The sequence below is a fragment of the Streptomyces sp. KMM 9044 genome (genome assembly GCF_024701375.2).
In the GTDB taxonomy this organism is placed as follows: Bacteria; Actinomycetota; Actinomycetes; order Streptomycetales; family Streptomycetaceae; genus Streptomyces.
Window position 1 is genome coordinate 3,563,064 of the sequence record NZ_CP113910.1, and the last position, 54,888, is coordinate 3,617,951.

Here is a 54,888-nt window from a genome sequence, read left to right on the forward strand (position 1 = left end):
ACCCGGGCTGCAGGATCGCCACGCACGTCGTCTCCGTGACGTCCGGGGCGTAGGAGTGCATCAGGGCCTCGTGGATCGTCGGGTCGAAGGGCTCGCCCTCCTTGCCGAACGTCTGCAGGCCCAGCTTCGCCACGGTCGCCTCCAGCGACTCGGCGACGGACTTGAACCCGCCGACCAGCTCGCCGTGCTCCCGCGCGCGGCCGATGTCGTCGAGCACAGGCAGGAGGCCGGTCATGAGGTTCACCGAGGCGAGCTCCTTGACCGCGATCCGGTCGCGCTCGACCCGGCGACGGTAGTTCTGGTACTCGGCCTGAAGCCGCTGGAGGTCGGCGGTGCGCTCACCGAGCGCCGAACGCACCTGGTCCAGCTGGGCCACCAGACCCGCATCGGGACCCGAGTCCCCGGCCGGGGCCGCCGCCTCCTCCTCGGAGGGGCCGGCGGCCTTCGGCTCGGCGTCATCGGCCGGAACGCCTGAGGGGACGTCGGGCTGCTGCGACTGTTCGTCGAAGCCCGGGGTCTCCTCGGTCACGCCGCACCGTCCTTACGTTCGTCGTCCACGATCTCCGCGTCGACCACGTCGTCGTCCGCCTTGGCGCCGCCGGCGCCCGCGTCGGCTCCGGCAGCACCGCCCGCGGCCTGGGAGGCCTGCGCGTCGGCGTACATCGCCTGGCCCAGCTTCTGGGAGACGGCCGCGACCTTCTCCGTGGCGGTGCGGATCTCGGCGGTGTCCTCGCCCTTGAGTTTCTCCTTCAGCTCGGCGACGGCCGACTCGACCTCGGTCTTGATCTCGCCGGGGACCTTGTCCTCGTTGTCCGCGAGGAACTTCTCGGTCTGGTAGACGAGCTGCTCGCCCTGGTTACGGGACTCGGCGGCCTCACGGCGCTGGTGATCCTCCTCCGCGTACCGCTCGGCCTCCTCACGCATGCGGTCGACCTCGTCCTTCGGGAGCGAGGAGCCGCCGGTGACGGTCATCTTCTGCTCCTTTCCGGTGCCGAGGTCCTTCGCCGTGACGTGCATGATGCCGTTGGCGTCGATGTCGAAGGAGACCTCGATCTGCGGGACGCCGCGCGGCGCCGGCGGCAGACCGGTCAGCTCGAACATTCCGAGCTTCTTGTTGTACGCCGCGATCTCGCGCTCGCCCTGGTAGACCTGGATCTGCACCGACGGCTGGTTGTCCTCGGCCGTGGTGAAGATCTCGGAGCGCTTCGTCGGGATCGTGGTGTTGCGCTCGATCAGCTTGGTCATGATGCCGCCCTTGGTCTCGATACCGAGGGACAGCGGGGTGACGTCGAGCAGCAGGACGTCCTTGACCTCGCCCTTGAGGACACCGGCCTGGAGCGAGGCGCCGATGGCGACGACCTCGTCCGGGTTCACACCCTTGTTGGCCTCCTTGCCACCGGTCAGCTCCTTGACGAGCTGGGCGACGGCGGGCATGCGGGTGGAGCCACCGACGAGAACGACGTGGTCGATCTCGGACAGCGCGATACCGGCGTCCTTGACCACGTTGTGGAACGGCGTCTTGCAGCGCTCGAGCAGGTCCGCGGTCAGCTGCTGGAACTGGGCGCGGGTCAGCTTCTCGTCGAGGTGCAGGGGGCCCTCGGCGGAGGCGGTGATGTAGGGCAGGTTGATCGTGGTCTCGGTGGACGAGGACAGCTCGATCTTGGCCTTCTCGGCGGCCTCACGGAGGCGCTGGAGCGCCATCTTGTCCTTGCCCAGGTCCACGCCGTGCCCGGACTGGAACTGCTTGACCAGGTAGTCGACGACGCGCTGGTCCCAGTCGTCACCACCGAGGTTGTTGTCACCGTTGGTGGCCTTCACCTCGACGACGCCGTCGCCGATCTCGAGCAGCGAGACGTCGAACGTACCGCCACCGAGGTCGAAGACCAGGATGACCTGCTCGTCCTTGTCGAGGCCGTACGCCAGGGCGGCGGCCGTCGGCTCGTTGACGATGCGCAGCACGTTCAGGCCGGCGATCTCGCCGGCTTCCTTGGTCGCCTGGCGCTCCGCGTCGTTGAAGTACGCCGGGACGGTGATGACCGCGTCGGTCACCTTCTCACCCAGGTACGCCTCGGCGTCCCGCTTCAGCTTCTGGAGCACGAAGGCGCTCATCTGCTGCGGGTTGAAGTCCTTGCCGTCCAGGTTGATCTTCCAGTCGGTGCCCATGTGGCGCTTGACCGACCGGATGGTCCTGTCGACGTTGGTCACGGCCTGACGCTTGGCCACCTCACCGACCAGCACCTCGCCGTTCTTCGCGAAGGCGACGACGGAAGGCGTGGTCCTGGCGCCCTCGGCGTTGGTGATGACGGTGGGCTCACCGCCTTCCAGAACGCTGACGACGGAGTTAGTCGTGCCCAGGTCGATGCCGACCGCACGTGCCATTTCGATTCCTCCAACTGACTTGAGTGGAACAGGCTCAAGCATGCCTGACGTCCGGCGCGGGGTCAACAGAGGTGAGCCGGTAGGACTCAACTCTTATCCGTTCCTTACGCGCAACCAGACGCTGACCCGCAATTTCACACAGTTCCACGGGCGGGCAAGACGGGCGGACGAGAGAAGCCGCCCCTCGGGGACGACGACGCCGACGACGACACCGGGAGCGCGGACGGCACCGCGCGAAGGCGCCGCGCGAAGAAACCCGCGGACCGCCGCCGCGGCCCCTCACGGACCGCAACGGCACGCGGACGCAAGCGCGCCATGGATATAACTTAGTGGCGTATGCCCCGCTTCGAAGGTCGTCACGCGACCGCGTCCGGGACGTCTGCCAAGGCAAACCTCAGCGACCCAGATCACCCCGTACCCGGCTACAGTGCAGCCGGGGTTGGGGGTAGTCTCAAACGGACTGCATAAGTTACCGCTTAGTAATGTCGGGAATCCCGTGGCAGGAGCTCCCGACGCAACCCTCGCAGGCTCGAGGAGCCCCCCATGCAACTCGCCGCGATCATCGTGTCGCTGGTCCTGACCGTGGTCGGCGTTGCCCTGCTCGCACGCGCGATCGGCCAGTTCGTCCGGTACTTCAAGCTGGGCCAGCCGGTCCCGGCCGGCACCCGGACCGACAATCCCCACCAGCGCAGTGTGACCCTGGTGAAGGAGTTCCTCGGCCACACGCGCATGAACCGGTGGGGCATCGTCGGCATCGCCCACTGGTTCGTGGCCGTCGGCTTCCTGACGCTGCCGCCCACCCTCGCCCAGGCCTTCGGCCAGCTCTTCCGGGCCGACTGGGTACTGCCGGTCATCGGCGGCTTCCTGCCGTTCGAGATGTACATCGAGTTCATCGGTGTGATGACCGTGCTCGGCATCGCCGTGCTCATCGTCATCCGGCTGCTGAGCCTGCCGTCACGCCCGGACCGCAAGTCGCGCTTCACCGGCTCCAAGTCGGGTCAGGCGTACTTCGTCGAGTACGTCATCCTCACCATCGGCCTCGCCATCTACGTGCTGCGCGGCCTGGAGGGCGCGCTGCACCACGTGGACGGGTACCAGGCGGCGTACTTCGCCTCGTACCCGTTGGTGCTCGCCTTCGACGGCCTGTCCGTCGAGACGCTGCAGAACCTGGTGTACCTGGTCGCCATGGTCAAGATCGGGACGTCGTTCGTGTGGATGATCGTGGTGTCGCTGAACATCGACATGGGTGTGGCGTGGCATCGGTTCCTGGCGTTTCCGAACATCTGGTTCAAGCGTGAGGCGGATGGTGGGACGGCGCTGGGTGGTCTGTTGCCGATGACGTCGGGTGGCAGGCCGATCGACTTCACCGATCCCGGTGACGACGATGTGTTCGGTGTCTCGCAGGTCGAGCAGTTCTCGTGGAAGGGTCTGCTGGACTTCTCCACCTGTACCGAGTGCGGGCGCTGCCAGTCGCAGTGTCCCGCCTGGAACACCGGTAAGCCGCTCTCTCCGAAGCTGCTGATCATGTCGCTGCGTGATCATGCGCATGCCAAGGCTCCCTATCTGCTGGCCGGCGGTGGCAGGAGCGTGGAGGGTGAGGAGAGGGCGTCCGTGGAGGCGTTTGAGGACGTGCCGGCCGCGGCGCTGGCGGAGGCCGGGCGCCCGCTGGTCGGTGCCCTCGAGGAGAACGGTGTCATCGACCCGGACGTGCTGTGGTCCTGCACCACCTGCGGGGCCTGTGTCGAGCAGTGCCCGGTGGACATCGAGCATGTCGACCACATCGTCGACATGCGCCGCTACCAGGTGATGATCGAGTCGGCGTTCCCGTCCGAGGCGGGCACGATGCTCAAGAACCTGGAGAGGAAGGGCAACCCCTGGGGCCTGGCCGGGAAGCAGCGCCTGGAGTGGACCAAGGAGGTCGACTTCGAGGTCCCGGTCGTCGGCAGGGACGTCGAGGACCTGTCGGAGGTCGAGTACCTGTACTGGGTGGGCTGCGCCGGTGCCCTGGAGGACCGGGCCAAGAGGACCACCAAGGCCTTCGCCGAGCTGCTGCACATCGCGGGCGTCAGGTTCGCGATCATGGGCGGTGACGAGAAGTGCACCGGCGACTCGGCGCGCCGTCTGGGCAACGAGCCCCTGTTCCAGGAGCTCGGCACGGAGAACGTCATGTCGCTGAACGCGGCCTTCGGTGAGGAGACGGACGACGAGGGCGGGGTCACCGGCGGGGCGGGGAAGCCCAGGTCGGCCAAGAAGATCGTCGCCACCTGCCCGCACTGCCTCAACACCCTCGGCAACGAGTACCCCCAGCTCGGCGGCGACTACGAGGTCATCCACCACACCCAGCTGCTCCAGCGTCTGATCGACGAGGGCAGGCTGATCCCGGTGACCCCGGTCGAGGGCCTCGTCACCTACCACGACCCGTGCTATCTGGGCCGGCACAACAAGATCTACACGCCTCCGCGCGAGATCATCGCCGGTGTTCCGGGCCTGCGCAACGAGGAGATGCACCGTCACAAGGAACGCGGCTTCTGCTGCGGCGCGGGCGGCGCCCGGATGTGGATGGAGGAACGGATCGGCAAGCGCATCAACGACGAACGCGTCGACGAGGCCCTCGCCCTGAACCCCGACATCGTCTCCACCGCCTGCCCGTTCTGCCTGGTCATGCTCACCGACTCGGTCAACGGCAAGAAGAACGACGGCAAGGCCGGGGAATCCGTCCAGGTCGTCGACGTCGCCCAGCTCCTGCTGCAGTCCGTCAAGACGCCGCTGGACCCGGCGGGCGAGACGGAGAGCGAGAACGCCCCGGAGTCCGAGCCGGTGAAGTAACCGGCCCCAGGCCGCCCTCCTTCGCTCCTTCAGCGCCCCGTCCCGGCTCCGGCCGGTGGCGGGGCGCTGTCGTCGTCCCGGGGCGTCCGTCCCGGGGCGTCCGTCCCGGGACGATCGCATGGTGCGGGACCGCGACCTCACGCCCGTCGGCACCTGCCTGCGTCCGTCGCGCACCCCTCGCCCATTTTTGCCATGTCCACGTGCAACCCTCCCCGCCCCTCACCGGTCCCCTTGACGGTGATCATCGGGTGATCACCCAGCGACCGCCCGATGCACACGTGTCCCATCCAGGACGAGCGCGGGTGGATCACTGCATCGGCGCGGGACACCGCAGCCGGCGGCCGTCCCGCACAGGGACAGGAGAGCCATGCGCAAGAAGCTCAGCATCACCCTGGCGCCCGCCACCGCGGCCGCGCTCACCGGCGGCCTGCTCATCGCCACGGCCGGGCCCGCGGCCTCCGCCACGGGCCTCGACAGCGACTTCGACGGTGACGGCTACCGGGACGTCGCCGTCACCGCCCCCTCGCCTCCGTCAACGGCACGTCCGAGGCCGGCGTCGTCACCGTCCTGTGCGGCTCCCCGGGCGGCGCGGGCGCCAAGAGGATCCAGACCCTCAGCCAGAACAGCGCCGGCGTCCCGGGCTCCGCCGAGACGGGCGACCGGTTCGGCTCCCACACCGCACCCGGCGACTACAACGGCGACGGCTACGCCGGCCTGGCCGTGGGCGCGCCAGGCGCCACGGTCGGCGGCCGGTCGAAGGCGGGCGCGGTCTCCGTCGTGTACGGCGGCTCCAGTGGGCCGAAGACCTCGACGCGCACCCTGGTCACCCAGAACACCGCCGGCGTCTCCGGCACCGCCGAGGCAGGCGACGCCTTCGGCGCAGCCCCGGCCTCCGCCGACCTGAACACCGACGGCTCCGCCGACCTCCTGATCGGCGCGCCCGGCGAGGACACCAACGGCGACTCGGGCAACAGCACGTCCGTCGTCGTCTGGGGCTCGAAGTCCGGCCTGTCCGGGGCACGGACCCTCTTCAACTTCTCCGGCAGGAACTCCGACCGTTACGGCCAGGCCCTGTCCACGGGCGACTTCGACGACGACGGCGACCTCGACGTCGTGGTCGGCTCCACCGGCCCGGTCGTCCTGTCCGTCGTGGACGGGCCGCTCACCAGGACCGGCGCGCACAACGGCGGTTCCGGCTCGCAGTACGACTGGTGGTCCTCCTCACCCGGCATCACCCACCTCACCTCCGCGGACGCCCCCGGCGACGGCCGTGGCCCGATGGTCCTGCACGGCCGCGCCGCGCACACCGGCGACACGGCCACCTCCCTGGCCTACCTGCGGATCGGCAACTCCACGGACTGGCTCCGGCGCATGCCGACCGGGTGCGTCTCCGCCGCCGGCCACCTCGACCGCGACGGCCACCCGGACTTCGCCGTCGGCAACGGCCGGGCGACCTCCGCCGATCCCGAGGGCGTGAAGGGTATTCGGGCGCTCCGTACGCCTGCGCGACCTGAACGCCGACGGCCGCGCCGGCCTCGGGGTGGGCGCGCAGTGGCGCGGCATCCTGCTGCACGGCACGAGCAGCACCCCGGCGTCGCAGGGCGCCGTCACGCTGCCGGAGTTCAGTGGCGGCTTCCTCGACTGACGCCGGCTCCGGCTCCGCGTCCTCGACCGACGGCCGGTCCGTCCTGCGTAGGACCGAACCCCTACGCAGGACGGAGAGCGAAGCTGACTCCCCCTTAGGGGATGTCACAGCTCGGCAGCAAAGCCGGGCCCGAAACCCCCGGCCCGGCACGCGGCTCGCCGGGACCAGGTACGTTCGACAACGTGGCTGGATTCAGGATCGGACGCGGCCGGGACAACAACGGCGCTCCTCACACGCGACCGCAGCACCCCCCGTACGGACAGCAGACGCCGGGGCCGTCGTACGGCTCCCCGCAGGCGCCTCAGCCGTACCCGCCCCAGCAGCCGCCCTACGGCAGAGGCGGCAACGGAGGCGGCGGCAACGGAGGCGGCTGGCCGCAGGTGAACCGCGGTCCGGGCGGGCCGGGCGGCGGCTACGGCGGCCCGCCCGGCCCCGGGCGCGGCGGCGGACACGGCGAGCCCGAATACTTCGGCGACGGCGGTGCGTACCCTCCCGGCTCCCACGCCCCGCACGACCCGTACGCGGCCGACAACCCGGGCCATACCCAGGCCTTCCAGGTCAACGACGACCCCTACCACGGCGACGCGGCCCCCCTGCCGGGCCCGGTGGGGCCCCGGCTGCCCTGGAAGGCCCTGCTCAAGGGCATCGTCACCGCCCCCGACCGGACCTTCCTGCAGATGCGCGACTACACGGTGTGGGGCCCCGCCCTCGTCGTGACCTTCCTCTACGGCCTGCTCGCGGTCTTCGGCTTCGACGGCGACCGCGAGGAGGCGATCAACGCCATACCCATCGTCCTGATGACAGCCGTGGCGATGGTGATCAGCTTCCTCATCCTGGGCGTGGTCACCCACTCCCTGGCCCGCCAGCTCGGCGGCAACGGGAACTGGCAGCCCACGGTCGGCCTGTCCATGCTGATCGCGTCCCTCACGGACGCCCCGCGCCTGATCCTGGCGATGTTCGCGAGCGGCGACGCCACCTTCGTCCAGATCGTCGGCTGGGCCACCTGGGTCGCGGGCGGCGCGCTCCTCACCCTGATGGTCAGCCGCTCCCACGACCTTTCCTGGCCGAAGGCCCTGGGCGCCTCGGCGATCCAGCTCCTGGCCCTGCTGTCACTGATCAAGCTGGGCACGCTGTAGCAGCGCGCAACAATCGAGGAAGGGGGCTCCCGGCCGGGAGCCCCCTTCCTGCTTCCTGCTTCCCGCTACTGGCCGACGACTGCTACCTCCTGGCCTACCGCCTGCTTCCTCCACACGTCGAGAACCTGCCCGGCCCGCTTGACGACGGGCGGCTGCACTGACCACGGAAAGTCGATCCACCCGTCGGTCCGCTTCCAGACGTACTCGCACTTCACCAGCGACTGCGTCCTCTCGTACACGACGGCGCTGCGCACCTCGGCGACGGTGTCGAGGCAGAAGTCGCGGACGAGCTTGAGCGTCCTGCCGGTGTCGGCGACGTCGTCGGCGATCAGGACCTTCTTGTCGGTGAAGTCGACGACGTCGGGCACGGGCGCCAGCATGACCGGCATCTCCAGCGTCGTCCCCACACCGGTGTAGAACTTCCGTTCTGAACCCGTCTGAACCAGCACCGACGGTCCGGGCCCCGCTGCACCACGCAACGGGGCCCGCCCTCGTCGCACGTGATCAGCGAGCGCACGCCCGCGAACGACCAACCCGACGTACACCGGACACAACCACGACCGCACCCAGACGATCCAGATGGGGACGAGAGGGCGCCAGGAGGTCAGCACCAGCTCAGCACAAGGACCATGATCAGCGGTAATCAACAGTGACAAACGACAAGATCAAAACAGCCTCGCAGGTCGCTTCATCTGCACATTTGCCGAGACCAGGGCAAATGCGCTAGGCGACGAGCCCGAAGTACTCGACGCTCACGAGACGGAGGTTCTTGCAGTCGAGGGCGTAGGCGAGCCCGCCTGCGACGAAGACACCGCCACGGACGATGCTCAGCACGATGTCGGGCCGATACCCGTCGTCGGCGACGGCCTGCGCGAGCTCACGCACGGCGACGCCGAACTGCTCGTACGTGAGGCTCTCCCGCACTCCGCTCACACCTGGGTCCGGTGGAAGTTGAGGAAGGACCGCGAGGCGGTGGGCCCGCGCTGCCCCTGATACCGGGATCCGTACCGCTCACTGCCGTACGGGAACTCGGCGGGCGAGCTGAGCCGGAACAGACACAACTGGCCGATCTTCATACCGGGCCAGAGCTTGATGGGAAGCGTGGCGAGGTTCGACAGCTCGAGGGTCACGTGCCCGGAGAAGCCGGGGTCGATGAACCCGGCGGTCGAGTGCGTGACGAGCCCGAGCCGCCCCAGCGAACTCTTCCCTTCGAGCCGCGACGCGAGATCGTCGGGGAGTGAGATGACCTCGTTCGTGCTGGCCAGCACGAACTCACCGGGGTGCAGGATGAACGGCTCGTCCCCCTCCGGCTCGACGAGCCGGGTCAGATCGGCCTGCTCGATGGAGGGGTCGATGTGCGGGTACCGGTGGTTCTCGAACACCCGGAAGAAGCGGTCGAGGCGCACGTCGACGCTGGACGGCTGCACCATGGATTCGTCGTAGGGATCGATCCGTACCCGCCCGGCGTCGATCTCGGCCCGGATGTCCTTGTCTGAGAGAAGCACTCCCCGAGGATACGCAAGACGCGCAGGCCGGCCACCATCCCGCCGCCCCACGCGCCCACGTCCAAGGTGTGCTGCCCCGGCCCGCCGGCCGGTCTCACGGCCGGCGGGCCGGACACGGCCCTGCCGCTCTACCGCTTCTCGTAGACCACCGGTACGACGCTGCGAAGCCGCGCACAGCGCGGACACCGCAGCAACCGACCGGGGCCGAGTCGCTCGGCCTGCTGCATCGGGAACGATGCGGCGGCGAATACGTGCCCATCGGCACAGCGGACGACGGTGCGCTGCATCAAGTCCAAGAGTCCCTTCCCCAAATACCGCGTATGGCTTCCTGCCCTGACGACAAAAGCCACGTTACGGGATTAAAGAGACGACCCTGCAGGCGGCACCCCACACCCGCCCACCCTCACTCAGGGCCCCCACCGTACGCCCCAACTTCAGCCCCCCGCACCCGCTTCCACCCCTGAAGCGCCATCAGGCCCCCGGGTACGGGAAACACCGGGGACCTGGCATGGGGTACAGTGGGCGGGCATCCGGACACCGGTCGAGGCAGGCGTTCTGGATCACAAGCGGGTGTAGTTTAATGGTAGAACATCAGCTTCCCAAGCTGAGAGCGCGAGTTCGATTCTCGTCACCCGCTCCATGTGAAACCCCCAGGCCAGTGACCCGGGGGTTCTTTGTTGTCCAGACCGGCGAACCGGTCGCGCACCATAGCCGCACCATTAGCTTTCCGGTGGCTCCTCCTCGTGGTGCGCATGGTCGTCGGTGTGGTGCTTCGCACGTTCGGCGCGTACGAGGTCGTCCAGCCCGGCGGCGACCTCCCGCTGCCGCTCCTCGTCGGAGTGCTGATAGATCAGCGCCGCCTTCTCGGAGGACTGACCGGCGCGCACCATCGTGTCCCGGAGGGTGGCGCCCGAACGGGTCGACAGGGTGTGCCCGGTGTGGCGGAGGTCGTAGAAACGGAAGCCGTCCGGGAGACCGGCGACCTCACGGGCCCGCCGCCACTTCCGCCCGAAGGTCGTACGCCGGAAGGCCGCGCCCTTCTCCCCCACGAAGACCAGCCCGTCAGGGCCCTTCTCGGCGAACCAGTCGAGGTGCCGCCTCACCTCCTTCCAGAGGAAGACCGGGAGGACCACCACGCGAGCGCCCGCCCCGGACTTGGTCGGTCCGGGGGCCCGCTTGCCGTTGGTCCGCTCCGGCTCGGCGACCCGCACGCGGATCACGAGGTTGTCGACGTCGACGTCCCGACGGCGGAGGCCGGCCAGCTCCTCCGGCCGCATCGGACCGTAGGCGCCGAGGTAGACCATGAGCCGCCAGCGGATACCGATCGCGTCGGCGAGCGCGTCGACCTGGGCGACGGTGGCGATGCGCCGTTCCGCCGCCGACTCCTTGCCCGCCCCCTTGATCCGGCACGGGTTGCGCGTGATCAGGCCGTCGTCGACGGCCGTTTCAAGGATGCCCTTGAGGAGGCGGTACGCCTTGGCGACGGTGGTCTTGGCCTTGGTGGCGCGGAGCCGTTCGGCGCGCCACTCACGTACGCGCGGAGCCGTGATCTCGTCCAGGTCGAGCCCGCCGAATGCCGGGAGGATGTACAGGCGCAGCAGGTGCCGGTACAGGTCCTCGGTACGGACGGCCAACTCCCGCTCCTCGACCCACTTCTCGGCGTAGACGCGGAAGTTGACGGCCCCGGCATCAGGGGCGCGCCAGTCCCCGCGGCTGAGGTCCGCCTCGACCTGGGACAGCCAGATCTCGGCGTCCTTCTTGGTCGTGAAGGTCTCGTCCGCACGGACGCGCTCACCGTCGGGCCCGAGGTACGAAGCCGTCCACCGGCCGGACCGGTACTGCCGCACCGCACCGAAGCGCCGGCGCCTGCCCTTCTTGTTGGCCATCAGGCAGCCCTCCGCAGTCCGGCGCGGCGGAGCCTCGCCGGTTCCACGGTGTGGGCGGCGAGGTAGTCGCGAACGGCGCTCTCGGGAATGCGGACGTGACGGCCGACCTTCACGTACCGGATGCGCCGCTCCTCGATGAGCCGCCGCGCGAAGCGGACGCCCGTGCCGAGGCGTTCGGCGACCTGCTCCACAGTGAGGAGTCGTTCCATGGTCACCGCTCCCCCTCGGCCCCGGCTTGGTCGCGTAGTGCTTCGCGGGCGGTCTCGCGGTTGAGCCGGATGTCCCGGGCGATGGTGGCGGCGAGGGCGGATTCACCGGGGGTGTGGCCGTGGCCGGCGTACTGCCAGTCCGCCAGGACGAGGACGGTCTCCGGCTCGCGGTCGTCCAGGCCGAGGGCCCCGGCGTCCTGTGCGGCGCGGTAGTCGGCGCGTGCCTGGCGGAGGGCGCCGAGGGTGGTGGAGTAGTGACGGGACTTCGAGGAGAAGTGACCGCGGAAGCCGAGCATGTGCGCCCAGGCCCAGAGGCGCCGGTCCGGGTACAGGCCGTCCAGGTCACGGCACGCGGTGATCAGTCGGCGGGTGTGGTCCGGGACCCGGTGACGGTCGAGTTCGGAGAGCTCCCCGATACGGCGGTCAAGGGTGCCGGTGTTCTCCGCGGCTTTGGTGGAGTACTTGGCGACGTACGAGGCGACGGCCTGTTCGGTGATGTCGGAGCCGTCCCCGAACGCCTTCACCGGCCGGACGTCGAGCTGTGTGCCCCAACGGAATGACCGGGCCGGCTGGTCCCCGGCGGTTGGGACCGAGACCGACGTGTAGGAGTGCGCCGCAGCCGCACGGATCGCGTCGGCGAGGACACCGACCGTGGCCCACGCGGGCGGCGGTGTTCCAGGTCCCTCCGGCCCGTCCAGCCGGATCACCGCATGGAAGTGCAGGGCACCCCGCTTCTGGAACTCGGCGACCTTGCCGTACGAGAGGCGGACGTGATCGGCGAGTTCCCGGCGGGTAAGACCACCGCGGGCGGCGAGTTCGCGGCGGAGTCGGGTGGTGAAGCGCTGCCAGAGCTGCCCGGCGTGGTTGTTGAAGAGGACCGCGCCCGCGTAGTCGTACGTCGCTGGGTCGAGGGCGGTGCCCAGTTCCGGCGCGTCGGGAGCGTGGCGGATGCCGCAGCGACAGACGCCGTGATCGGGCCGGTTGTGGACCGGGCCGAACGAGGGCGCGGTGAGGGTGGCGAAGACGCGTGGGTGATCGCGGACGGTGGCGGGGATGTCGCGGCGGTCGTCACCGGCGAGGCCGACGCGGATGAGGTGGTAGGTGTCGCCCGCGTAGGTCCAGGCGCAGGCCGGGCAACGGGAGGCGCGGCGATTGCCGCAGGCGAGACGGAGACGCCCGCCGGGTTCATCAGCGGTGGTGTAGTAGTGCAGGGTCTCGCCGGTGGTCTTGTCCTTGTGGAGGGTCCAGCCGGTGAGGTGGATGGGGTCGGAGCAGCCGCCGGTACGGCGGATCTGGTCTTCCCATCGGGTGTAGTCGTCGGCCGAGGCCACCCGCAGCAAATCGCCGAGGACTACCGGGTCGAGCAGAGGCTCAGGCGCGAGTGAGGCGCGATGCGCCATGCTGGGTGCTTCCTTCCGGTTGAGAGATCGGACAGGGACGGCTCCCGGGCGGCGGATGCTTGGCGGTATCGAGGCCGCCCGGGGGCCGGTCAGCGACGCTTGGCGTCGGCGTGGACGAGCGAGCGGATCACCAGGGCGCAGACGGCGACCGAGGCACCCGTGATGGCGACCGCGAGGAGCATGGAGACCAGGACGACGCCGACGACCAGGACGACGGCCGTGCCGCCGCCGACGAGGGCGAGGGCGGTGCCGGAGGTGAGCTGCACCGTGGGCCGGGACGGAACCGGGGCCGGGGCGACGGGGGCCGGCGGGGACGGGGTTCCCGGGATGATCGTGGTCGGCTCGACGACGTCAGGCGGGATGACCCGGCTGGTGGGCTGGGGCATGGTCGGGAGCTTGGGCCGGAACATGAGCGGATCTCCTTACTTGACGGCGGTGCCGATGACCGGGGCAAGCACGCTGTCGGCGAGGAGGAAGCCGCCGAGGAGGAGCACGGCGATCAGCCACCAGGGCGGGCGGACGAGTTTGACGCCGAGCCAGCCGACGACGATCAGGGCGAGCCAGAGTGGGACGTCCATGACGGTGGCCTCCTAGCGGACGCGGCAGCGGTGGGTACGGGCGGCGAGCTGGGCAGCAGACTGGGTGGAGTAGTCGGCGGACCAGCCGCAGTTGTCGTTGCCGCACACGGCGGCGTGCTTGGTGGTGCCGTTGCGGTCGCGGTGGGTGCCGATCTGCACGGGGCCGATCCGCATCACGGAGTGGAAGAAGTCGCGGGCGGGCATGTCAGTCGGTCTCCGTTCGGGTCAGGGTCGGGTCGGGGAAGGAGGCGCGGATACCAACGGCGGTGGCCGGGTCGGCGGTGCGGTGGGCGGCTTCCTCGTCGAGCAGGTGGGCGAGGTAGGGCTGCTTGGCGGCGACCATTTCGCGGGCGGCGTCGAGGTGGTCAGCGGCGGTCAGGTCCGCCGGGTCATGGGTCATCAGCTGTCCTCTCTTCCTGGTCAGGTGAGCTGGGCGGTGATGGCGTCGGCCATGTGCGGCGGGACGCCGAGGCGTGCACGCAGGGTGTCGGCGTCGATGGGTGCGCCGGTCCGTTCTTCGTGGGCGGCGGCGACCTTGCGTGCGTGGTAGACCAGCGCGGCCGGGACGGCAACGGCCGGCGGCGGAGCGGAGTGCACGGCCGGGAGGGTCGGGGCAGCGTCGGCGGAGTCGACCGGGGCCGGTTCCGGCTCAGCGGCGGGGGCCGGTTCGGGCTCCACCTCGACTACAGGATCCGGGGCCGGCGAAACCGGGGTGTGCCCCGCGGATGAGTGGGCGAGGAGAGTGCCGCCCATGAAGGCCAGCGCGGGCCAAGCGGCGACGAGGATGCGCAGCCAGGCCGGGACGTCGTCCAGGTCGAGGAGTCCGGCGGTGGCGACGTTGGCCCCGAGCGAGGCGACCAGCGCGATCAGAAACCAGCACCAGGCCAGCCGGGACGGCCCGTCTGTACGCAGCCGACGCCAGGCGGCGACGAGGAGCAGGTCCACGGAGACCGGATAGGCCCAGGCCTTCCAGCCGTCCTGTCCAGCGGCGGCGGCGAGGTCGTGCAGGTGGGCGAAGGACAGTGCCCCGGCGATGACGGCCTGAACAAGCACGGCGTCCACGCGGAGGGCGGGACGGGTCATGACGGCTCCTCCTGTAATCGGGCATGGCGGGGGTAGGGACCCGGCCGCGAAGGGCGGTCGCGCCGACCGTGGGGTGTGGGAGTCAGGCTGTGGCGGGTGCTGTCTTGGACAGCGGCTTCCGGGCCGAGGGCAACGGGGCGACCGAGGGCCGGAACGCGGCCAGGGCAGGAAGATCCGGGGTGCGGTCGGCGTACCTGTTGCAGGTGTTCACGGCGTGCCGTAGCGAGATGTGCGGGGCGCGGATGCGGTGCCAGCCTCCGGTGGAGTCCCCGGCGACGGCGAGCCCGCGCGTCTCGGCGGGAATCTGGATCGCGGCGAGGACGGCATCCGGGGCGATGTCGCCGAAGGCCATGTTCGCCGAGGTTTCGTCGTTGACCCGGTGGGCGGTGCGGCCGGTGAGCTGGGCGCGGAGCATGGTGATGCCCTTGCCGAGTTCGGAGCCGAAGCGCTGCCCGCAGATCTCCAGGTAGATGCCGGCCGCGCGGCCGAGCTGGGCGAGGCGGACCAGGGCGGTGATGATCCGGTCCCGCCGCTTCTCCTCTTCCTTGCTCGCGTACAGGGCGAGTTCGGCGACCTCGTCGACCAGGACCACGACCGGCACCGGCCGCAGGTCTTCGGGCAGGTCCCAGATGTCGGCGGCGATCTCCGCATCCGGCACGGCGACGCTGACACGCTGCTCGGCCCGGATGAGCTGATATACCTCCTCCATGTGGGACACCAGCGCTTCCAGGAGCTTCAGCGCGGTGTCGGGGTTGTCGGCGAGCGCGGAGAACCGGCGCGCCAGCGGGAACAGTTCGACTCCCCGCTTGCAGTCGATGCCGACCAGGGCGACGTGCTGTGAGGCCAGTCCGGCGACGAGGTTGCGCTGATAGACAGACTTGCCGGACTCCGTCGCGCCGAGCGTCAGACCGTGCGGCACGGCACGGTAGTCGCGGTAATGGACCGAACCGTCCTCCCGCAGCGCAACCGGCACCCGCATCGGGCGAGCGTCGGTCTTGGCGGGCATCTGCACCCGCTTGAGCACGTCGTAGCCGGTCATCCGGATCTCGACCACTCCCGAGCGCAGCTCACGGGAGGTCACGCCGTACATTCCGAAGGAGTGGCGCAGCCGGTCCGAGGCGGCGGCGACGTCGAACGCATCCTGTCCGGGCCGGAGTTTGAGCCACAGGACCAGTCCGGTACAGGTGGGACGCAGCCGCAGGATGCGCGGTGCGCGGGACTCCGGAGCCGGGCGGTTGGTCATCCGGGCCAGTGTCAGACGCAAGCGCGAGGGCGGGACCGTCAGGCCGCAGGCGTCCATGACCGAGCCGTACCGGACCAGGACCCGAAGAACCGCGAGGGTGACCCCGAAGGACAGCCAGTACCAGGCGGGGCGTCGCCACCGCAGGAGACCCGCAGCGGCGACGACCAGCAGTAAGACCGTGGGCCACGTCATGGCTCAGGCCGCCTTCGAGGCCGAGTCGACGTCGACCAGCGAGGTGACGGCGACCGCGCGGAAGGCGATCCCGTGCCGCTTCTGGCCGTTGAACTCGTTCTCCCACGGCCGGGCGACCAGGTCGGTGAGCGCGACCGGGGTGCCCATGGTCAGCTCACCGGAGAAACCGGTCTCCGGGACGGTGATGGACAGGATCTCCACCTCGTCGTTGGCCGCGAACATCACGTCGACCGTCATCAGCTTGACGCCGGTCTCCATGTCAGTGGCGATCTCACCGGTACGGCGGTCACGGACCTTGGGCTGCGGGGCCTTGGCGACCATTACGGTGGCACCGGCCGTCTCCACGGGAATCTGACGCACAGCAGATCACTCCTCTATAGATGCTGAACTCCTCCACTCATGTACATGAGTGATGGGAAGAAGAGTGCCCGACTCCTGTACATGAGTCAACCCGTCGCGGCTACGAAGTCACGACGGGTTGCGAGGAGTTGAGGGCGCGTCAGTCGGCCGCGGGGATCCGGTACTCGAAAACGAACTGGTCAGCGGCCATCAACGTGTCACAGACCTCCACCACGAGCCCCGCAGTCGTACGAGCCTCACGGACCAGGTGAACCACCGGCGCACCAGGACTGAGCGCCAGCTCGGACGCCTCCACCTTCGAGGCCGACCGAGCTTGCAGCGTCTCGACGAATTCGGCGAACTCATGGCCGTGGTCTTCAAGTCGGGCGTAGATGCCACCGCCGCCGGGGTTCTCGGCGAACAGTTCCGGGATCTCCTTGACGACGTCCCACGGGAGGTACGAGGAAGCGGTCTCGACCGGGGTGCCGTTGCGGAAGTAGAGACGCCGGCGCGCGAGCACCTGAGCACCGGCGGGAACGCCGAACCGCCGGGCAACGTCTTCGGGAGCCTCCATGGGCCCGATGTAGAGAACGCTCACCTTGGCGGTGGCACCGGACTGCGCCGACTCGGCGAGGTACGCAGCCTTGCCACCCTGCCGAAGCGACCGCCGGAAGCGATCCGAGGAGCGGTGCCGCACCGGGGGCCGGTCCTTCACGATGGAGCCCTTGCCGTGCCGAGTCTCGACAAGCCCGCTCGCCCGCACCTCGACCATGGCCTTGCGGATCGTGCCGCCCGAGACGCCGTAGCGCTCCACCAACTCTGACTCACTCGGCACCATGTCACCGGGCTTGAGCACACCGGCCCGGATCTGCCGCACGATCTCATCGGCGATCTGCACATACCGAGGCCCCGACCTGCCCCCCTCTACCGCAGTTCCCATAGCCGCTCCCCGCCTCCTATGCTCCTGTACATGAGTCAATCACAGGAAGCAACACCCTCCCCCCTGCACTCCGTGTCCGTGGCCGGAGTCGTGGTGCGCGAGGACGGGCGTCTCCTGGCGATCCGCCGAGCCGACAACGGCACCTGGGAGCTCCCCGGCGGAGTACTCGAACTCAATGAGACCCCCGAGGCCGGCGTAGCCCGCGAAGTCCTGGAGGAGACCGGCATCCACATTGAGGTGGACGAACTCACCGGCGTCTACAAGAACACGGCCCGGGGCATCGTCGCCCTGGTCTTCCGCTGCAAGCCCTCCGGCGGCACGGAGCGCACCTCTGACGAGTCGACAGCCGTCTCCTGGCTCACCCCCGACGAGGTCAGCGAGCGCATGGCCGAGGTCTACGCGATCAGACTCTTGGATGCCTTGGACGACAACGGCCCCCACGTACGAAGCCACGACGGCAAGCAGCTCATCCCAGCGGGATAAGACTTTCCCTACTTCATCAAGCCCGCGCACGGCGCGGGCGCGCGCCGCCTCTGCGGCGCGGCCCGCCTCCTGTCTGCGCCCCGGCTGGCCACGCCCGGCGGCGCGCTCGGCGGCTGCGGGCATGAAGAGGGGAGACACCCTCTCTGGCTGGGGCGGCCGGCTCCACGGCTTTACGCAGCCACTCTGGGGCGAGCCTCTAAGATCTTGGCCCCAACGTCGTGCTTTAACGGGCAGGTCCACAGACTGCCCGACGCGCCGGAAGCTTACGGGGCCAAGATCACTCGCCCCAAAGCAGCTCCAGCCCAAAGCCGCTCCACCGACCTGCGATTGACCCCAAAAGCTGCGCCAGAGACCCCGATGATGTACTTAGAGAGCAAGATCACAGCAGCGATCTCGACACCTCATCACGAATAGGGGTTATGCGAAATATGCCCAAATCGAGACAAAGAGGAAAAATCTTCCCGATCGTAGAGATTTACGGACATCCCCACGATTCGAACACCCCTCAGGCCCAGAAAGCTCGTGAAGACTCACTCTGCCCTTTCGCCGGCGGCCCTTGCGAGAAAAAGCAGCAGTATGACATGGGTTACTGCTCTGTTACCTACCAGGCAAATTGGGACGATCGGCAACATCCTTATGCCGTATGTGATCACAGGCTAGATGGCATGCCTACAGAGTGAGTCTTTGTCAGTAATGGATCATGGCGTTGTGTGATCGTTCAGTTCAGATGGTGCGGTCGTACTCGAGTTGGAGCAGGACGAGGGCTGCTGCGGCGATCTTCGTGATGCGGCTGGGGTCGAGGCTGACCCTGCGCAGGGCCTTGAAGGTGGTCTTGAGCAGGGAGTTGGCGCGCTCGCAGACACCATGGATGCCGCGGATGACCTTGTTGTAGGTCTGCTGGGCCTCGGTCAGCTCGCCTCCGGCGGGCTTCTTGTACGGGTGGCGGAAGCCGTCGCCGGCGTTCTCGTAGCCGAGGTCGACCAGGGTCGGCATGTCCAGTTCGGCGGCGATGCGGTTGAGGGCGTCGACCAGCCCGTGGTGGCGGGCGCAGGTGGTGTCGTGCTCTCGGCCGGGGCGGACCGGTGAGACCCAGATCGGCCAGCCGTCCGGGGTGGCGATGACCTGCACGTTCCCTCCATGGTGCCGGTGTTTTCCGGACCACCAGAGGTCTGCGCCGTTGGGGCCGGGGGCGGCGACGCGGTCGGTACGGATGACGGTCCCGTCGAGGTTCAGATGTGTCAGCCCGGCCGCTTTCGCACGCTCCAGCGCGGTCGCGAGGTCCGGTGCCCCGGCCGCCAGAACGGTCAGCCCCTCGTGGAGGTAGCGGTAGGCGGTGGAGGTCGACACGCCGTTGTCGCAGGCAAGTTGGGAAAGGCGGGTGCCGTCGATGAACCAGCGCAGAACGAGCACCGCCTGGCGGAAGCAGCCCAGCGCACGCCTGCCCCTGCGGGTTCCGGACACGATGCGGTGATCGCGCAGCAGCCGGGCCAGGTGCTCGGCGGTGGACCGCTTCACATCGAGCACGGCGGTGTATGTGACACTGATCGACACGTGAGGCCCCTCGGTCAGAACAATCCGTCGCAAGATCGTTCCTACCAGGGGCCTTGCTCCTGCCCGGACTTGGGGACCGCACGGGCCGCAGCGTCAGCTTCGCGATCACAGCGAGCGACGGATGCTTACTGGGAAAGACTCAGTGGGCAGTGCGAGATTACTTCGGTGATCAGCCGGCTCGCCTAGTCGCGGAAGTTACAGTGAGCCCTTCCCAGTAATGGATCATGACGTTGCGTGATCGTTCAGATGGTGCGGTCGTATTCGAGTTGGAGCAGGACGAGGGCTGCTGCGGCGATCTTCGTGATACGGCTGGGGTCGAGGCTGACCCTGCGCAGGGCCTTGAAGGTCGTCTTGAGCAGGGAGTTGGCGCGCTCGCAGACGCCGTGGATGCCGCGGATGACCTTGTTGTACGTCTGTTGCTCCTCGGTCAGCTCGCCTCCGGCGGGCTTCTTGAAGGGATGGCGGAAGCCGTCGCCGGCGTTCTCGTAGCCGAGGTCGACCAGGGTCGGCATGTCCAGTTCGGCCGCGATGCGGTTGAGTGCCTCGACCAGCCCGTGGTGGCGGGCGCAGGTGGTGTCGTGTTCCCGGCCCGGCCGTACGGGCGAGACCCAGATCGGCCAGCCGTCCGGGGTGGCGATGACCTGCACGTTCCCGCCATGGTGCTTGTGTTTTCCGGACCACCAGAGGTCTGCGCCGTTGGGGCCCGGGGCGGCGACGCGGTCCGTGCGGATGACCGTACCGTCGAGGTTCAGATGCGTCAGCCCGGCTGCCTTCGCACGCTCCAGCGCGGTGGACAGGTCCGGTGCGCCGGCGGCCAGGACGGCCAGTCCTTCGTGGAGGTAGCGGTAGGAGGTGGAGACCGACACGCCGTTGTCGCGGGCGAGTTGGGCCAGTCGGGTGCCGTCGAGGAACCAACGCAGCACGAGCACGGCCTGCTTGAAGCAGCCCAGCGCGCGTCGCCCCTTGCGGGTCCTGGCCACGATTCGGTGGTCGCGCAGGAGACCGGCCAGGTGCTCGGCGGTGGACCGCCTCACATCGAGCACGGCGGTGTATGTGACACTGGTCGGCACGTGAGGCCCCTCGGTCGGATCTTTCTGTCGCAAGATGTTCCTACCAGGGGCCTTACGCCTGCCCGGACTTGGGGGATACCGCGGACCGCGCGACGCGCCTCCCGCTCACGGACGGTGGCCGACGGTTACTGGGAACAGCTCAGTGACACAAAAACCACGACTCAATCTTGATTACGTAGCATATACACACAATGTCAACCGTCGCGGCGAAATCAAAGCAATCGCTATCGAGACTCAGTCGATCGATCTACGCGGTGGGAGCGTGCGCCCTGCTTGGGATGCTTGGGAATCTGGTGAGCCGGAAAAGTGGCGAGAGTACTATACCAGAGAGGCAAAGAAGAATAACAGGCCTGACACGGTCAGCTATGGGGTGAATACTGGCAATGTCTACAAGAGGCTAGGTACCCAAGTTGCCGAAAAGGGGGTTTACCTGGAACAGATCTCCGTTCCCCTATACGTAGTGATGCAGCAAAAGATCCTACAGCAACTTAGATCGCGCATCGACTTTGCATCCCTGAGTAATTCAGACCCATGGGACATCACTTTCATGGGGTTCGACTATGACGGAACCCAATTGGAAGACGGTCGACTTGCAATGCCACACGTGGAAACCGTCCGGACAAGTGTCGAAAACTACACGCGAGCAATGTTCTCGAATGGGAAGTTGAGCATCACGCGCGCAGACTTTGAGGTTAAAGTGAAACGTAAGGCTGCCGCACAGTTGCGGCAGCGCACCGCCGAGCATCGCCTGTTCTAGAAGAGAGCGTCGCGCCGCTCAAACACTTCACCTGTTTCTTCCTGCTCTTCCTCATGAGCTGAAACTTTTCCTGCGATGTTTTTTCGCGCAGACTCAGAAAAGTGAGGCGTGATTTCAAATCCCAGAGCACGTCTGCCATTTTTCACAGCCACAGAGAGTGCGCGACCTGTCCCACAGAAAGGATCTAGAACAAGGCCGTTCGGCGGGCACGAGCTAAGGATCCTCGGCTCAATCAACTTGGTGGGAAACGTGGCCGAATGACCGTCAGATCCTGGAGCAGCGTTCACGGTCACAACATCCCGTGCGCCGTCTTCCACTGCTGTCATGTCGTAGTAGTACTTAGCTCGCCCCTCCTTGGGGCGCTTCACGAAGTGAAAGAAGTGTTCATGAGCTAGCCGCAGACGATCCTTCTCCGGCCTAGGCGGCACGTTACGCTTCTCCCAGATGACGTCATTTCGCAGAATCCAGCGATTTTCCTGCATGGCGATTGCGAATCGTGCAGGAATCAAGAGAAGTTGCTTCTCCTGCCGGAAACCACCCATTGGCGTCTTTCGGCGCATACGGGGATTATCTCCCAGTCCTTGCCTCCCATCCAGCCGGATGCTGGACCAGCGGGCAAAATAAGTATCCCCGATATTTACCCACACGCTCCCACCAGGCTTGAGTGCTGCCGCACCTCGCTGGAAGAATTCAGCAAGGTTCGCCACATACCATTCAGGCAGCGGCTCCATTCCTAGACAGCCTCCATGCATTCGGTACCAATCATAAGGAGGCACTTGCTCCTTACTTCCTCCTTCTGTCAACCACTCATTGAGAATTTCCTCATTGTGACTCAAACCGTACGTGCGAAGACCCCAGTACGGAGGCGAAGTGATGATCAGGTCGACCGATTCAGGTGGAAGCTTCCCCAAGAGGTCGTATGCGTCCCCTTCGCAGACTTCAGCCACTTGCTTTTGGTGAGGAATTGAGATTTCCTCGGAATTCTCCATATTTACGAGACCCCTTACGTTCGACCACTTCAACTTTGATGCTGACCAATTCTAGCATCACTCGCCATACGGCTAAGTCAACAAGGTGCGGGGACCTTATCCCTCCTCCGCGCGCTCAACTCTCAAATAGACATCAGGACACACTCCCAAAATGACGAATTAATTCATTACCTTTCCCCGTGAAAATCATGATAATTGCCGGATCAGAAGGAATTCCTCCTGATCCGGCCACGTCTTCAGGAGCAGCGGGTTTCAGATGTTGCCAGGCGGTGACCGCGACTGGTCGCCACACGGAGCGTGTCCCTCAGCGCTCCGGTCAGGCCCTTTACCAGAAGCCGCATGTCGTCCGGGGGCGTGTCGGCTGCGGCGAGCATGTCGATCGCCTGGTCCAGTAGTTCGGTTGCCATGCCGAGTTGTACTGACTCGATGTTGTCGGCCAGGCGGGACATGTGGCCGTCGTTGTCATCGGTGCTGAGGAAGCACGGTTTGCCGTCGGGCCCCGTCCAGGGGAGGAGTCGCAGTTCGTTCGACATCGTCATCCTTCCGCCAGCCTCTCGTCGATCACGTGGTGAGTGGTGAACACCGCGTCGGCGCGGTCCCCCGGCAGGACCAAGAGGGCGGCCTCGACCACGCGTCCAGCGGTGTCGGTCGTCTGCCGTGTCACGGCGAGGACTGCCAGGGCGGAGCTGATCCGAAGGGTGGATGCTTCATCCGGTGTGGGGCGGCGAACGCCGATCTCCTCCCAGACTTCCGCCAGCGGCGGGCGGAGCTCCATCAGCCGCGCCAACACTCCCTCGTACGGGAGCGACTCGCGGAGTACGGCGGCCGGCGCGAGGTCACAAGGGATGTAGATCCGAGCCAGGCTGTGAGGCCTGTCGCCCTCGTGACCGAGACAGAGGATCTCGGTCAGTGGGCTGCCGGTCGGTGTCCTCAACAAGGCCGTAAGGTGCCCGCGGGCCCGGACCCTGGTGGTGTGGACGGTGACACTCAGGGGTGCGAGATCCACGGCCTGTGTGCCCGGGGCCCGGCCGCCTCCCCTGTACGTGATCCTGCGGAGAGGACGGCGGACGAAATTGCCCTTGCCGTGGACCTTTTCGACGAGGCCTTCCGCCTGGAGCACGGCTAGTGCGTTTCGCAGCGTCGGTGTGCTCACCATGTACTGCGCGGCCAGATGCGCCTCAGAAGGCAGGCGTTCACCGGGCTTGAGCCTGCTGGCGACGATCCGGTTCCGGAGGTCATCGGCGATAGCGTCGCGTCGCGAGGGCACGGGCAATTTCACCGCCTCTCACTCGCACGAGCCGCAGGGCAATGAGCCGGGTCCCCGTGTGGATAGACAGCAACTCGCCCGAGTCGAACACGAGTCGTTCCGCTCCGCCGGGCAGCTGGAAGAGGTCGGTCACCCGGCACTGCTGGCCCCCGACCTCGATGACGTCACCGCGCTGCACGCTGGTCGAGGTGATCTCGACAGGGGAGAGCACCGCGCCGCCAAGTTCCGTTCCCCTCACCATGCCGCCTCCGTAGGTGTCGGGCGCTTGGCGATGGCGTGGCACGAGCAGGCGCAGGCCTCATAGATCACCGGAACATCGATCGGAGCGGTGACCGGGGATGACTCCGCGCAGGCCCGGTGCGTGCCGATGCGGCAGGAGGTCGACCGGTAGGAGTCAGGGCCGGGTTGGATGGTGGAGGGCTGTTGGCGGGAGGGCATCAGTGGCCCCCTGCGAGAGCCGACCACACCTCAGCCGACAGATGCGGCACCACGATGACCGAGCGGTGCCGTACGCGTCGTTCCCAGGCCAGTACGTACGGGCGGACGAGCGCGACGTCTTCACCCGCGAGCCGACCTGGACGGTCCAGGTATCGCTCCCGGGCGGCTGCCGAACGGTCGGTGGGTTCGGGACGCGCGAAGACGGTCACCGGACGGGGATGCGTCGAGGGGCGGCGGTGCCTGCCCTTGGGGAAGTGCCGCTCTCTGGCGAGCAGGACGGCACGACGGATACGGTTGAACATGCTGATCAGCTCCTCAGGGCTGATGGCCGTGCCCCCGGGCGGCGGGTACCGCTGCGGGGGTTTTGTCATTGACTCCGGCCCAGACACTGAGACCGTCCTCGCTGCTGTCGACGAGCCCAAACGCGTCGGCCGTCGCGAGTGCTGCGAGGAGCTCTTGCCACTGCTCAGGAGATAAGGCGTGAGGTACGTACGCCTCCACACGTCCGCAACCCTTGCCACGCGTCACGGTGGACACGATGCCTAGGGCTGCGAGACGTGCGGTCATCCTGTCGACGCGACCATCAGGGGGTAACACGAGACGATCTTTCGACTGCACCTTCCCCCCCTCGCGATCTAGTTAGCCAAGAGCGAGCTAGTTATCTAGATTAGAGGTAGTGGTCTAGATTTTCCATATGTCTGAGCAGCCGCCGTACCTGCGCATCGTTGACGTGCTACGACAGCGCATCACCGATCAGGAGTGGGTACCGGGAGACCGGTTGCCGTCCCGTGCGCAACTGGCGCAAGAGTGCGGAGTGGGCGAAGCCGTCGTTCGTCGCGCCCAGGAGGTGCTGATCTCTCAGGGCGTTCTGGAGGGCCGTGCAGGCTCAGGAACCTACGTCGCGGAGCCGCAAGAGCGAGTACGCATGGTCCGCTCGCGGCAGCACGAGCACACCGACGGCTCGCTGTTCCGCGCCGAGATGGCCGCGCTCGGCAAGAAGGGCACGTGGGAGAGCCGCAGCGAAGCGATGGTGTCGGCGCCGGCGGACATCGCGGCGCGTCTCGGCATCCCCGAGGCGGACTACTGCGTGCGCACGTCGTACGAGTACCTGGCAGACGGCAAACCCGTTCTGCTGTCGACGAGTTGGGAGCCGTACAGCATCACGTCCGGGACGCTCGCGGTTCTGCCCGAGGGCGGACCGTTCGCAGGGATGGGCGTGGTGCGACGCATGGCCGAGATCGGCATCACGGTCAGCCGGGCGACGGAGCAGCCCGAACCCCGGCAGGCGACCGCCGAGGAGGCATCACTCCTGGGCGTCCAGAAGGGCGCTTTCGTCACGCACATCCGGCGGACGTACTACAGCGACGACGGCCGCCCCGTGGAGACGGCGGACATCGTGGTTCCCGCCGCCCGCTGCGAGATCGTCTACGAGATTCCGTTTTCTAGATAGCCGTCCGCGCGTACCCCGCACCACAAGCGCACCAGATCGAGCAGGGAACAGCGGGGAACCACGGTGAAAGCCGCCAAGGCCGACGAGGCGGCACCCATGCCGTTCGCGCAGTTCAGCGCCCACCCCGCCTGCAAATGATCTCAGCTTCCCAAGCTGAGAGCGCGAGTTCGATTCTCGTCACCCGCTCCACGAAGAAGGCCCAGGTCGGAGACCCGGGCCATTTTACTGTCCGCTGCGATCACTCGCCGCGTGCCAGATTCGTGCCAGAAGCCTGGTCGCGCTCCTTCTCTCTGGCAGCAGCCCGAGCCTTCCGCACGGTCGCATCCAGCCCGGTGGCGACCTCTTCTTGCCGCTCGTCGTCGGGGTGCTGATAGATCAGCGCCGCCTTCTCCGAGGACCGACCGGCACGGACCATGGTGTCTTTGAGCGTGGCCCCGACTCTGCTGCTCAATTCGAGGGATGGTCACGCACCGCATCCGAGAGGGGCCGGACCGCCTCCTCGCGAGGCCCGTTCCACGCGCCCCGTCGACAGGCCGGCGTCACTCTCCGCAATTGAGCAACAGAGTCGGCCCCGGAGCGCGTGGACAGCGTGTGCCCGGTGTGCCGAAGGTCGTAGAACCGGAAGCCCTCAGGCATCCCGACGACCTCTCGTGCCCGCCGCCACTTACGCCCGAAGGTGCTGCGCCGGAACGGAGCACCTTTCTCCCCCACGAAGATCAGCCCATCGGGGCCTGGCTCGGCGTAGCTCTCCAGATGCCAGCGGAACTCCCGGCGGAGGAACGCGGGAAGAATCACAGTCCGGGTGCCCGCCTCCGACTTGGTGTCGCCCCGGACGCGCCGCCCGTTCATCCGCTCGGGCTCGGCGAGACGGACGCGGACTCGAAGGTTGTCGAGGTCGACGTCTCGGCGACGGAGGCCGGCCAGTTCCTCCGGACGCATAGGACCGTACGCGCCGAGGTAGACCATGAGCCGCCACCGCATCCCCACCGCTTCGGCGAGGGCATCGACCTGGGCGACGGTGGCGATGCGCCGCTCAGCCGCCTTCTCCTTACCAGCGCCCTCGATTCGGCACGGGTTGCGCGTGATCAGCTCGTCATCCACGGCCGTCTCCATGATGGCCTTGAGGAGCCGATACGCCTTGGCCGTCATCGTCTTGACGTTCGTGGTCCGCAGCCGATCAGCCCGCCACTCCCGGACACGCGGAGCGGTGATCTCGTCCAAGTCCGACTCGGCGAAGGCGAACAGGTGCTTGTCGAGGAGGTAGCGGTACAGATCGCGGGTGAGCTGCGCAAGCTCCCGCTCGTCGACCCACTTGTCGGCGTAGGCCCGGAAGCTCACCGCGCCTGCTTCGGGGTCACGCCACTCGCCCCGGCGGATCTCCGTCTGTTTCTCGGCAAGCCAGTCGTCGGCATCAGCCGTCGTCTCGAAGGTGATGGGAGCCGGACGCATCACGCCTTCAGGGCCCGGATACCGCGCCTGGTACCGGCCGGAGGGAAGCCGTCTGATCGCGCCGAAACGGCGGCGCCTGCCCTTGCTGTTGGCCATCAGGCGGCGGGTCTATCATGATTTAGGCGTTCTTAGACCCTTTGACCTAGTGGTTTTTGGTTGGTCTGTCTGGCCTGTACCCGTCCGGCGGTAAGGCGGCCGTCGAAGAGCTGGTCGAACTCGTTCAATGCGGCCTTCCACTTGCTGTTCCAGCGCTTGCGTCCGCGGCCGGAGGGGGCGGGGGCGAGGGTGGCCAGGTAGATCCTCTTGAGCGCTGCCTGTTCGTTGGGGAAGTGCCCGCAGGCGGTGGCGGCCCGGCGGTAGCGGGCGTTGAGGGACTCGATGCTGTTGGTCGTGCAGACGACCTCGCGGATGGAGTCGGGGAAGGCCAGGAACGGCACGAACTCGCTCCAGGCCCGCTGCCGGACGGCGGCGATGCTGCCGTATTTGTGGCCCCACTTGGCATCGAACTCGTCGAGCCGCTCGCGGGCCTGGAACTCGTTGACGGCCGTATGGACGGGCTTGAGGTCGGCGGCGACCTCGGGCCAGTCCCGGCGGGACGCGTAGCGCAGGCTCTGTCGGATCGGATGAACGACGCAGCGCTGCACGACAGTCTGTGGCCACACGTTGTTCACCGCGTCGGGCAGGGCACTGAGCCCGTCGCAGACCAGCATGAGGACATCCCTCACTCCGCGATTGCGCAGGTCGGTGAGGACCTGCTGCCAGAATGTGGCGCCCTCGCCGCCGTTGCCGGCCCACAGGCCGAGGATTTCGCGGTAGCCATCGGCGGTGACCGCGACGGCCACGTGGATGGGCCTGTTGGCGACCTGCCCGTCACGGATCTTGACGTGGATCGCGTCGACGAAGATCACCGGGTAGACCGGGTCGAGCGGACGGGTGCGCCACTCGTTCATCGACTCCAGGGCCTTGTCGGTGATCGTGGAGATCATCTCCTTGGACGCGCTCATCCCGTAGACCTCGTCCAGGTGCGCGACGATCTCGCCGGAGGTCATACCCCGCGCGGTCAGCGACAGGACCATCTCGTCCAGTGCGCCGGTCCGACGCGCGTGCCGGGGCAGGGCCTTCGGCCGGAACGTACCCCGCCGGTCGCGCGGAACCTGCAGCACGATCGGCCCGACCTCGCTCATCACCTTCTCCTGCCGGTAGCCGTTACGGCCGTTGCCGCCCGAACGCGAGCCCCGCCCACCGACCCGCTCGGCCTCGGCCGCCAGATGCTCCTCCAACTCGGTCTCCAGCGCGGCCTGCATCAGATGCTGCGTGATCGCGGGCAGCAGCCCGCCCTCGCCCACCAGCTTCAGCCCGCCGCCGCGGACCTGGTCCTGCGCCGGCAGCGTCAACGCGTCCGGCAGGTCCAGGCTCAGCCCGTCCACGGTCTCCGGCATCCTCTTCACGTCTGCACCGTCCGCAGCCGCCTCGCCCGACGCAAGCGACACGCCGCCCACCGTCTCGAGAGAGTGAGCCCTCTGGATCATCATCAGGTGTCCCTTCTGGTGAAGTTTCCACCTAATTCACGACACTCCCACCCGGGGCTTGACAGAGTGATGTCAGCGCCGGGAGGCGGGCCAGGTCCCGCTCGTTTCATAGACGGCGTCGGGGGTGTTCTGGACAATCCATTGCAGATAAGAGCTGACGCGAGTGCTCACGGAGGGACTGTCGGTGGCACAGCCCCTGCCGTAGGAGATGACTCCGATCAGGACGGGGTACCCCGCGTCGTAGGTCACAGGACCGCCACTGTCGAACACACAGGTGTCCCGGCCCGGTGTGTGGGTGCAGATACTGCCGGACGTGATGTCCTCCATGCCTCGGCTGACGCACTCGGCGTTGGTCATCGTGTCGAGGCCGACGCTCTGCAGGACGCTGCTCGCCGGGCCGCCGAGGCTTTGGCTGCCCCAGCCCATAGCCGTCACGCGGACGTTGTCGAAGGCACCGGGCGCGTGCTGCCAGGGCAGGTAGGCCTCCCTGATGCCCCCGCTTCTCTCCACTGGCACCGCGAGTCTTACCAAGGCGATGTCAGCGTCCTGGGTGTAGTGGTTGTAGTTCTCGTGAACTCTGATGTAGTTGACCGGGACCAGCTTCGTGTAGGGGTTTTCCATGGCCTTGCTGATGTCGTGATCGCCCAGCAGAACCCTCAAGCTCTGGGCTTGCCTCCCCTGAAGGCAGTGCGCGGCGGTCACCACATACCTGGGGGAGATCAGTGTCGCCCCGCAGAACACGCGATGCTGCGTGTCGACCAGGCCGGCCATGAACTGATGGCTGAGGGGATTCGCCTCCCCTCCTCCGACGATGGCCGTGGCCGGCCTGGCCTGCAGGCCCGCCGCCAGGCACGCGCCCATCAGCAGCACCGCGAGATTCCTCTTCCAGCGCACAGCCGTTCCTTCCGCTTTCCGATGTGTCAGACGACCCTGGCATGATCGCGCCAGTTCCCGCCGACGGCACCATGCCTGCCCGGCTTCCCCTGTGACGCATCGGGTAGCCAGGTGCCGTCGTGCCTGGCCTGATTCGGCCTTGGCCTTCTTCCCAACCGAGGTCACCGGAGCGCAGAAGTCACCCGAAGGAGTTACTGCGCCGCCCAGGGCGACCGGCACCCTTGTCGAGCCCGGAGAAGGACGCCTGGATCTGCAGCCCTGCTGGACCGCAGGCGGAACGGCGTCCTGACGAAGACGAGTGAACCGCTCGGTCGCGGCGGCCTCGTTCGGGGCCGTGTGGACGGGCTTGAGCGCCCTGGCCGTCCTGTCCCGGTCCTGACGGGCCGCATGCCGGAAGCTGTTCCTCAGCAGGTGAACGACGCAAGTCCGGACAACCGTTCGAGGCCGGAGTGTCTCCACGGCCTCGGGCAGGCCCTTCAGCCCGTCGCAGACAGCATCAGGACGTCGTCAACACCCCTGTCCTCGAGGTCCGTGAACACGCTCAGCCAGTACTTCGCGCCCTCGCCTCCGTCACCGGCCCAGATCCCCAGGATGCCCCGGTGCCCCTCGGCCGTGACCACCATCACGACGTAGATCGGACGGTTCGCCACCTGCCCGTCCCGGATCCTCACGTCGATCGCGTCCACGAACAGCACCGGACAGACGCGGTCCGGCGGCCGGTTGGACCATTCCGCCATCCCGTCCATCACCTTGCCCGTGATCGTGGAAACCGTGGCCTTGGACACGCTCGCGCCGTAGACCTCGGCCAGGCGCGCGGAGATCTCACCGCGCATCAGCCCCTTCACGGACAAAGACAACACCATCCCGTCCACGCCGGACAGGCACCGCTGCCGCTTCTTGACGATGGCCGGCCCGAACGCCCCCGCCACATCCCGGGGGACCTCCACCCCGACCGGACCGACATCGGCCGGCACCGTCTTCACCCGGGCCCCGCTGCGGGAGTTGCCGCCGCCCCGGCCCCCGGCGTCGTGCTCCTCGTGGCCGAGGCGATCGGTGATCCCGCCCCCCCAGAGCGGACTCCAGGACCCGCTCGGTCAACTGCTGGAGCAGCCCGCCCTCCCCAGCCGGCTGCAGCCCCTCGCTGCGGGCCCGGTCCACGAGCATCGCAACCAACTGCTCATCACTCGCCGGCACGGCCACCACCGGCTCGCTGCCCGGTATCCGCTCGATGGTGATGTCGCCCATCTGGCGTCTCCTCGATCATCGGATCCGCCGTTCAGTGAACACTCCCCGCTTCGCCATCGCCCTCCAGACCGCCCGTGACCAGGTGATCCAGGCCGCCGGCATCATCGTGGACGCCACCGGCCCGGTCGGCACCATCGGACGCCGCGTCCTGGCCGCACTCCTGCCGTCCCGCCGCCCCCGCGTGAGCACCCGCAAGGTCAAATCACCGACCTCCCGGTACAACGAACGACGCAATGACGGCAGACCCGATCACCGCCACACCGTCCCCAGCCTCGACGTCAGTGTCCTCCAAACCTCAGAACCGCAGCCCGCGCTGCCCACCACCTCCCGGGACGACCGACATGCCGCCCCCGCTGAGCGCCGCAGACACCGAATCCTGACCCTGCTCGAAGAAGACCCCACCCGCCTGTGGAGACCCCGCGACATCGCGGCTCACTTCGGCGACGTCACCCTGGACACCATGTACAGGCAACTCTCCAGATGGGCCGAGAGCGGACTCATCCACAAGATCGGCCCCGGCCTCCACACCGCCACAACCTGGTCACCGACTCCCTTGCAGTGACACGGAGACCGCTGACTACCCGGCCTGGGGACAGGTCCCCACGTCGAACCCCGGGCTTTGGACCGGCTCCGGACTCTGTTGCTCCATTCGGCGAGCGATCACGTGCCATGCTTTCAGGGCTCGGCCGCGCCCGGCCTGCCTGCATCTGCGACGCGCTCTGACGGCCGTATCGGCACGGCGTCATCACGCCGGGTAATTGCGCAGCAGAGTCGCTCCGCCACCTCCTCGGGCCGCTGCCCACGAGGTCGTCCGGTTCTGCCGGTCGGCGCCGTTCGGCCCGTCGGCTGTTGCCGGCCCGACGCCGACGGCCGGGCCGGATCCGATGGGCAGGCTGGTGAAGCGTGGCCACTCGCCGGATCGTCCGCCGGGTCCTTCCCCGGGCACTGCTGACCGGCGGTCCGTGGCGGACGTAAGGGTTTCGTCATCCGCCGGGCGGCCCGGGACGGCCGATCGACCTGTTGAATGAGAGAGAGCCGAGTGACTCGCAGAATGGAGGCGGTATGGGACGGGTGCGGAGCGCGTTGGTCAGGCCGTGGACGGTCGGTGTGCTGGTGGCCGCGGTCGCCGCGGTTGGCTTCGGGCTGTACTGGTTCCAGCCGTGGAAGCTGTGGCAGGACGAGACGGTGCAGGAGTCGCTGCCCGCCGCGGCAGCAGCGGTCTCGCCGGAGCCGGTCGAGACACCGTCCGGTGCGTCCTCCGCGCCGCCGGCCCCGTCCGGGCCGACGACGCTGGCGAGTGGCGAGCTGATCAGCCACGAGCACGCGACGTCCGGCACGGTGAAGCTCGTGCAACTGGCCGACGGCTCCCACGTGGTACGCCTGGAACAGCTCGACACCAGCAACGGACCCGACCTGCGCGTGTGGCTGACCGACGCGCCGGTGAAGGAGGGAACCGCCGGCTGGCATGTCTTCGACGACGGGGAGTACGTCAGCCTCGGGAAGCTCAAGGGCAACAAGGGCAGCCACAACTACGCCCTGCCCGAAGACGTTGACCCGGCCCGGTTCAGCAGCGTCAGCATCTGGTGCGACCGCTTCGACGTCTCCTTCGGCGCCGCGGAACTCGCCAGGACCTGACGCGAACGGCGGAGTTCCCGCGCGGGCCCTCTTCTCCGCCGAGCCGTCCGGTGACGGGCCGACTGTGCCCGTGCAGCCCTCCAAGGGAGCGGCGTATACCGCTTGGCCGTGGGACGGCAGGACATACATCACTTCGGTACACGGACTGGGTTCAGTACATGTCCATGAAGCGCAGCCATGTCTACGCCGATCCCGAGGACCTGGCGATCGTCAAGGAGGCGGCCAAGCGGCGCGGGACGAACGAGGCCGGCGATGGCGAAGCCGCAGCGGTCCGGGTCGGTGCCGGGGCGGGACTCGGCGGCATCGACCATCGCTGTGCGCAGGAGTTGGCAGAGCGTCAGCAGCGACCACCTCTCCTGCTCGACGCCGGCGCGATCGCCCGAGCGCAGCACCCGCCCGTCCATGGTCGTGTGGCGGGGTGGGCAGTATGCCGATTCGTGCTCCCACCGCTGGTGATACAGGCTGACCAGGGCGGCAGCCGGATAGCGGCGAGTGTCACTCGGCGTAGTGGTCAGCCGGTGGGCGGCGGTGAGTACCGTGTGGTCGGCGCAGGTCACGGTGATCTGCGCGTCGATGATCCGTGCCGGGTTGGTGCCGATCATCGGCAGGTAGGAGCCATCGGTCAGGCGGACGAGAACGGGGGTGCGCCGGTGGCGGTCGCCTGGGGGAGGAAGTCGTTGCCGTCGAAGCCCTTGTCCCACAAGGCCGGCGTGTCTGGCGTCGGCGGGTGCAGCGGGCGCCGGGCATGGCCTGTCTCGCCCTCGCTGGTGGGGCCGAAGACTGCGCCGGTCAGAGCCCTGGTTCCGGTCTCGACCGGCGTCATCAGCTCCACAAGGGGGTATCCGCCCTGGCCCGGAGAGCCGGGCCAGGCTCGGTTGCGGTCGGTGTCCGGGACCCTGCTCGAGCTGCGGCCGGCCGTCGAAGGAGACCGTGCGATACCCGCCGAACCGCACCCCGGGCGTCCTCGGCTGAGCCAACGGCCCCGACAACCCCTCACCCAGCCCGCGCATGGGCGCGCTGCCGACCCTGCGCCACAGATCACACAGGGCCTTCGCGGTCGGCTCGGCGACCGGCACGCCGACCAGCCCCGGTGGCCTGCCACCAGAGCAAATCCGTCAACTACCCGGCCCTGGGACAAGGCTCGTGGACCTGCTGTCCGTCGCGACCGAGCCGCACTTGCCGGGCTCCGCGGAAGGGCCGCACAGAAGGGCCCCACGGGAAGGCCCCACGGGAAGGCCCCACGGGAAGGCCCCACGGGAAGGCCCCACGGGAAGGCCCCGTGGGAGGGCCCCGGCTCGTGTCCGACGGCCGCGTTTACTTTCGAGCCGGTAACCATTTTACTGGAGGCGGCGGGGTGTGACGGCGAGAGGAGCAGCCTGTCAGGTGCACGCTTAAAACGCGGGTGGCTCGACCACGAGCTCGTCGCGCGGGCGCCGGCCAGGCACCGGGAGCAGAAGCGAACGGGCGGAGGATCGGATGGAGACGGTGCTGGTCCACTTACCCGAGTCCGCTGCGGACGGACCTGAGTCCCCGGCCCGCACTCTGCCGTTGTGCCCCGGGCAGAAGGCGCGCTTCGGCCGCGGCATTCCTGAGTGCCCCGTGGACATCGCCCTGCCGGATCCGGCAGTGCCCCGGCTGGCCGGGGAGATCCTGGCCGTCGACGTCCACTGGCAGCTGAGCAACCTCAGCGGCGCTTCCAGCCTGCTGGTGGAGAACCCCGAGGGCGCCGGTGAGTTCATCCGGATCCCGCCCCGACGACTGGCTGCCCCGATCCCGTTCGAGTTCAGCAGGGTGGTGCTGGCCACCCGTGGCGGCACCGTCGGTTTCCAGGTCTTCGCCCCCTGCCACAGCCACCTGGAGACAACCGGGGAGTCCGTGGAGCGGGGCACCGTCACCACGGCCCCCTTCGCCCTGGATTCCCACGCGACGTACTTCAGGGTGCTGGTGGCGCTGTGCGAGCCGCGGCTGCGGGACGCCTCCACCGCGGGGGTCCCCTCCACGGCCAGTGTCGTGGCCCGGCTGCGGCCTCACCCGGAGTACCGGCAACTCAGCACGAGCGCCGTGGACTTCCACATCGACTACCTGGCCGGCACCAAGCTGCGGCTGCGGCCTCCCGGTCCGGGCGCCGCCGGGCTGAGCTGGAAGCGGGAGACACTGGTGTCCACCGCACTGCGCTTCGGGCTGGTCGGGGAGGACCATCTGTCCCTGCTGCCTCCGCGAAGAACCTCGGCCCGGGCACGGCCGACGGGGCGGGCCGCGGCGGCGGAGGACTCCGCATGAGCCATGGGGCCGCCGGACCGCGCGACACCGCAGCGGGCGGCGACTGGGCGGTCGCCGTACCGACGGGGTACCGAGTGGGGCCCTGGGAAGTGGTCTCCCCCCTCGCGTCCGGCAACTGGGGCAGTGTCTACACCGGACGACGGGTGGCCTGCGGGGAGGATCCCGACGGCGGGACGGCCGGATCCCCGCCACCGGCCGAGGTGGCCCTGAAGTTCGTGGCCACGTCGGGGCTGGGGCCGGGCCGTTCCCGCCATTTGCGGGAACTCGCCCGCCGCGAGGCGGAGTTCAGCCGGACCGCCGAGCATCCCCGGCTCATCCGCGTCCTGGACACTCTGGTGGTGGCCGACGATGGCCGGCCCGAACTCGACGGCGCCGTCGTCCTGGTCATGGAACGCGCCTCAGGGAGTCTGCAGGACCTGCTCGATGCCGCCTCGGGATCCGCTCCCCTCGCGGACGCCACCCGGACCATCACCCAGATGTGCGAGGGTCTCGCCCACCTCCACGCGGACGGCTGGGTACACGGCGACCTCAAGCCGGCCAACGTGCTGATCATGTCCGACGGTTCGGTCCGCCTGGCCGACTTCGGCCTGGTCTCCCGGCTGAACGGCACCCACGGATACGCGCCGCCCCTGGGATCACCGGACTACCTGCCGCCGGAGCGCTGGCAGGACGGGCTCGGCGAGCGCGGAGTCCCGGTCCGTCCCACGGCCGACATCTGGGCGCTGGGCGTCACCACGCACCAGATCCTCACCGGGGGGTCCCTGCCCTTCGCCGGTACCACCGCCGGGGCACGCACGGCGGCGGCGCAGGAATACGCCTCCGGAAAAACGCCACTGCGCCTGCACCCCGGTCTCAGCGACGCCTGGCGGGACTTCGTCAGCCGCTGTCTCGCCCCCGACCACTCAGCCCGGTCTTCGGCCACCGCCGAGCACCTGTTGTCCCTGGCGCGCAGGTTGAGCGACGCGGACGTCCAGCGCCGGCGTACTGCGCCCTGGCGGCCGGCCGTCTACGCGGTGGCGGCCGCCACCGTCCTGGCTGCCGGGACCACCGGAGGCTGGTGGTGGTTCTCCGGACGGGACGGGGACGCCTCCGCGGAGGCCGACGGTACGGCGGGGATCACCGTCTACAACATCGAGGCGCCGTGCCGGGCCCGGACCGAGCGGCTGCGCGCCTGCAGCATGGGCCTGTCCCTGGACCCGTACGAGAAGTACGAGGAGGGCAATGTCTCCGAGCGGCGTATCTGGCACGGGGACGTGCTGCGCGCCGACTGCGTGGTGTACGACGGGGACCGGGTGGCCGACGAGACCGGCGTGGGCACCACGCGCTGGTACCGGGTGCGGGTCACCGAGGAACCGTCCGGATACGCCTGGTTCCCGGCCGTCCGTACCAAAAAGGAGCCGGACTCACTGCCCACGTGCGGGAACGGCGCCAGGTCGAGCAGCAGTTCCTGACGTGCCCGTGTCCCGCTCCCGTGCGGGAACAGGGCACGGGCACGTCGCGTGCCGCTCCGGGCGCGGTCGGTCAGGTCATGAACCTGCCGCAGTACGACGCGGGCACCCACCTGTGTGAGCTGATGGCATCGTTGATGACATATCCGCTGGTGAAGTAGTCGTCGGTCAGGTTGTCGGCGTAGAACTCGCTCCTCGCGAGGCAGCTGTACCCTCCCGTCCAGCCGGTGCCTGTGCCGTTGAAGAACTGAACCTCCTTCCAGGCCGTGTCGGTCGTTCCCGCGTTCAGGACCGAGCTCGCCCTGTTGGTGTCGCTGCCCTGGAAGGCGCCCTGACTGTTGCCCCAGTTGGAGTCGTCGCCCGGCGTCCGGCCCAGAAGGGCGCCACCGCAGTTGCTGTGCTCGTAGGCGGCCATGGAGCCCGCCGGCGTGCTGTTCCACGCGTTGTCGCACGCGGCGGACGCCTGCGCGGTACCGGCGGGGACGACCGTCCCGAGTACCGCGGCTCCGATGGCCGCAAGCGCGACTGTTGTTTTACGCACGTGTCCTCCTGGCATCATGGTGCGGACAGAAACGTCCCGCAGCGGGTCGCTGCGGAGAACTGGGGCCGCGGAGAATTCCGGGTCACCGGAGCCCTCCAGCGGAATCCGGCGTCAGACGCCGGCGATCGCCTTGGCGCGCTCCAGCGCGGTCAGCCGCATACGCTGAAAAACGGCGATCTCCTCGCGGTAGCGACGCGCCTCCTTCGCCCGGTACTCACTTTCCAGTGCGCGCGCCGTTTCGGCGAGAGACGCATCCTTGGCGCATTCCGCCTCGTCCACCGCGAACTCCACTTCCACGGCGTGGGCCGCGGCGTCACTCAATCCTTCGGTGCGACGGTCGACTTCCGTGCGGATCTCGAACGGATCGGAGTAGTTCCGTCCCTTTTCCTCCATGCACAGCGACCATGCCGCGAGCGCTTTCGTGAATCGCTTGTCCTCGGCGAGGTCCGGAACATACAGAGGGGTCAGGTTCGTGGCGATCTTCTCGACGCGGAACCAGGTCGCGAAGTCGCCGTAGAGCTGGTCCTTCGCCCTGGACTGGCAGCTGTCGCGAGGCGTCCTGACGGTGCCGCCCCCCGGCAGTTCGACCGACAGCATGCCGCTCGACGGCGTGCCGTCGAGCACCGCCCGGTAGTGAGCGCGCTCCTTGTCCGGCAGCGCGTTCACATAGGTGGCGTTCGGGCCGCCGCTCCGGGCTTCCTCGGCATTCCGTCCGAACTGCCCGCCATAGCCGTACTTCTTGGCCCAGCCGACATCGTCGAGCACGAACCCCGAACCCTTCCGGCTCGCGAGACTCTCGGGCTCCGCAACCCAGAACCGGAAACCGGCTTTCTCCACGCACTTCTTGACGAGGAGGTTCTCAGCCCTTTCGACCAGGATCTCCTCGGCCGCGGTCAGTCCCCGTAAACGGCCCTTTGGGCCTTCCGGCCCTTCCGGCCCTTCCGGCCCACCGTGTTCCGAAGAGGTGGTCCCTCCGCAGCCGGCCATGCCGATGAGCGCGACCAGCGCCACACCCATCACCGTTGCGCCGAGAGCGCCCCTGACAACCGAAGAACGATCGCTGGACCGCATGATCCCCCCCTCGCCCGTTCCGCTCGCGGTGAGCGTGGTCGGCGTTGCCTCGTCAGCGTGAGGACGGCTGTGGCGGCGGACGGGGTCCACCCCGACGGCGCGTCCTCGAGGGGACCTTAGGGGCGACGTGCCGGCCCCGGACACCTGTGAGGTCGCAGGGTCCGTTCTCAGAGGTGCGCGCGGGGCCCTGTGCGGTGGCGGTTCAGCCCTTGGCCGGGCGTTCGGCCGGGTCCCGGCGAAGGGCCCAGGACAGGTCCGGCTCCGTCACCGGACGAAGGACACGACGCACCGGCGGAGTGCACATCAGGGTGACGGCGACGGCCACGACGAGGGTGAGGACGATCTTCCCGGCGGGGTCGTGCAGCCAGTCGTGGGCGTCGATGAAGCCCGAGTACTTGGCGCCCTTGATCAGGAAGCCGTGGAGCAGGTACCCGCAGATGGTGCCGGCGCCGAGCACCGTGAACCACATGCGCCGACGCGGGACCCAGGCCAGGAAGGCGGCCGTCAGCAGCAGGGAGCAGCCGAACAGTGCGAGGGTCATGACCGCGCCGGTCCACCACGGTTCCCCGATCTCCTGCGCGCTGGAGCGGCGGAAGAACCACTCGTTGCGCATGCGGGTGGCCGCCCAGTACGCGAAGGCGAGCGCACCGGCGAAGACGGGGACCGCCAGCATCCTGATCGCACGGCGGCCCAGGAGCCGGAAGTGCTCGGGCTTCAGGCACAGGCCGAGCACGAAGAACGGGAGGAACTGCAGGACCCGTTGGAGGTTGAGGTCCTCGCCGATGCCGGGGGTGACGGAGGCGAGCACCGCGATGGCCAGGGCGACGGCGAGGGGATGACGCAGTTGCTGCCACAGGGGCGTGGTGAGCCGCCAGATGAGCAGCGCGGCCAGGAACCAGGTGAGCAGGAAGGGGTCGAGCAGGCTGATGGCGAAGTCGGGTTCGTCGGCGGCGTAGCGCCGGAACAGGGAGTAGGCGGTCTCGAAGACCACGTACGGAACCACGATGCCGCTGAGCAGACGCCCGATCTGGCGGGGGCGGCCGGCGAAGCTGCGCGACAGGTAGCCGGAGATGACGATGAACGCCGGCATGTGGAAGGTGTAGACGAGGATGTACAGCGCCTTGGTGGCGCGCGTGCTCTCCACGAGCTCCCAGGCGTGCCCCACGGCCACCAGGACGATCAGCAGGTACTTCGCGTTGTCGAAGAACGCGTCACGTGGGCCATCGCCGGCAGTGGTACCGGCCCCCGGCTTCGCGGCCGGCCCCGGGAGCGGGGAACGGGCCTGCGCGACGGCATTCGATACGTCGTTCGACAAGACTCAACCTTCGCGTCGCAGAAGAGGTTCACGGGGCTCCGGAACACCGAACCGACGGCACGAGAACCGCCGGGAAACCGTCACCATCAGGCCCGGGGCGTGCTCCCCCCGGGCCGGAGATGTTACAGGTGCTCCCGTCGGCCCCTGCCGGGCCGGTACGGGGGGCAGAGAGGGACGGGTCGGACGAGGCCGGCGACACAAACGTCCACCGCCGCGACGGCCGTGCCCGGCTCGCGGTCCGCGGCTTCCCGCACCGTCCGGTGGCGCGGTCTGTCTGCGGGCCCCAGCACCGGGCGGCTCCTCTCGTCCGGTCTCCCGGGAGTCGGCACCTGCGCCGCGCCCGTTACGGACTGCTTCTCCGTGGGGCGCCCGACGGTTGCCCGGCCCGGTGGGGCCACCGGACGGAGGCCGGCCCCCGTCTCCCTGGTCCGTAGCGGGAACGCATGCGGATCGGTCCGGAAAAAGATTCGCCCGATCAAGGGGGACGACCAATCCGACGCAGGAGCGGAGCCGGATTCCCCCGTGACCGACGACAAGAAGAACCAGGCGATCCGCGCGCCCGGAGGGGCCCCGGCGACGGGTGCGCTCCAGTGCCCGCCCGGTCGTGACCGTCGGCCGGGACCCGAGCCACTGACCTTCACTTCTTATGACGCAGCCCGGGCTGCGGCCGACCACAGGAGAAACACCATGACCACCCGGTATCCGCCGGACCGCCGTCACCCTGACCGCTGCGGCCCTGCTTCCCCTCGCCCTGAGCGCCTGCTCCGACGACGGCGGCGACTCCGCCGAGGCGGACACCTCCTCGGAGGCGTCCGCCTCGGCACCGGCCTCGGACGACGGCATGGGCGGCTCCGACGCCACCCCCGCCGGCGCGGCCACACCATGCCGGGCGGCATACTGGCCGCCGCGCTCTGGCCGGCCGTCTCCACGGGGTTCACCCGGGACGCCTCCACCCTGAGCACGTACAGCAGGCTCTACGGCTCCCTCGCCGGCGTCGTCGTCTTCCTCGTCTGGCTCTGGCGGTCCAACCTCGCGCTGCTCACCGGCGCGCAGTTCACGGCGGAGCTCGGCAAGGACGGTTCCGCCGACGCGAACACCGGCGCGTCCCCCGTGTCGTAGGGCTCGCCCGTGCCGTCGTGCGCGGTCCGCGGTGCCCCGTCGTCACCGTGACCAATCCAGGGTGGTGACGGTGACGGATTACGACCGGACAGGTCCCGACCGCGGAGACCCTCGGCGAAAGAAGCAGTGCATACCGTCGGAAATCCCTCGACGAGACCCGGCCTGGGACCCGTCGATGAACAAGTGACGTGCTTCCAGCGCCTTGTGGCGATCCGGCCAGCAATGTGACCTTGTGGAACACGCTACTTATTCTCCGCCGGTCTCCTGGAGGAACTGGTGGCCCGGGTGGCTCTGGGGGACGAGGACGCGTTCGCCGGGGTCTACGGCACCGTGGCGGGGCCGGTGCTGGGTGTCGTGCGTGCCGTGCTGCGCGATCAGGTGCAGTCTGAGGAAGTGACGCAGGAGGTGCTGGTGGAGGTGTGGGGGACCGCTCCCCGTTACCGCCCCGACCGCGGGACGGCCGTCAACCGGATCCTCGCCCTGGCGCACCGCCGGGCCGTGGACCGGGTGCGGTCGGTGGACGCCGCCGCCCAGGACCACAAGGCGGCACTGCTGGACCGGCTTCCCGAGTACGACGAGGTGGCCGAGCACGTCGAGGCACGCCTGGAGCGGGAACAGGTACGGCGCTGTCTGCGCACGCTGACCGGACTCCAGCGCCAGGCCGTCACCCTCGCGTACTACCGGGGGCCGACCTACCGCGAGGTGGCGGAGGCACTGGCGCTTCCGCTGGGGACCGTCGAGACCCGACTGCGTGACGGACTCATGCGGCTGCGCGACTGCCTGGGGGTGACCGCGTGACGGCCACCGATCCGCACCGGCTGACGGGCGCCTACGCCCTGCACGCGTTGTCCGACGAGGAGAACACCGCGTTCGAGCGGCACCTGACGGACTGCGAACCGTGCGCGCAGGAGACGGAAGAACTGGGCTCGACCGCGGCGCGCCTGGGCCTCGCCGTCGCCACGACATCCCCGCGGGCCCTGCGCGAGCAGGTGTTGCGCCGGATCTCCACGGTCCGCCAGCAGGCGCCCGGTACGTGTACCCGTCCCCTTCCCGTCCGGGCCGGCCTGCGGGCCCGGACGCTGTCCAGGTGGGCGTTCGCCGCCTGTCTCGCGGCGGCCGCGACGCTCGGCGGGACGGCGGTGTGGCAGCACCAGCGGGCCGAGGACGCACGCGACCGGGCGCGTCGCGCCGTGCAGGCGGCGGACGGGATCGCCGCGGTACTGGCCGCGCCGGACGCCAAGACCCTGGCGGCCGGGCTGGGCGACGGCGCCACCGGTACCGTCGTCGTCTCCCGCGGCCAGGACAGGGCCGTGTTCGTCGCCTCCGGGACGGCCCGCCCACCCGACGGGAAGGTCTACCCGCTGTGGTTCGACGACGGCGGCACCATGCGGTCGGCCGGTCTGCTGGACCCCGGCCGCAGCGACCAGGCCGTCCTCATGCGGGGCGCGGTCGACGGAGCGTCGGGCATGGGCATCACCGTCGAACCCGGCGGCGGCTCGGAGCAGCCCACCAGCGACCCCGTCGCCCTGATGTCCCTGCCCGCCTGAGCGAACGTCCCCGACGAGGACACCGACAGGGACGACGCGTCCCGGCGGTCCGGCGCCCGGACCGCCGGGCCGCGTCGCGTCGCCGCTCGGGCGAACGCCCCCCGGGCGGCGAGGCAGCTCCGGCCGACGGCCGGGCCCTTGCCGGAGAGCGCCCCGGACCGCCTGACGGCAGACGGCTCTCCTTCGTCCCCCGCGTCCTCGTCCCCGCGCCTCCGGGTCCGCGCCTCTGCACCTCCGTTTCCCCCTCCGCGGCCGGAGTCGGCGCGGAGGGGCCGGAGAGGGAAATCCGTTCGACCTTGGTGGCGACCCATCCGGCCGGCTTCCGGAAACGGATTCCCCGCGTGACCGAGAACGAGGAACAATCCCGAAGCCCGCGCAGGCCTGTACGGCTGCCGCCGGCCGCGCTGAGCGGGGCGTTGGCGGGTTTCGCCGCCCTGGCGGTGGCGGTGGCGGATGGCACTCCGCCATGGTCACCGCCGAGTGACCCCCCGGTCGGCGCCCGCCCTCCCCGTATCCCGTTCGCCCGCCATGCCCGACGGTCACAGCACGGGAGGACCCCCCGGGCCGTAGCACTCCCCGGCCGGGGGGGCCGGGCACACGAGCGAGGTCGACCAGACGGGTGACGAGAGCCGCGGCGGCGGCCCCCAGGCCAGGCCGACTGCGAGCGCGTCCCACGGAAAGCCGCTCATGGCCGTACGCCCTCGATCCGGCTCGGCCGGAACGTTACGGTGGAAGACGTCGGCGGTGGCCGTGCTGCTCGTCCTTCCGGTGAGGGTGCACACCCATGCTCTCTTGTGGTTACTCAGGAACTGTAGGAGAGTGACTGTCGAGCTGGAAGAACGCACTTCTCGGTGGCTGGAGAACCTGATGGGAACCAGGCAGTACACAGGCTCGCCCGAGGACGCGGACCTGAGGCGCGCGGATTCCCTGGCGCGCCAGATCTTCTCGGACGTCGCCAACAAGTGGGCGCTGCTGATCATCGAAGGACTCGGTGACCGGACCCTGCGCTTCAGCGAGTTGCGGGACGCGGTCGAGGGCATCAGTCACAAGATGCTCACCCAGAACCTGCGCATGCTGGAGCGCTACGGCCTGGTCGAGCGCACGGTGCACCCCACCGTGCCGCCGCGGGTCGAGTACACCCTCACCGAGCCGGGCAGGGCCCTGCGCGCCATGGTCGACGGCATGTGCGGCTGGACCCACCAGTACCTCGGCCACATCGACGCCGCCCGCCACCGCTTCGACGCCTGAGGACGCCTGACCTTCGTCACGGACGTGAGTGACGACTCGGGCGTCAAGAACCTCAACGCCCCGGCGTGGCCCACGACTCTGACGCTCCATTGCGGAGAGGGACGCCGGCCTGTCGACAGGGCGCAGGGAACGGGTCTCGCGAGGAGGCGGTCCGGCCCCGGCCGGCCCCTCTCGGATGAGGAACTTTCCCCGGAACGCCGCGAGGAAGCCCTCGCCGTGGCTGACCGAATCCGGCGCGACCCCCTCCCGGTCCAGCGCGTCCAGCGCCGTCTCGGCGCGCAGGAAGAAACCCTTGCGGGCACGCCGACTGCCCAGCCTGTGGCGTCCGCGCGGCCCTGCGTCGAAGCGGATCCGCTCGCGCAGCACCGACTTCGGGCGGTGAGCAGCACCGACTTCGGGCGGTGAGCGGCATGGCGCCCGTCGTGCGAACCGCCCCAGGAGTCCGGACCGAAACCTTCGGCGAGGGCCTCGACCGGCGTCGACTTGCCCGAGCCGTTCTCACCGACCGGACAGGTCACCGGCGCGGTGAGGCGCAGGCCGTCCGTCACGAGCCCCCGCACACAGGGCACGGACCACGGTCATTCCCCCTCGCCCCCGTCGGGCGGGACACCGGATACGTATGCATGTTCGATAATCACGCCCCGAGTTTCCCATGGAGCCGGGAGTAGTGGACTGTGGAGGACGGTAGCAAGCGGCGCCCGCAGGCCCATACTGGTGACAATGACAAAGCCACTTGCATCGAAGCGCATTCTGCCCACCAGCCCCTTCAAAGCCCCGGTCGCACCGCCGCCCAAGTACTTCGCCGTGGGCGACCAGGTCACGCACGACATGTACGGTCTCGGCCGGGTGATCGGCATCGAGGACGGAATCGCGGTACTCGTGGATTTCGGTTCGGCGCAGCACCGGATCCTGAGCCCGTACTCCAAGATGAGCAAGCTGTAGCAGCACCCGTTGCACCCGTAGTCGTACCCGGGGCCGAAGGTGCCGCTGCGACCTGCGTCACAGTCGCGACAGCGGCTCCAGGACCGCCGGGCCCGGTCACGACGTGCCAGACCCACTCACGGCCCCGCACCGAATCGGAGACCTCTCATCGAACCGACCTCGCTGTTCTCCGCCCCGGAAGGGGCACCGCGCCGGACCACCGCGGCATCGCCGCCTCCGGCGGCGGACCCCTTCCAGGCCCCGGACTTCGGGGAGGGCGAGACCTTCCCGTTCGAGGACGCGGGGACGTCGCCCTTCCCGGACCTGAACACGGGTACGCCCCACCACAGGGCGCGCTAGCGCGCAGCCGCGTGAACGGGCACGCCAGGACCCCGGACCGCCGACCGGCCGCCGGGGTCCTTGTCTTGCTCCCGGCGCACGCCGGGCATCAGTCCGGTCCGGTGGCCGGGATGCGCCGGTGGAGGTCGGCGAGCATGGTGCGCGTCGAGGTGCGGAACGGTTCGGCCCGGTGGTCGCCGAGGAAGGGCATGTGGCCGAACACCTCCAGGACGACGAGGTTGTGCATGTGCCCCCAGGCGCTCAGGAGGAGCGGGGCGGCGGGCGGCGGCAGAGCGCCGGTACCGTCGGAGCCCTCGGATTCCAGGTGGGCCCGGAACGGGGACGAGGGCTCGGGGACGTCGGCCGCGGCCAGTTGTTCCGCGGTGAACCCGGCGGACAGCTCGCGCTGGAAGATCGCGCTCATCCGGAGCATCGCCCGGGGCGTGGAACCCCTGACGGGCGCCACGTAGTCCCGCAGCGGTGCCCCGTAGAGGAGCTGGAACCGCTCGGGATGGGTGATGGCCCAACCGCGGTGGCCCTCGGCCGCGACCACCAGACGCGGAACGGGCGGAACAGCCGGGACGGCCGTGCCGTCCACAGCGGCCTGCACCGCGTCGGCCAGGTCGTTGTACGCCTTGGCGACAAGCGCCGTGACCAGGGCGTCCCGGCTCGGGAAGTAGTGGTGGAGCCCCGGCGCGGACTCGACGCGGCAGCCACCACCGCAGCCACGGCCGCCGCACACGAAGAAGCCGACGGGCGTCTGATCCCTGCGGCTCAGGGTTCGATGCGCACGGAATGGGACTCGGTCACCTGGTCCACCTCCGAGACCCTGATCGTCGCCTTCATCGTCCAGGTGCCCGGCAGGGGGAGCGCGAGGTCGCTGGTGGCCCAGTAGCCGCCGCGGTCGGTCAGGCCGGCGTCGATCGGGCCGATGTCCTTCTCGTCGAGGGTGAAGGAGAGCCGGAGTTCCGGGACCGAGTCCAGGGCGCCGGCGGAGTCGAACGCCACCGCCTGGATGCCGTTCTCGCCCACCCGGCCCGGGTCCAGGGTGATCTGCACGCTGCCCTTCCCGCCGGGGGCGTCGGTGGCGTACGGGATGGTGACCACCGTCGCCGCGGGCAGTCCGGCGACCGGAGCCGTCCCGGTCGCCGCCGTCTCGGCCTCGGCCTCGGCCCGGGCCGGGAGAGTGCTGGTCAGTACCGTCGTGACCAGCAGCACCACGACCGCCACCGCCGCTTCCACCAGCACGGAGACGCGCAGGGCGCGGTGGTAGCGGTCGTGGGCCGGGGCGTCGGGGCCGGACACCTCGGACGGGTCCGGGGCGGGCGGGCGGAGACCCGGGACGCCGTCGTCCGCGGGGGGCCCGGTGGGGGCGGCGGGCTGGGTGGGGGCGACCGGTGACGGTTTGTCCGGGGTGGCGAAGGCCACCAGTTCCGGGATCCGTTCCCGCACGGCCGCCGTGGCCCTTTCCGCGGACTTCTCCGTATCCGCGTCCGCGCCCGCCTCCGCGGCTGGGGCCGCCGAGGCCGTCGTCGCCAGGCGGAGCGTCAGGCGGCGGGACAGGCCCGCCGCCGACAGCAGTGCGGCCGCCAGCACGAGCTTGACGGTCAGGGTCCTCCCGTACGACGAGTCCGCGAGCGCCGACCAGGAGCCGAGGCCCCGCCAGGACTGGTAGACGCCGGTGACGACGAGGACCGTCACCGAGAGGAAGGCCAGGCGGGAGAAGCGGGTGACCGTGGCGACGGGCGGCGGCGCGGCGGCGCGGAACAGGGTGACGAGCAGGGCCGTGAGGCCACCGAGCCAGCAGGCCATGGCCAGCAGGTGCAGTACGGACGACGTCATCGCCAGCGGGACCTGGATACCGGCCGAGGCGTGCTCGGCCGACGCCCACGTCAACGCGAGGGCGACGGCCAGGACGGTGCCCACCGCGAGCCGGGCGGGCGGTGTCCGGTCGTCCGGCCCGTCGTGGCCTCGCCGCGGCAGAGGCAGGCGCAGGAGGATCGCCGCCGTCAGCACCAGCAGGGCGACCCGGGCCAGCAGCGCGATGCCCGGCCGCTCGGTGAGGACACCGGTGAAGGCCGCGAGGTCGAACGCGGTCGCCGGGGACGTGCCGTTCTCGTACGGAGCCCGCAGGACGAGGAGGACCACGGTCGACGCCGACAGCGTCCACCAGCCCATGACGAGCGGCATCCGCAGCGGGGCGGTGTCCGGCGGCCGGCACAGGGCCGCGAACGCCGCCGTGCCGATGAGCAGCGCGGCGGCGATGTACGCGAGATAGCGGCCGGTGTCGTAGAGGCTCGCGGTGATCGGGTGCTCCGCCGGGGGCGCGGGCACCGCGGCTGCGGTGGGCGAGGGTTCACCGATGGAGAAGGTGAAGGCGCCGGAGACGGGATGACTGTCCGCGGAGACCACCCGCCAGGCGACCGTGTAGGTGCCGTCGTCGAGTCCGTCGGGCAGGCCGGCGCGGGCGGTGTCGGACCTGCCGTCGGCGTGCTCCGGCTCGCCCAGCGGCACCCGGTGGTTGTCGGGGCTGTAGATCCGGAAGGAGTCGTCGAGCAGGGCGACGGACTCCGTGAAGGTCAGGGTGACGTGCCGGGGTGCGGACCGGACGACGCTCCCGTCCTCGGGATCGGCTCCGCGGAGCGCCGCGTGGGCGTTCGCCGGGCCCGCGCTGCCGAGGAGGAGCAGGACCAGCACGGTGCCCAGCAGGACCAGCCCCTGAAGTCGCCGGGTCTCGGGGCTCGTCGCTCCGCGGCCCGTTGTTCCGGGACCCGCACCTCGTCCGACATCGCCCGCCGCTCCACCGCGCCGTCGCTGCACGTCGTTCCCCCCTCCCGGCCGTCCGGCAATCCGGCTTCAGATGGGGTACGGGCGTCAGGCGCGAAATGCTCACCACCGGGCGGAACGACGGTCCGCCGGTCCGCGTCACCTGTCGCCGAAGACCGCCTCCCTTGTGAGGAAAGCGAGTCGGGCCTTCTTCTCCGGCAGGTACACGTCCGGCAGATCGACCTCGGGCAGGACGACCTCGGGACCGGCCGTGAAACCCTGCCGCAGGAAGCGGGCGACCGCCTTCTCGTTGGCCACGTCCGGGTCGACCACCACGCGCCTGCGGTCCGGGCCCAGCAGGACGAACCCCATGAGCGCGGCCACCAGCGCGGCGGTCCACCCGGAACGCACCCCTTTCGGGCCGGCCGGAGCCAGCAGCAGGTGGACGCCGATGTCGCCGGGCTCGACGGGGTAGCAGTCGCCGACCCGGTCGGCCCCCGGCTCGTACGTCTGGAGCAGCGCGGCCGGCTCGCCGTCCTTGACGACGAGGTACGCGTGGTGGGTGTCCAGCGTGTCCATATGGGTGTAGATCTCGGCCACCTGCTGCTCGGTGAGGCCGTTCATGCCCCAGAAGAAGGCGCGTTCACCGCTCACCCAGGGGTGCAGTACGGGCGTGTCCGCCGACGGGGCGAGCGGCAGCACGCGTACGGAACCGAAGCCGTCGGCCACGTGCTCGTGAACGGCCACGCGGGACGCGTACGGGGCGGACGGGTCAGGCACCGGTCTCCTCCTGAGACTCATCGTTCCGCTCACGCTCTCCGTGCTCCCCGGTCTCCCCGTGCGGGGCCCGGACCACGTCCTCCCTGCGGAGCCCGTCCCAGTCGGTGACGACCGGGACCAGGTCCCCCGCGAGCCACAGCGGCAGCTGGTCGCGGTGGTGGGGCGAGCCGGGGACGCCCGAGGCGCCGAACGGCACCACCCAGCGGCTGTCCTCGCGGCGGGCCAGGTCCCAGACGTAACGGGCGGCCGGACCGCGCGCCGCGAGGTCGGTGAGACCGGGCACGGAGGAGGTGCACAGCACGCAGTCGTGGTCGCCGGACAGCGCGGGTTCGTCGTACGGCGTCGTGGGCGGCAGGGCCCGCCAGGGTGCCAGCCGGTGGGTGTCGCCCCAGGTGCCGCTCGGAGTACCGGCCGGATGCCGGGCGGCCACTTCCTCCAGCACCGCGCGTACCGCCGACGGACGGTCGATGCCGTACAACTCCTTCGCCGTCAGGAGGTGTTCGAGCGCGTAGCCGATCCGCGGTACCAGCGCGAGCCAGGGCTGGAACACCTCCGGGTAGGCCGGGGGCGAGGTCAGCCCGGCGAACGCGGGGTCCGCCGCCAGCCGCCGTACGAGCGCGCCGCGCACCGCCGCGTAAAGCGCCGCACCGGCACTGTCCGCGTCCATGTGCCGGTCCCAGGCCAGCAGCCGGTCGCGCAGGCCGGCCGCCGGTCCGGTCAGGCCGTCGAGGGCGGCCACGTGATCGAGGAGGGCGGCGGCGGAGGTGAGGTGGGTGTCCGTGTGGAGGGCGGGCATCCCGGCGGCCGACCAGCGTTCCCGCCGTGCGAGCAGCGCGGCGATACGGTCGGCGCGGTGCGGCGCGGCGAACTCGACGCCGAGCGGGGCCGCCGGGCCGCGCTGGTTGGCCATCACGGCGACGCCGCCGGTCAGTCCGGCGCGCGGCGACTCGTGCCAGCCGTCCCAGTCGTGGCCGGGTTCCCACGCGGGCACCGGACGGATCCGGTTGGCCTCGGCCCGGACCGGCACCCGGCCGGCCACCCGGTACAGGGTGCCGCCCTCGGTGTCGGCGGCCTGGACCACGTTGACCGGCTCGGCCCACAGGTCGAGGGCCCGGTCCACGTCGGCGACCCGGCGGGCCCTCAGCAGCGGCAGCAGGGCGCCGAACCCCAGGTCCCCGGTGACGCGGGGCGGGTAGCGCAGGGCGACGGCGACGGGGGGCGCGCCGGGTTCGGACACCCCGTCGTCGAGGCCCTCGGGGCCGCCGATGACCACCGGCCCCCGGCCGGTCTCGATCACCTCGACCTCGGCCGGGTCCTCGCCGGCGACCTCGATGGTCTCGGTGTGCCGGGCGGCCCGGTGCCAGACGCCGTCCGGGCCGAGCGCCTCCACCCCGGCGCCGGTACGGCGCAACTGCTCCCGGTAGAGGTCCTGGTAGTCGGCCATGGCGTTGGTGACCGCCCAGGCGACCGTGTCGGTGTGGCCGAAGTGGGCGATGCCGGGGACGCCGGGCACGGCGAGGCCGACGACGTCGAACTCCGGGCAGGACAGGTGGATCTGCTGGTAGACGCCGGGGTCCTCGACGAAGCGGTGCGGGTCCCCCGCGATCACCGCCTGCCCGGTCACCGTCCGCTCCCCGGCGACCAGCCAGCCGTTGCTTCCGGAGGTGCCGGGGCCGTCGGCGGCGAACAGCCCCGCGGCGTCCGGCCCGAGCCGCTCCACGGCCTGCTCGCGCCAGAGCTTCGCGGGGAACCCGGCGAACAGGATGTGCGTGGCGAGCCACACCGCGAGCGGCGTCCAGGGCTCCCAGCGGCCGGGCACGAGGGCGGCACGGGCGAACTCGGGGGCCGGGGAGGGGGAAGTGCCCGGGGCCGCCGCCGAGGCCAGTCCTTCGTTGACCCCCTCCCCGTACGCCCGGAGCCACTGTCCCGTCTCCGGGTCCCGCCGGTCCAGTTCGGCAAGGCAGCGGCGGGCCGTGTCGGCCAGGCGGACACGACGGGCGAAACGGTCCCAGGGGAGGGCCCCGGGGCCGAGGAAGGACGCCGAGGTGCCCTGCGCCCTGTGTCGTTCGGTCTCCAGCTGCCAGGCCCGGTCGAGGGCGGTGACCCGGCCCTGGACACGGGCGAGTTCGACGGCGTCACCCGCGCGCAGATGCGGAATGCCCCAGGCGTCCCGGAAGATCTCGCCGGTCACTGTGCCCCCATTCACTTTAGGTTAGGCTCCCCTAAGTAAGCTGTGGCGGAATCGTACGCGAAAGGTGAACGGACGATGGGGCAGGGGCGGGGTTGGGAGGGCGCGGTCCTCAAGTTGATGCGCGCCAAGGACTTCGAGTTCACGGTGACACGCGCCGAGGACATCACCTCCGACTACCGGCGGCTGCGCTTGACCGACGGCGGCATGCTCGCCGCGACCGGCGTCCACCCGACGATGTGGGTGCGGCTGTGGTTCGACAACGCGGGCAGACCGCACCAGCGGGCGTACACCCTCGTCGACCCCGACCCGGCGACCGGCACCTTCGGCCTGGAGTTCGCCCTGCACGAGGGGTGCGCCAGCGACTGGGCACGGGCGGCGAAGCCCGGCGACACCGTCGAGGCGACCGTGCAGGGCACGGGCTTCGACGTGCCCGGCCCCGCCCCCTCGCACGTCTTCGCGGTGGGCGACCCGGCCTCCCTCCCGGCGATCAACTCCCTGCTGGGCGCTCTGGGATCCGCACCGGCGACCATCTGGTTCGAGGGCACCCTGGAGGGGCTGCCCCGCCTCGCCGACCCGGAGCGGCACGAGGTGCGCGAGGTCCCGCGCCTCGGCTCCGGCACCCACCTCGTCGAGCAGGTCCGGGCGGAGCTGCCCGAGCTGCTGCGGGCCCACCCCGACCCGTACGTCTGGGTCGCCTGCGACACCGCGACCACCCGGACGCTGTCGGCGTTCCTGCGCAGGGAACTGGGCGTGCCCAAGCAGCGGATGCACGCCCTGGGGTACTGGCGCGCGAACTGACCGCACCCGAATTCGGACACACGAGCCCTCTTTGACGGAAATCAGTCAAGATCTGTACGCACTTGCCCGTGCCGCCGCAGCCAGGAGGCTGCGCCCGGAACGTCTGGGCCGGTAGGCTTCCCGTGTGATCTTCAAGCGCATCGGAAACGGCCGGCCGTACCCCGACCACGGCCGGGAAAGCACCCGGTCGTGGGCGGACGTCGCACCGCGCCCGGTCCGCCTCGATCAGCTCGTCACGACGAAGCAGCAGCTCGACCTCGAGACCCTCCTCGCCGAGGACTCGACCTTCTACGGCGACCTCTTCGCGCACGTCGTGAAATGGCAGGGCGATCTGTACCTGGAGGACGGGCTGCACCGCGCGGTACGGGCGGCGCTCCAGCAGCGCCAGGTGCTGCACGCCCGCGTCCTCGAACTCGAACTGGACTGACACTCCCCGCCCGCGGCCCTGCGGCCCGGACCCGTGCCGGCAGCACGCCGATGTGCCGGCGGGCCCTTTCGCTCCCGCCGGACACGCCTCTGCCGACCCGGGCTTTGACCCTTTCGGGTTGAACTACGCCTTATCGAATGATCATCCGGTAGGCATAGTGGCCGGAGCGCACTACGCTGCGCCCATGAGCATGCTGACTCCTCCCGGCATGGGCGGCCAGTACCGGATCCGGGGTGACAAGTACCCGCGGATGCGCCGCCCCCGACGCCGCGGCAGGCTCGTCGTCCTGGCCATCACCTCCGTCGCGGCGCTCGGCGTGGCCGGCTGGGGCACGCTGCAGCTCTTCGACGTCTTCACCGGGGGCGGCACCCCCGCCTCCGCGGTCGGCGTCAAGGCGGGCTGCGTCACCAAGGCGAGCCCCTCGCCCGGCCCGGGCCCCGGTGCCGCGCTCCCCGGCCCCGACCGGATCACGGTCAACGTCCTCAACGCCACGACCAGGTCCGGCCTGGCCAAGAAGACCGCCGACGAGCTGAAGAAGCGCGGCTTCAAGATCGGCGACGTGGGCAACGCGACCAAGGAGTACGACAAGGCGGTCAAGGGCACCGGCGTGCTCCTCGGCCCCGCGTCCGCTCTCAAGACCTCGCTGCCGGTGCTCGGCACCCAGCTCGCCGGCGCCGAACGCCGCACCGAGGCGTCCCGCAAGGGCGGCGAGATCGACCTGATCATCGGCGACGACTTCACCCGGCTGACGGCCGAGGCGGAGGCCGACCGGGCCCTCGCCGCGCTGAACGACCCCGAGCCCGCACCCGCCGTCAAGAAGAGCTGCTGACCCCGAGGCAGAGGCAGAGGGCGGGCAGGAGCACACACCGGCGGCCGCCCCGAAGCTCCGAACCCGAGCTCTCGGGACGGCCGCTTCGTACCGGCTGCGTATCGCCCGTGTACGGCTGTGCACCGGCGACGGACGGGCCCGCCCGGTCGGCTACTCGGCCGCCCCGTACATCCGGTCCCCCGCGTCGCCGAGGCCCGGCACGATGTAGCCGTGCTCGTTGAGGCGCTCGTCGACCGACGCCGTCACGACGGTCACCGGGGTGCCGGCCAGCTCGCGCTCCATGACCTCGACGCCCTCCGGCGCGGCCAGCAGCACCACGGCGGTCACATCGTCCGCGCCCCGCTTGATCAGTTCCTGGATCGCGGCGACCAACGTGCCGCCGGTGGCGAGCATCGGGTCCAGCACGTACACCTGACGCCCGGAGAGGTCCTCCGGCATCCGGGTGGCGTACGTCGAGGCCTGCAGCGTCTCCTCGTTGCGGATCATGCCGAGGAAGCCCACCTCTGCGGTCGGCAGCAGCCGGACCATGCCGTCCAGCATGCCGAGGCCGGCCCGCAGGATCGGCACCACCAGCGGGCGCGGGTGGGAGAGCTTGACGCCCGTGGTCCGCTCCACCGGCGTGTGGATGTCGACCTGCTCGGTGCGCACGTCGCGCGTGGCCTCGTAGGCGAGGAGGGTGACCAGCTCGTCGGCGAGACGGCGGAAGGTCGCGGAGTCGGTGCGCCGGTCGCGCAGCGTGGTGAGTTTGTGTGCGACCAGGGGGTGGTCGACGACGTGGAGACGCATGGCCCCACATTAACCGGGCAGGGACGGGCCCGGCTCCCCGCACACGGCAAGCCTCGAGGCCCGCCGCTACTCCTTCGGTGGCGTCAAAACGCTCGTCCGGGGGAAAGTGGCAGGGACGGACTGGGGTGATGAGGCAATGTCTGAGCGGAGTTCCCGAAACGAGCCGTCGGTACGGGAGACACCCGGCGGCCTGCACGGCGAGATCGGCGAGCGCCGCGTCGACCTCGCATCGGAGGTGTCCGGCGTCGCCGGGGTGCCCGGCATGACCGGACCGCCCGGGGCTGACGAGACCGACGCCGAGCGGCGGCGGCGGCGCGCCCGGTTTCTGCGCGAACTCGCCGAGGCCAGAGAACTGCGTGACCGGGTCCAGCCGCGCCGCGCCAAGGCGGCCCGGCTGCGGCACGCGATGCGCATGCGGACCTTCCGCTGGTAGGAGTCCCATGGCGTCCCGGAACGGGGCGCCTCCGGTGAGCGAGGCGCCGCGGACCCGACGGAAACAGGCCCGGCTGCGGGAAGATCGCGGCCCATGCGGGTGTTTGCCGAGTGGCCGTACGAGGACCGCAGTCCGAGCCGCGTACGATCCGCTGTGACGGCAGCGAGCGCACCGACGGGTCCCGGGCAGGCTCCGGGGGAACACTCGGCGGCGCGGGGTCAAAACTGCCGGACACAGGGAGCCGAAGACGTCCCCTGTCGGCCTTGTTTCTGCCACGATTCCGAGTGGGCGGGGCTCGTGGAGCACTCCTCGCCCACACACCTCCGCCGGGGGGATCCCCAACCGGCGCACCTGAGACCAGTGGGAGAGTCACGGTGTACTTCGCCGCACTGCTCGCGCGCACCGAAGACGGGTGGGAAGCGAGCGACACGGAGCTCGACGATGTGGAGACCCTGTCCGATCTGGCCGACCTGGCCCGGGAGGCCGCCCCGGACGAGGACACGGTGCTCGTACTGATCGAGCAGGAGGACGGCTGGTTCGGCGTCGTCCGCGTGGACGGGGAGGACGACCCTCGTATCTACGTGTCCGACGCCGCGGCCGCCGCCCGCAGCAGCTACGGCGAGATCCTGCTCACCGACGAGCTGCTCGGCCGGGAACCGGGGAACGACGGCCCCGACCTGGACGCCCTCGACCTCGACGGCACGGAGGACGGTGGACCGGGCGACGAAGCCGACGAGGACGTTGCGGCGGACACCGGTTCCGCCGATTCCGTGCTGCACGGGCCGGTCGGCGACGCCCTGGTCCTGGACGACCTGGGTGTGAGCGAGAAGGACCTGCGCTCGCTGTCCGGGGACGCCCTGGGCACGATCGCCGAGGTCCTGGGCGCCGCTGAGGTCCTGGAGACCGTCCGCTGACCGGGCCCACCCCGCCCGATCCGGTGCGCGCCCCCTGGCGGGCCGCGATGCGGCTCGCCCTGGCCGAGGCCGAGCGGGCCGCCCGGGGCGGGGACGTCCCCGTCGGCGCGGTCGTCCTGGCGCCGGACGGCAGCACCGTGCTGGCCTCCGGGTACAACGAGCGCGAGGCCGGCCACGACCCCACCGCGCACGCGGAACTGCTCGCTTTGCGGCGGGCCGCCGCGACGCTCGGACAGTGGCGGCTGAGCGGCTGCACCCTCGTGGTGACGCTGGAACCCTGCACGATGTGCGCGGGCGCCGTCCAGCAGTCCCGGGTCGACCGGCTCGTCTACGGCGCCCGGGACGAGAAAGCGGGCGCGGTCGGCTCCCTCTGGGACGTCGTCCGCGACCGGCGGCTCAACCACCGGCCCGAAGTCGTCGAAGGAGTGCTCTTCGAGGAGTGCGCGCACCTGCTCACAGCGTTCTTCCGGGACCGCTGAGGCAGAGCCGCCGCATCCCGAATACCGATTTCAAACCACCGCGCCGCGTGCTGTAGGGTCTCTCTCGGTAGCGTGTCCGAGCGGCCGAAGGAGCTCGCCTCGAAAGCGAGTGTGGCGCAAGTCACCGAGGGTTCAAATCCCTCCGCTACCGCAGGTGAAGGGCCTCGTCATCAGACGGGGCCCTTCGTGCGATCATGGGCCCGCTCGGCATACAGGGGTGACGCCGGTACACAACAGTGACACCGGTGCGCAGCAGCGACAGGGGGAGGGCCGCGATGGCGGTGAACGCGAAGAGGGTCGCCGTCTACGTCCTCGCGGTCTTCGCGCTGTATGTGGTCATCACGGATCCGGACAAGGCGACGGACTACGTCCGGATAGCGTTCGAGGGCATATCCGACGCCGCGACCGCCGTCGGGGACTTCATGACATGGCTCGCCGGCGGAGGAGACCGATGATCCGCCACCTGGTTCTGTTCAGGCTGAACCAGGGCGTGGAGCGCGACGACCCGCGCGTCGTCGCGGGCGCGGAGGTGTTCCGT

57 protein-coding genes, 3 tRNA genes and 6 pseudogenes (2 of these 66 running past the window's edge) are annotated in these 54,888 nt (G+C 69.6%); 28 read left to right on the forward strand and 38 right to left on the reverse strand.

Translation table 11 applies throughout. From position 1 onward, the window contains the following. Positions 1-529, reverse strand: partial view of a nucleotide exchange factor GrpE gene (gene grpE / locus HUV60_RS15990; RefSeq protein ID WP_257850615.1) — the 5' portion only. It extends 143 nt beyond the left edge of the window; 529 of the gene's 672 nt are visible here — the first part of the coding sequence; it begins with the start codon at positions 527-529; its stop codon lies off the left edge, out of view. Continuing rightward, a complete protein-coding gene (gene dnaK, locus HUV60_RS15995) occupies positions 526-2,379 on the reverse strand; it encodes a molecular chaperone DnaK (protein WP_257850614.1) in 1,854 nt (617 codons plus the stop codon). Before dnaK ends, grpE begins: the two co-directional genes overlap by 4 nt. A 543-nt stretch (positions 2,380-2,922) precedes the next feature. Here dnaK and HUV60_RS16000 point away from each other — a divergent pair. From HUV60_RS16000 to HUV60_RS16010, 4 genes and pseudogenes are all read left to right on the forward strand, one after another. Further along, positions 2,923-5,205 carry a (Fe-S)-binding protein gene (locus HUV60_RS16000; RefSeq protein ID WP_257850613.1) on the forward strand — a complete coding sequence of 761 codons (2,283 nt, stop codon included), beginning with the start codon at positions 2,923-2,925 and terminating at the stop codon, positions 5,203-5,205. Positions 5,206-5,572: 367 nt separating this feature from the next. After that, positions 5,573-5,704 (forward strand): annotated as a pseudogene (locus tag HUV60_RS33925) (hypothetical protein); the annotation flags it as partial. Positions 5,705-5,919: 215 nt separating this feature from the next. Continuing rightward, a complete protein-coding gene (locus HUV60_RS16005) occupies positions 5,920-6,948 on the forward strand; it encodes an FG-GAP repeat protein (protein ID WP_443047523.1) in 1,029 nt (342 codons plus the stop codon). A 3-nt stretch (positions 6,949-6,951) separates the two neighbouring features. Continuing rightward, entirely contained in the window at positions 6,952-7,986 is a 1,035-nt protein-coding gene (locus tag HUV60_RS16010) for a Yip1 family protein (protein ID WP_257850612.1), read from the forward strand. Between the two features lie 65 nt (positions 7,987-8,051). Here the strand turns inward: HUV60_RS16010 and HUV60_RS16015 are convergent. From HUV60_RS16015 to dcd, 3 genes and pseudogenes are all read right to left on the reverse strand, one after another. Beyond that, a pseudogene (locus HUV60_RS16015) lies at positions 8,052-8,408 on the reverse strand (phosphoribosyltransferase); the annotation flags it as partial. A 301-nt stretch (positions 8,409-8,709) separates the two neighbouring features. Next, positions 8,710-8,910: a phosphoribosyltransferase gene (locus HUV60_RS16020; protein WP_443047314.1), complete on the reverse strand. Its 201-nt coding sequence runs from the start codon at positions 8,908-8,910 to the stop codon at positions 8,710-8,712. Positions 8,911-8,915: 5 nt separating this feature from the next. Further along, positions 8,916-9,491 (reverse strand): dCTP deaminase, encoded by a 576-nt coding sequence (gene dcd, locus HUV60_RS16025; RefSeq protein ID WP_257850611.1) that lies wholly within the window; start codon positions 9,489-9,491, stop codon positions 8,916-8,918. A 566-nt stretch (positions 9,492-10,057) separates the two neighbouring features. Between dcd and HUV60_RS16030 the strand changes: the two genes are divergently transcribed. Further along, positions 10,058-10,131: transfer RNA gene (locus HUV60_RS16030), tRNA-Gly, on the forward strand. A gap of 79 nt (positions 10,132-10,210) precedes the next feature. Here the strand turns inward: HUV60_RS16030 and HUV60_RS16035 are convergent. The 11 genes from HUV60_RS16035 to HUV60_RS16085 all read right to left on the reverse strand — a co-directional run bounded on the left by HUV60_RS16035 (position 10,211) and on the right by HUV60_RS16085 (position 17,361). Beyond that, entirely contained in the window at positions 10,211-11,377 is a 1,167-nt protein-coding gene (locus HUV60_RS16035) for a tyrosine-type recombinase/integrase (protein WP_257850610.1), read from the reverse strand. Then, positions 11,377-11,586, reverse strand: a complete 210-nt coding sequence (locus HUV60_RS16040) for an excisionase family DNA-binding protein (RefSeq protein WP_257850609.1) — start codon at positions 11,584-11,586, stop codon at positions 11,377-11,379. Before HUV60_RS16040 ends, HUV60_RS16035 begins: the two co-directional genes overlap by 1 nt. Positions 11,587-11,588: 2 nt before the next feature. Beyond that, positions 11,589-12,986, reverse strand: a complete 1,398-nt coding sequence (repSA, locus tag HUV60_RS16045; RefSeq protein ID WP_257850608.1) for a replication initiator protein RepSA — start codon at positions 12,984-12,986, stop codon at positions 11,589-11,591. Positions 12,987-13,075: 89 nt separating this feature from the next. Continuing rightward, on the reverse strand, positions 13,076-13,396 hold the full coding sequence (locus tag HUV60_RS16050) for a SpdD-like protein (RefSeq protein WP_257850607.1): 321 nt from the start codon (positions 13,394-13,396) through the stop codon (positions 13,076-13,078). Between the two features lie 12 nt (positions 13,397-13,408). After that, entirely contained in the window at positions 13,409-13,564 is a 156-nt protein-coding gene (locus tag HUV60_RS16055) for a DUF4175 domain-containing protein (protein ID WP_257850606.1), read from the reverse strand. 12 nt (positions 13,565-13,576) lie between these two features. Next, a complete protein-coding gene (locus tag HUV60_RS16060; protein WP_257850605.1) occupies positions 13,577-13,768 on the reverse strand; it encodes a mobile element transfer protein in 192 nt (63 codons plus the stop codon). A 1-nt stretch (position 13,769) separates the two neighbouring features. Beyond that, the gene (locus tag HUV60_RS16065; RefSeq protein ID WP_257850604.1) at positions 13,770-13,964 is read right to left on the reverse strand and encodes a hypothetical protein; all 195 of its coding nucleotides are present in this window, start codon (positions 13,962-13,964) and stop codon (positions 13,770-13,772) included. A gap of 20 nt (positions 13,965-13,984) precedes the next feature. Further along, the gene (locus HUV60_RS16070) at positions 13,985-14,647 is read right to left on the reverse strand and encodes a DUF2637 domain-containing protein (protein ID WP_257850603.1); all 663 of its coding nucleotides are present in this window, start codon (positions 14,645-14,647) and stop codon (positions 13,985-13,987) included. Between the two features lie 82 nt (positions 14,648-14,729). After that, positions 14,730-16,082 carry an FtsK/SpoIIIE domain-containing protein gene (locus HUV60_RS16075; protein WP_257850602.1) on the reverse strand — a complete coding sequence of 451 codons (1,353 nt, stop codon included), beginning with the start codon at positions 16,080-16,082 and terminating at the stop codon, positions 14,730-14,732. Positions 16,083-16,085: 3 nt separating this feature from the next. Further along, the gene (locus HUV60_RS16080; protein ID WP_257850601.1) at positions 16,086-16,442 is read right to left on the reverse strand and encodes an SCO3933 family regulatory protein; all 357 of its coding nucleotides are present in this window, start codon (positions 16,440-16,442) and stop codon (positions 16,086-16,088) included. Between the two features lie 139 nt (positions 16,443-16,581). Beyond that, the gene (locus HUV60_RS16085) at positions 16,582-17,361 is read right to left on the reverse strand and encodes a GntR family transcriptional regulator (protein WP_257850600.1); all 780 of its coding nucleotides are present in this window, start codon (positions 17,359-17,361) and stop codon (positions 16,582-16,584) included. Positions 17,362-17,379: 18 nt separating this feature from the next. Between HUV60_RS16085 and HUV60_RS16090 the strand changes: the two genes are divergently transcribed. After that, the gene (locus tag HUV60_RS16090; RefSeq protein ID WP_257850599.1) at positions 17,380-17,844 is read left to right on the forward strand and encodes an NUDIX hydrolase; all 465 of its coding nucleotides are present in this window, start codon (positions 17,380-17,382) and stop codon (positions 17,842-17,844) included. A 723-nt stretch (positions 17,845-18,567) separates the two neighbouring features. On the opposite strand, the gene HUV60_RS16095 is transcribed toward HUV60_RS16090, so the two are convergent. After that, positions 18,568-19,389 (reverse strand): HARBI1 family protein, encoded by an 822-nt coding sequence (locus HUV60_RS16095; RefSeq protein WP_443047524.1) that lies wholly within the window; start codon positions 19,387-19,389, stop codon positions 18,568-18,570. Between the two features lie 248 nt (positions 19,390-19,637). Next, entirely contained in the window at positions 19,638-20,465 is an 828-nt protein-coding gene (locus tag HUV60_RS16100; RefSeq protein ID WP_269441127.1) for an HARBI1 family protein, read from the reverse strand. A 142-nt stretch (positions 20,466-20,607) separates the two neighbouring features. Here HUV60_RS16100 and HUV60_RS16105 point away from each other — a divergent pair, with 142 nt between their 5' ends. Beyond that, complete coding sequence (locus HUV60_RS16105) at positions 20,608-21,222, forward strand: hypothetical protein (RefSeq protein WP_257850598.1); 615 nt, start codon at positions 20,608-20,610, stop codon at positions 21,220-21,222. On the opposite strand, the gene HUV60_RS16110 is transcribed toward HUV60_RS16105, so the two are convergent. From HUV60_RS16110 to HUV60_RS16120, 3 genes are all read right to left on the reverse strand, one after another. Beyond that, entirely contained in the window at positions 21,219-22,211 is a 993-nt protein-coding gene (locus HUV60_RS16110) for a DNA-methyltransferase (RefSeq protein WP_257850597.1), read from the reverse strand. The genes HUV60_RS16105 and HUV60_RS16110 overlap by 4 nt on opposite strands. A 236-nt stretch (positions 22,212-22,447) precedes the next feature. After that, positions 22,448-22,750: a hypothetical protein gene (locus HUV60_RS16115; protein WP_257850596.1), complete on the reverse strand. Its 303-nt coding sequence runs from the start codon at positions 22,748-22,750 to the stop codon at positions 22,448-22,450. Beyond that, positions 22,747-23,490 (reverse strand): GntR family transcriptional regulator, encoded by a 744-nt coding sequence (locus tag HUV60_RS16120; RefSeq protein WP_257850595.1) that lies wholly within the window; start codon positions 23,488-23,490, stop codon positions 22,747-22,749. Before HUV60_RS16120 ends, HUV60_RS16115 begins: the two co-directional genes overlap by 4 nt. A gap of 46 nt (positions 23,491-23,536) precedes the next feature. Here HUV60_RS16120 and HUV60_RS33575 point away from each other — a divergent pair, with 46 nt between their 5' ends. Then, a complete protein-coding gene (locus HUV60_RS33575; protein ID WP_331461995.1) occupies positions 23,537-23,782 on the forward strand; it encodes a hypothetical protein in 246 nt (81 codons plus the stop codon). 133 nt (positions 23,783-23,915) lie between these two features. Here the strand turns inward: HUV60_RS33575 and HUV60_RS16130 are convergent, their stop codons facing one another. Continuing rightward, on the reverse strand, positions 23,916-24,218 hold the full coding sequence (locus HUV60_RS16130) for a hypothetical protein (protein WP_257850592.1): 303 nt from the start codon (positions 24,216-24,218) through the stop codon (positions 23,916-23,918). A gap of 392 nt (positions 24,219-24,610) precedes the next feature. Here HUV60_RS16130 and HUV60_RS16135 point away from each other — a divergent pair, with 392 nt between their 5' ends. Then, positions 24,611-25,366 (forward strand): GntR family transcriptional regulator, encoded by a 756-nt coding sequence (locus tag HUV60_RS16135; RefSeq protein WP_257850591.1) that lies wholly within the window; start codon positions 24,611-24,613, stop codon positions 25,364-25,366. A 105-nt stretch (positions 25,367-25,471) separates the two neighbouring features. Then, positions 25,472-25,555: transfer RNA gene (locus HUV60_RS16140), tRNA-Gly, on the forward strand. A gap of 49 nt (positions 25,556-25,604) precedes the next feature. On the opposite strand, the pseudogene HUV60_RS16145 reads toward HUV60_RS16140, so the two are convergent. The 5 genes and pseudogenes from HUV60_RS16145 to HUV60_RS16165 form a co-directional block, all read right to left on the reverse strand. Then, positions 25,605-25,817: pseudogene (locus HUV60_RS16145) on the reverse strand (tyrosine-type recombinase/integrase); the annotation flags it as partial. After that, a complete protein-coding gene (locus HUV60_RS16150; protein ID WP_257850590.1) occupies positions 25,814-26,911 on the reverse strand; it encodes a tyrosine-type recombinase/integrase in 1,098 nt (365 codons plus the stop codon). The pseudogene HUV60_RS16145 and the gene HUV60_RS16150, both read right to left, overlap by 4 nt. 32 nt (positions 26,912-26,943) lie before the next feature. Then, positions 26,944-28,254 (reverse strand): IS256 family transposase, encoded by a 1,311-nt coding sequence (locus HUV60_RS16155; RefSeq protein ID WP_257851686.1) that lies wholly within the window; start codon positions 28,252-28,254, stop codon positions 26,944-26,946. Positions 28,255-28,416: 162 nt separating this feature from the next. Continuing rightward, positions 28,417-29,238 (reverse strand): serine protease, encoded by an 822-nt coding sequence (locus HUV60_RS16160; protein WP_257851684.1) that lies wholly within the window; start codon positions 29,236-29,238, stop codon positions 28,417-28,419. 300 nt (positions 29,239-29,538) lie between these two features. Continuing rightward, positions 29,539-30,483: pseudogene (locus tag HUV60_RS16165) on the reverse strand (IS256 family transposase); the annotation flags it as partial. A gap of 34 nt (positions 30,484-30,517) precedes the next feature. Here HUV60_RS16165 and HUV60_RS16170 point away from each other — a divergent pair. Both HUV60_RS16170 and HUV60_RS16175 read left to right on the forward strand, forming a co-directional pair. Beyond that, positions 30,518-31,045: a helix-turn-helix domain-containing protein gene (locus HUV60_RS16170; RefSeq protein ID WP_257850589.1), complete on the forward strand. Its 528-nt coding sequence runs from the start codon at positions 30,518-30,520 to the stop codon at positions 31,043-31,045. Between the two features lie 500 nt (positions 31,046-31,545). Further along, positions 31,546-32,118, forward strand: coding sequence for a DM13 domain-containing protein (locus HUV60_RS16175; RefSeq protein WP_257850588.1), 573 nt, complete (start codon positions 31,546-31,548; stop codon positions 32,116-32,118). Between the two features lie 128 nt (positions 32,119-32,246). On the opposite strand, the gene HUV60_RS16180 is transcribed toward HUV60_RS16175, so the two are convergent. Together HUV60_RS16180 and HUV60_RS16185 are read right to left on the reverse strand one after the other, a co-directional pair. After that, positions 32,247-32,720, reverse strand: a complete 474-nt coding sequence (locus HUV60_RS16180; protein ID WP_257851799.1) for a hypothetical protein — start codon at positions 32,718-32,720, stop codon at positions 32,247-32,249. Between the two features lie 20 nt (positions 32,721-32,740). Beyond that, positions 32,741-32,941: a hypothetical protein gene (locus tag HUV60_RS16185; protein ID WP_257851798.1), complete on the reverse strand. Its 201-nt coding sequence runs from the start codon at positions 32,939-32,941 to the stop codon at positions 32,741-32,743. A gap of 653 nt (positions 32,942-33,594) precedes the next feature. Between HUV60_RS16185 and HUV60_RS16190 the strand changes: the two genes are divergently transcribed. Beyond that, positions 33,595-34,398, forward strand: a complete 804-nt coding sequence (locus HUV60_RS16190) for a serine/threonine protein kinase (protein ID WP_257850587.1) — start codon at positions 33,595-33,597, stop codon at positions 34,396-34,398. Further along, entirely contained in the window at positions 34,395-35,849 is a 1,455-nt protein-coding gene (locus tag HUV60_RS16195) for a serine/threonine-protein kinase (protein ID WP_257850586.1), read from the forward strand. The genes HUV60_RS16190 and HUV60_RS16195 overlap by 4 nt, the downstream gene beginning before the upstream one ends. A 70-nt stretch (positions 35,850-35,919) precedes the next feature. On the opposite strand, the gene HUV60_RS16200 is transcribed toward HUV60_RS16195, so the two are convergent. The 3 genes from HUV60_RS16200 to HUV60_RS16210 form a co-directional block, all read right to left on the reverse strand. After that, complete coding sequence (locus tag HUV60_RS16200; RefSeq protein WP_257850585.1) at positions 35,920-36,387, reverse strand: hypothetical protein; 468 nt, start codon at positions 36,385-36,387, stop codon at positions 35,920-35,922. Between the two features lie 111 nt (positions 36,388-36,498). Further along, complete coding sequence (locus HUV60_RS16205; protein WP_257851682.1) at positions 36,499-37,404, reverse strand: hypothetical protein; 906 nt, start codon at positions 37,402-37,404, stop codon at positions 36,499-36,501. 256 nt (positions 37,405-37,660) lie between these two features. Then, positions 37,661-38,773, reverse strand: coding sequence for an acyltransferase family protein (locus HUV60_RS16210; protein WP_257850584.1), 1,113 nt, complete (start codon positions 38,771-38,773; stop codon positions 37,661-37,663). An 864-nt stretch (positions 38,774-39,637) separates the two neighbouring features. On the opposite strand from HUV60_RS16210, the pseudogene HUV60_RS16220 reads away from it, so the two are divergent. The 4 genes and pseudogenes from HUV60_RS16220 to HUV60_RS16235 all read left to right on the forward strand — a co-directional run. Then, positions 39,638-39,892: pseudogene (locus HUV60_RS16220) on the forward strand (YhjD/YihY/BrkB family envelope integrity protein); the annotation flags it as partial. Positions 39,893-40,168: 276 nt separating this feature from the next. Further along, complete coding sequence (gene sigK, locus HUV60_RS16225; protein ID WP_257850583.1) at positions 40,169-40,690, forward strand: ECF RNA polymerase sigma factor SigK; 522 nt, start codon at positions 40,169-40,171, stop codon at positions 40,688-40,690. Continuing rightward, the gene (locus HUV60_RS16230) at positions 40,687-41,439 is read left to right on the forward strand and encodes an anti-sigma factor (protein WP_257850582.1); all 753 of its coding nucleotides are present in this window, start codon (positions 40,687-40,689) and stop codon (positions 41,437-41,439) included. The genes sigK and HUV60_RS16230 overlap by 4 nt, the downstream gene beginning before the upstream one ends. Before the next feature lie 867 nt (positions 41,440-42,306). Next, positions 42,307-42,687 (forward strand): winged helix-turn-helix transcriptional regulator, encoded by a 381-nt coding sequence (locus tag HUV60_RS16235; protein WP_257851680.1) that lies wholly within the window; start codon positions 42,307-42,309, stop codon positions 42,685-42,687. 177 nt (positions 42,688-42,864) lie between these two features. Here the strand turns inward: HUV60_RS16235 and HUV60_RS16240 are convergent. After that, a pseudogene (locus HUV60_RS16240) lies at positions 42,865-43,325 on the reverse strand (ABC transporter); the annotation flags it as partial. 82 nt (positions 43,326-43,407) lie between these two features. Between HUV60_RS16240 and HUV60_RS16245 the strand changes: the two are divergent. Continuing rightward, entirely contained in the window at positions 43,408-43,629 is a 222-nt protein-coding gene (locus HUV60_RS16245; RefSeq protein WP_257850581.1) for a CarD family transcriptional regulator, read from the forward strand. Between the two features lie 427 nt (positions 43,630-44,056). Here the strand turns inward: HUV60_RS16245 and HUV60_RS16250 are convergent, their stop codons facing one another. From HUV60_RS16250 to HUV60_RS16265, 4 genes are all read right to left on the reverse strand, one after another. Further along, positions 44,057-44,689: a TetR/AcrR family transcriptional regulator gene (locus tag HUV60_RS16250; protein ID WP_257850580.1), complete on the reverse strand. Its 633-nt coding sequence runs from the start codon at positions 44,687-44,689 to the stop codon at positions 44,057-44,059. Positions 44,690-44,721: 32 nt separating this feature from the next. Continuing rightward, the gene (locus HUV60_RS16255) at positions 44,722-46,644 is read right to left on the reverse strand and encodes a copper resistance CopC/CopD family protein (RefSeq protein ID WP_257850578.1); all 1,923 of its coding nucleotides are present in this window, start codon (positions 46,642-46,644) and stop codon (positions 44,722-44,724) included. A gap of 228 nt (positions 46,645-46,872) precedes the next feature. After that, positions 46,873-47,514: a GNAT family N-acetyltransferase gene (locus HUV60_RS16260; RefSeq protein WP_257850577.1), complete on the reverse strand. Its 642-nt coding sequence runs from the start codon at positions 47,512-47,514 to the stop codon at positions 46,873-46,875. Continuing rightward, positions 47,486-49,684 (reverse strand): penicillin acylase family protein, encoded by a 2,199-nt coding sequence (locus HUV60_RS16265; RefSeq protein ID WP_257851679.1) that lies wholly within the window; start codon positions 49,682-49,684, stop codon positions 47,486-47,488. Before HUV60_RS16265 ends, HUV60_RS16260 begins: the two co-directional genes overlap by 29 nt. A 75-nt stretch (positions 49,685-49,759) precedes the next feature. Between HUV60_RS16265 and HUV60_RS16270 the strand changes: the two genes are divergently transcribed. The 3 genes from HUV60_RS16270 to HUV60_RS16280 all read left to right on the forward strand — a co-directional run bounded on the left by HUV60_RS16270 (position 49,760) and on the right by HUV60_RS16280 (position 51,738). Then, a complete protein-coding gene (locus tag HUV60_RS16270) occupies positions 49,760-50,482 on the forward strand; it encodes a siderophore-interacting protein (RefSeq protein WP_257850576.1) in 723 nt (240 codons plus the stop codon). Between the two features lie 124 nt (positions 50,483-50,606). After that, positions 50,607-50,909 (forward strand): type II toxin-antitoxin system VapB family antitoxin, encoded by a 303-nt coding sequence (locus HUV60_RS16275; RefSeq protein WP_257850575.1) that lies wholly within the window; start codon positions 50,607-50,609, stop codon positions 50,907-50,909. A gap of 208 nt (positions 50,910-51,117) precedes the next feature. Further along, complete coding sequence (locus HUV60_RS16280) at positions 51,118-51,738, forward strand: LytR C-terminal domain-containing protein (RefSeq protein ID WP_257851678.1); 621 nt, start codon at positions 51,118-51,120, stop codon at positions 51,736-51,738. Positions 51,739-51,888: 150 nt separating this feature from the next. Here the strand turns inward: HUV60_RS16280 and upp are convergent, their stop codons facing one another. Then, entirely contained in the window at positions 51,889-52,524 is a 636-nt protein-coding gene (upp, locus tag HUV60_RS16285; RefSeq protein ID WP_257850573.1) for a uracil phosphoribosyltransferase, read from the reverse strand. Positions 52,525-52,660: 136 nt separating this feature from the next. Here upp and HUV60_RS16290 point away from each other — a divergent pair, with 136 nt between their 5' ends. The 6 genes from HUV60_RS16290 to HUV60_RS16315 form a co-directional block, all read left to right on the forward strand. Continuing rightward, positions 52,661-52,957, forward strand: a complete 297-nt coding sequence (locus HUV60_RS16290) for a hypothetical protein (protein ID WP_257851797.1) — start codon at positions 52,661-52,663, stop codon at positions 52,955-52,957. Between the two features lie 374 nt (positions 52,958-53,331). After that, positions 53,332-53,871 (forward strand): tRNA adenosine deaminase-associated protein, encoded by a 540-nt coding sequence (locus tag HUV60_RS16295; RefSeq protein ID WP_257850572.1) that lies wholly within the window; start codon positions 53,332-53,334, stop codon positions 53,869-53,871. Positions 53,872-53,918: 47 nt separating this feature from the next. Beyond that, entirely contained in the window at positions 53,919-54,350 is a 432-nt protein-coding gene (gene tadA / locus HUV60_RS16300) for a tRNA adenosine(34) deaminase TadA (RefSeq protein ID WP_257851677.1), read from the forward strand. Between the two features lie 66 nt (positions 54,351-54,416). Beyond that, positions 54,417-54,501, forward strand: a tRNA-Ser gene (locus tag HUV60_RS16305). Between the two features lie 124 nt (positions 54,502-54,625). After that, on the forward strand, positions 54,626-54,805 hold the full coding sequence (locus tag HUV60_RS16310) for a hypothetical protein (RefSeq protein WP_257851676.1): 180 nt from the start codon (positions 54,626-54,628) through the stop codon (positions 54,803-54,805). Further along, a protein-coding gene (locus HUV60_RS16315; protein ID WP_257850571.1) for a Dabb family protein crosses the window boundary here: on the forward strand, positions 54,802-54,888 show its beginning. The gene runs 207 nt beyond the window's last position; 87 of the gene's 294 nt are visible here — the first part of the coding sequence; it begins with the start codon at positions 54,802-54,804; the stop codon falls past the right edge of the window. Before HUV60_RS16310 ends, HUV60_RS16315 begins: the two co-directional genes overlap by 4 nt.

Bases quoted from the DNA above. Each gene is read 5' to 3' on its own strand.
- dnaK (WP_257850614.1), bottom strand. From the start codon at position 2,379: ATGGCACGTGCGGTCGGCATCGACCTGGGCACGACTAACTCCGTCGTC.
- HUV60_RS16000 (WP_257850613.1), top strand. From the start codon at position 2,923: ATGCAACTCGCCGCGATCATCGTGTCGCTGGTCCTGACCGTGGTCGGC.
- HUV60_RS16010 (WP_257850612.1), top strand. From the start codon at position 6,952: ATGTCACAGCTCGGCAGCAAAGCCGGGCCCGAAACCCCCGGCCCGGCA.
- HUV60_RS16035 (WP_257850610.1), bottom strand. From the start codon at position 11,377: ATGGCCAACAAGAAGGGCAGGCGCCGGCGCTTCGGTGCGGTGCGGCAG.
- HUV60_RS16040 (WP_257850609.1), bottom strand. From the start codon at position 11,586: ATGGAACGACTCCTCACTGTGGAGCAGGTCGCCGAACGCCTCGGCACG.
- repSA (WP_257850608.1), bottom strand. From the start codon at position 12,986: ATGGCGCATCGCGCCTCACTCGCGCCTGAGCCTCTGCTCGACCCGGTA.
- HUV60_RS16050 (WP_257850607.1), bottom strand. From the start codon at position 13,396: ATGTTCCGGCCCAAGCTCCCGACCATGCCCCAGCCCACCAGCCGGGTC.
- HUV60_RS16055 (WP_257850606.1), bottom strand. From the start codon at position 13,564: ATGGACGTCCCACTCTGGCTCGCCCTGATCGTCGTCGGCTGGCTCGGC.
- HUV60_RS16060 (WP_257850605.1), bottom strand. From the start codon at position 13,768: ATGCCCGCCCGCGACTTCTTCCACTCCGTGATGCGGATCGGCCCCGTG.
- HUV60_RS16065 (WP_257850604.1), bottom strand. From the start codon at position 13,964: ATGACCCATGACCCGGCGGACCTGACCGCCGCTGACCACCTCGACGCC.
- HUV60_RS16070 (WP_257850603.1), bottom strand. From the start codon at position 14,647: ATGACCCGTCCCGCCCTCCGCGTGGACGCCGTGCTTGTTCAGGCCGTC.
- HUV60_RS16075 (WP_257850602.1), bottom strand. From the start codon at position 16,082: ATGACGTGGCCCACGGTCTTACTGCTGGTCGTCGCCGCTGCGGGTCTC.
- HUV60_RS16085 (WP_257850600.1), bottom strand. From the start codon at position 17,361: ATGGGAACTGCGGTAGAGGGGGGCAGGTCGGGGCCTCGGTATGTGCAG.
- HUV60_RS16090 (WP_257850599.1), top strand. From the start codon at position 17,380: ATGCTCCTGTACATGAGTCAATCACAGGAAGCAACACCCTCCCCCCTG.
- HUV60_RS16110 (WP_257850597.1), bottom strand. From the start codon at position 22,211: ATGGAGAATTCCGAGGAAATCTCAATTCCTCACCAAAAGCAAGTGGCT.
- HUV60_RS16115 (WP_257850596.1), bottom strand. From the start codon at position 22,750: ATGACGATGTCGAACGAACTGCGACTCCTCCCCTGGACGGGGCCCGAC.
- HUV60_RS16130 (WP_257850592.1), bottom strand. From the start codon at position 24,218: ATGTTCAACCGTATCCGTCGTGCCGTCCTGCTCGCCAGAGAGCGGCAC.
- HUV60_RS16135 (WP_257850591.1), top strand. From the start codon at position 24,611: ATGTCTGAGCAGCCGCCGTACCTGCGCATCGTTGACGTGCTACGACAG.
- HUV60_RS16150 (WP_257850590.1), bottom strand. From the start codon at position 26,911: ATGGCCAACAGCAAGGGCAGGCGCCGCCGTTTCGGCGCGATCAGACGG.
- HUV60_RS16155 (WP_257851686.1), bottom strand. From the start codon at position 28,254: ATGCCGGAGACCGTGGACGGGCTGAGCCTGGACCTGCCGGACGCGTTG.
- HUV60_RS16175 (WP_257850588.1), top strand. From the start codon at position 31,546: ATGGGACGGGTGCGGAGCGCGTTGGTCAGGCCGTGGACGGTCGGTGTG.
- HUV60_RS16180 (WP_257851799.1), bottom strand. From the start codon at position 32,720: ATGATCGGCACCAACCCGGCACGGATCATCGACGCGCAGATCACCGTG.
- HUV60_RS16185 (WP_257851798.1), bottom strand. From the start codon at position 32,941: ATGACGCCGGTCGAGACCGGAACCAGGGCTCTGACCGGCGCAGTCTTC.
- HUV60_RS16190 (WP_257850587.1), top strand. From the start codon at position 33,595: ATGGAGACGGTGCTGGTCCACTTACCCGAGTCCGCTGCGGACGGACCT.
- HUV60_RS16195 (WP_257850586.1), top strand. From the start codon at position 34,395: ATGAGCCATGGGGCCGCCGGACCGCGCGACACCGCAGCGGGCGGCGAC.
- HUV60_RS16205 (WP_257851682.1), bottom strand. From the start codon at position 37,404: ATGGGTGTGGCGCTGGTCGCGCTCATCGGCATGGCCGGCTGCGGAGGG.
- HUV60_RS16235 (WP_257851680.1), top strand. From the start codon at position 42,307: ATGGGAACCAGGCAGTACACAGGCTCGCCCGAGGACGCGGACCTGAGG.
- HUV60_RS16245 (WP_257850581.1), top strand. From the start codon at position 43,408: ATGACAAAGCCACTTGCATCGAAGCGCATTCTGCCCACCAGCCCCTTC.
- HUV60_RS16260 (WP_257850577.1), bottom strand. From the start codon at position 47,514: ATGAGTCTCAGGAGGAGACCGGTGCCTGACCCGTCCGCCCCGTACGCG.
- HUV60_RS16270 (WP_257850576.1), top strand. From the start codon at position 49,760: ATGGGGCAGGGGCGGGGTTGGGAGGGCGCGGTCCTCAAGTTGATGCGC.
- HUV60_RS16280 (WP_257851678.1), top strand. From the start codon at position 51,118: ATGGGCGGCCAGTACCGGATCCGGGGTGACAAGTACCCGCGGATGCGC.
- upp (WP_257850573.1), bottom strand. From the start codon at position 52,524: ATGCGTCTCCACGTCGTCGACCACCCCCTGGTCGCACACAAACTCACC.
- HUV60_RS16290 (WP_257851797.1), top strand. From the start codon at position 52,661: ATGTCTGAGCGGAGTTCCCGAAACGAGCCGTCGGTACGGGAGACACCC.
- tadA (WP_257851677.1), top strand. From the start codon at position 53,919: ATGCGGCTCGCCCTGGCCGAGGCCGAGCGGGCCGCCCGGGGCGGGGAC.
- HUV60_RS16310 (WP_257851676.1), top strand. From the start codon at position 54,626: ATGGCGGTGAACGCGAAGAGGGTCGCCGTCTACGTCCTCGCGGTCTTC.